Source organism: Emticicia sp. MM (genome assembly GCF_001649495.1).
In genome coordinates this window covers 1-57,671 of record NZ_LXHX01000065.1, presented here as the reverse complement: position 1 = coordinate 57,671, position 57,671 = coordinate 1, and the positions used below count along the sequence as shown (strand labels likewise).

Below are 57,671 nucleotides of genomic sequence, written 5' to 3'. Positions count from 1 at the left end.
ATTGGCAGCTTTCATATAACCTGGAGACCCCTGAAGACGTGGGCCATTGACATCGGTGAGATTAAAAGCAATATCCATTACTTTTGATTTTTGAAGGCCTTCTTGACGAATCTTCTTCGTCATTTCTAAGTCGATTTTTTCTTCTTGGGCTTTGACAGTAGCCACAGAAAGCATACTAATGGCAATAAGAGGTAGGAGTTTTTTCATATATAGATAAGTTCAGTTTGTTGTGTGATAAAGATATAAGTAATATTCGATAGCCTCAAAAATTTGAGATTAATTAGCTTGATAAAGCGATTAACAAAGCATAAAAGCTGATTTGTGTATATTTTTCTTAACTTTGAATATAATGCAAATAACATTTGAAATGAACATACAACAAGCCTTTGCACAAAATTGTATTGAAGTTTTAAAAGATGATAGCTCAGTAATTGGGTTAGCAGCGGCAGGTTCTTGGATTACCGATGAAATCGACCAATTTTCAGACCTTGATTTGGTTTTAGTAACAAAAGAGAAAATCACGCATGATAAAAATTTAATGCTCACTTACGCTAAACGTCTAGGGCATTTTTTATCGGGATTCACGGGCGAACACGTGGGTGAACCTCGTGTGCTGATTTGTTTATACGATTCACCTCTTTTGCACGTAGATATTAAGTTTGTTACATTAGAAGAGTTTGCGTATCGTGTTGAAAACCCTGTTATTTTGCTCGATACTGACAACCAACTTCAAAAAATTATTGAACATACTCATTACAATTTCCCTTATCCAGATTATCAGTGGATAGAAGATAGATTCTGGATTTGGGTGCACTATGCCCTCCTCAAAATTGGACGTGGTGAATTGACCGAAGCTCTTGATTTTATGGGATTTATGCGAATGGTGGTGCTCGGGCCTCTTCTACATATTAAAAATGAAAACCTGCCGAGAGGAGTTCGAAAAGTTGAAACACAAATTACCAAAAATGATTTTGCTGATTTGAAAGCAACGATTCCAAGTTATGACCGAAAATCTTTATTAGAAAGTTTATCAAAAGCCATTGAAATTTATCGAAATTTACGAGTTCAGCTTTTCTCCTCAGAAATACAATTTCAGCAAGAAACTGAACTTAGAGTGATGCAGTATTTCGAAGAAATAAAGCAAATGAACGATCATTAATTACCTATTTTTTATTCAAACCTAATCAATTATGCGAAAAACTCTTTCTATTCTCACCTTAATAACTACCCTTATGGCTTGTTCAACTACTAATAATACCCAACAACAAGATACTACCAAAGCCGAGCAATCACCGCCGATAGTTGGCAATGATACCGATGAACATGGCTGCAAGCCTTCAGCTGGTTATCAGTGGTCAGTCTTAAAAAACGATTGTATCAGAATCTTTGAATCAGGACAAAGATTAGACCCAGTTGCCGCTGAATTAGAAAAATCCTTTTCGGCTTTTGCAGTTTTCAAATCAGATTCAGCCAAAGAGCAAGTTGAGTTATTCTTAGTGGGTGAAAAAGCATCAGTCATTTTGAATAAAGATGCTAAAACTAGTCTTTGGAAAAACGATAAATATACACTTAGCCAAAATAAAGAAGTTTATACCTTGGAAGATGCCAATAAAAAATTGCTATACAAAAGTGGTGCAGATAAATGATATAAAGCATTTGTGCCTCATCTTTGAGATGAGGCACAAATGCTTTATATACCTCAATATTTCAAATCAAAAATTGCTCCCACGTAAACAATTCTGCTGATTGGTGCAGAACCATAAACTGTTATGGCATTGGCATTCGTCAAGTTTGTTCCACCTAATCTAAAGGTGGTTTTCAATGGTTTTACTTGATAATTTAATTGTGCATCAAGTGTTCCGAAAGCCTTAATTTCTCCCTCATCAAAAGGCATAAAATAAGTATAAGTACTATTCCAGCGATAATTTACGGCATATGTTAAGTCATTCGCTAAGACTCCATTAACCCCAATATTAAACTTATGCGTAGGCGTATTAAAACCAGCTATCAAACCTTGAATATCTGATATTTTCGACCATGTATAATTTCCATACACACTAACTTGCTTATTTACTCGGTAATCTACACTAATAAATGCACCCTGTGTCGTGACAGGCTTATCAAAATTAGCCCAAGTTTGGATAAATCTTCCACGAGTACGGTCGCTGACTGGCTTCGCCCAGTCTCCTGTTTTCTTGGCAAAATCACCTGCTGGCACCACGCCATCTTCACGCCCTTGGAAACGTACAATTCCGATAAAGCCATTATATAAACTTCGATAATAACTCAAATCAACTTGTAAATCTTTGCTTAGTAATGCTTTATAACCCACTTCCCATGAATTCATTTTTTCTGGAGCTAATTTTGACACTTCATAAGAAGCCGTGCCCGCCGAGTTTAGGCCTTTGAATCCATTTTGAGTATTCCCGATTAATAAAATACTACCATAATCTAAGTAAATGAATTGGTCAAGTTGGGCAGGTGCCCGATACGCAGTAGCATAATTTGCTCTAAAATTATGTCGGCCCGCTGCGTAAACTGCCGAAATACGTGGAGAAAACTTTGTGTCGAAATTCTTAAATGCATCTACCCGAGCAGCCGCAGCAAGCGTTAGCTTTTCATCGAATAACTTTTGTTGAATTTGCCCATAAGCTCCTGTTTCCCAGTTAATTATCTGGTTACGTTGCTCTGAATTTAATGGAGAATAAATGCCATCCATCAATAAAGTACCGCCCGATTTTAGAATATATTTACGATAAGCCCCTCCGAGTACAATATTGGTAGTTTTGAGACGAAATTCGCGTTGAGCAGAGAAATCAATATTTCGGGCATTATTGGCAAAAGCTGCTCCTTTTATGGTTGCTCCATTGATATTCAAATCTCCAATGCCATTGGCAACTTTCTGAGTGACCGCCTGAAATACTGAATTTGATACTCCAACAGGATTGGCCTTAAGTTGAAGGTTTTGGGTGAGATTAAAAGCCAATTTTGCCGCATTTTCTATACTTTGTCCACCTTGTATCGCTGGTAAACTAAAGCCAAAAGGCACACCTCCATTTACGCCATCGGGTGTATAGACGCCAGCGAGCATACCACCTAAGAATCCATTACCACGAGCGGCAGCAAAAATCTGATTCCATGCATTAAAATAATTGGCAGCAATGGTCGGATACGTTCCATTGGCAGGATTGGTCATTCGCATATTCTGTAAAGCATTGGCTACACCGCCCAACTCATAGGCTTTTCCACCATAATCATAAACCGAATAGGCACGTACAAACCAACGGTCATTCTTCACCTCAAATTTGTGCAAATCATATTCCATTTCTCGCCAAGCAAAGCGGCTGGTACTTTGAAAAATACCATTTCCGAATGTCTTGCGGTATTCATAAGACGCCCTAGTTTTATCATTAATTTTGAAATGCAAGGAAGGATTCAAACGAAGATTTCCTGCTTTAAAATCACCACCAAAGCCAAACTTATTACCATCATTTGCTGTTAATATTTCGCCTTCTTTAAAGCCCGGCATATAGATTCTATAAGGCTTTCCATCGTTGTATTTAGTAAAATTAGGGTCGGTAATTGTTGAGCCAATATCACCAAAATAATTAAGTTTATTCCAGCCAAAAGGCGAACCATAAGCATTGTTAGCCGCATCAGAACCAGCCAAACCACCTGCCGTTCTGGCCTTAATGGCCGCATCTGATTCACCCAAAAATTCATTCGCTGAAATAAAATTGGCATTTAGTTTAAAGGCAAAACGTTTGGCAAAAACCTGTGCATATCGAATTTGAGTATCAAATAATAAGCGAGAACCTCCACGAAGCGAGACCGTAAGCCCTTGGTTTTTAAAAGGGTCTTTTGAAGTCATCAAAACAACACCATTCAATGCACCCGAGCCATACAATGCAGAATTAGCCCCGTAAATAACTTCGATATTATCTATGTCTAATTCGGGAGTTCCCATCCAGTTACCTCCATAGAGAGACGAAGTTGGCGACATAAACTCCACATTATCAGCCAATTGCAGCAAACGCTCGGCCTTAGCACTATTAAAACCGCGTGTACTTAGGCTCGTAACAAACCAACTCGATTGATTGACATCAATACCTTTGTAGCGGGCCAAAGATGAGATTAATTCGATATTAGGCGAATTTTGTAATTGTAAAGCCGAAATTTTGGTAACTGAAATAGGGGCTTTGAAGATATTTTCTTCGATTCTGGAAGCAGAAATAACCACTTCATTGAGTTTTTGTACGCTATCGAGTTGAGCAGATGCCGAAAAGGCAAATAGTGAAATTAAAATACTGCTAAAAGTTGTAATTGTTTTTTTCATTTTCGTTGGTTTAAATTTTTAGGCAATAGACAAAACAAGGGTCAATAAAATATCTGCTGACCGTTGACAAATGGCTATAAACTAATTTCTATTCCTCAATCCATTTTTTGAATTGTGTAGCATTTTCTTGGCTGATACTTACTTCAGCTTTTGCAAGGTGCATAAGTTCAAGAGCAATTTTACCCTTAAAAGAAGGTTTGAAGCTAAGAATGGCATTGATATGCACAATAAATTTGCGGTTTACACGAAAAAAATCTCGGCTTGGCAGTTCCACTTCAAGGTCGCTCAGACTACGTTCTACCGTATATCGTTCGCCCGATTGGTCTATTAAAAATACAATTCTCGATTCGGTGTAAATAAACGCAATATTTTGAGTTGGAATTACATAATAATTGGTTCCTTTCTTAGCAATAAGGCGGTCTTTTTGAAAAACACTTTTGTTATTTTTTGAAACATTATCGGCCGAAAAACGCTTTAAAAAATGATTTTTCAGTGCATCATATTTATCAAATACTCTCAAAATTTCCTCTCTACCAATAGGTTTTCGCAAGTAGTCGAGGGCATTAAAAATCATGGCTTGCGACCAATACTTATCATACGCCGACATAAAAACAACTGGGAAACTCGGATGAATTTCTTGAAAAACCTCAAAAATAAGCCCATCAACTAGTTCTACCTCACACAATGCTAAATCAAATGCTACACCCGAACAAAGCAAAGTCTTTAAGTTTTCGTTGGTGCTACAATGCTCAATTTGTGCCATGGCATAATTTTCGGCTATTGTCTGCAACATTAGCTTTAAATTATTTTCATCTTTTTCTACTAAAAGAATATTCATTGACAATTTGAGTATCGAGATTTCCGCTTTCAGACAGAGAATTTCGGTGTTGGCGAAATAAAATTTGCGTTACAAAATTACGTAGAACAAATTATAATACAGGATTTTGTATTTAAAACGCAATTTTTTATCTAAAAAGGCATCAAAACAACGCTTTGATACATTATTTCGTCTATATCCGAAAACTAACGATACCTTTATGAATCCTTCGAAAATCCTATTGATGTCAGCGGCCATTTGGCTTTTAGCTGCCTGTGTGAAAAACGCCGAAACGATTACTCCTACTAGCACCAATCCTGACTGGACAACTGAAAGCCACAGTAATGATGCCGACCCAGACTATAATGTCGTCTTTCCTCAGGATAAAGTAAATACCCTTGAAATAATCATGACCAAACAAACTTGGCAAGAAATTAAAACCGATATGATTTCGGTAAAAGGCGCTGATTTTGGTGCAGGTGGCAATCAAGGTGGTGGCCCCGGCGGTGTAAATAGTACCACAGAGCCTAAGTATGTTTCGGTAACGATGAAGTTCAATAATAAAACATGGAATAACGTTGGTTTCAGACTCAAAGGTAATTCAAGTTTATCATCAATTTGGCGTAGTGGTATTTATAAACTCCCTTTTCGAATGCAATTCGATGAGTTTGAAGACAAGTATCCCGAAATTAAAGACCAACGCTTTTATGGTTTCAAAGAAGTTTCGATGTCACCCGCATTCAAGGATAATTCTTTGATTAGAGAAAAAGTAACAGCCGATATTTTCCGAATGGCTGGAATTCCTGCTGCACAAACGGCCTTCTATAAAGTATATATTAATTTTGGCGATGGGCTTAAATACTGTGGTGTTTATACCATGATTGAGGCCATTGAAGACAATATGCTCAAAGCTCAATTTGGTGAAGAAAAAGGCAATCTTTATAAGCCAGAATCAACATTCCAGAGTTTTTCACAAGCTCAATTCGAAAAGAAAAATAATGAAGATACAGCCGACTGGAGCGATATACAAGCAGTCATTACCACATTAAACGCTTCAACTCGTACTTCTAACCCTACCCAATGGCGAGAAAACCTAGAAACGGTCTTTAATATGGACCATTTTATCAAGTGGTTGGCGGTTAATTCTACGCTTGTCAACTGGGATACTTACGGCGGAATGGCACATAATCACTATCTCTATAATCATTCAACTAAAAAACTCATGTGGATTCCGTGGGATAACAATGAAGCTCTTACTTCGCAAACTCGTGTGCAGTTATCGCTGGCAGGAGTTGCCAATAGTTGGCCACTGATTAATTATGTAGCCAACGACCCTATCTATTATGTCAAATACAAGGCCTATGTAAAAGATTTTAACGATAACGTTTTCACTACAAATAAAATGAACGAACTTTTCGATAAAGCCACTAATTTGATTACGCCTTATGTAAATGGCACAGAAAAAGAAGAAAAGCCCTATTCAAATCTTACCAATACTGCCAGTTTCACAGCGGCTTTACCAGTTTTAAAACAACACGTAGTTGGTAGAAATCAGGCCGTTGCCAGCTTCTTGAAATAAAAAATATATACAAAACTTATTTGTACGTTTCAAATAATGCGTTTTGCATTAATTTAATGAACTGATTTTCTTGACAAAATTGCTTTAAATAAAGAATAGTCTCTACAAATCAAGAAAAATAACCGTTGGTAAATACAAACTATTAAAACCATCTAAGTCAATTATCTTTACAGATTGGTATCTTTTAAAAAACCATGTGAATATAAAAATAAGTAATATGAAAATCCTAATCCTGCTTTTAATGCCATTCAGTCTTTGGGCACAGTCGAAAAAAGACATTCGTAAAAATGGTGTAAAAGGCATTACAGAAGTAGTCTTAGAATATGAAAATGGTAAAGAAGTAGTACACAATGATGTTGTAAGAAAATTCGATAAAGAAGGCGAGACTATTCTTGAAATAAATTATGATAAAAATGGCATTTTGAAGGCAAAAACTGCCAATAAGTTCAACAAAGATGGTAATAAAACTGAAGAAATTGTTTATGATTCCGCAGGCCGACAAATTAGTAAAGAAGTGTATAAATATAATGGCGAAGGAGAGAAAATTGAAGAAATACAATACGATGGAAAAAATACCATAGTTGCCAAAACATCGTATGTAATTAATAATAAAGGACTTAGAAGTGAAAAACGCACCTATGATGCCAACGGGAAATTAATCCAGAGCAAAAAATACATTTATGAATTTTAGACCTGAACTTCAAAAAACAATGTCTAAACAATGACAACAACTGTTTTTTTCGAAAAAATAAAAAAGGAAGTCCAATTATTTGACCCCATTGCTTTAACAGAAATGGAAAAGGTCAAGCTAATGGATAGAGTTGATGTAAAATATCTTATTCCACTCAATTTATTGCCAACTATTCTGGCTGATGCCAGACAACATTACCGACTTTTAGAGATTAATCAAGAACGTATTTGCCCTTATCAAACGCTCTATTATGATACAAAAGATTTAACGCTATACCATCAACATCAAGTAGGGAAGCAAAATCGTTATAAAGTTCGTTCAAGAAACTATGTGGGTTCTAATTTGCAGTTTTTTGAGGTGAAACTGAAAAATAATCGCGGTCGAACCATCAAAAAAAGAATTAAAATCAATGGAATTAACGAAAGTTACTTATCCGATGATAGTTCGGCATTTCTTGGTAGAATTAGTCCACTTAACCCCGAAAATCTCCAAGGAATTATGTGGGTAAATTATAGTCGACTAACACTAGTGAGCAAACATACAACCGAACGCCTTACGATTGATTTACAACTAACATTTAAGAACAATTCTAAAGAAGTACAATTCGCTCAAATTGCCATCGCTGAAATCAAGCAAGAACGCATGGGAGCATCACCAATTCTTGATATTCTGAAAAAACATCATTTAAAATCAGGTTCAATTAGTAAATACTGTTTCGGTATCATTAGCCTCTTTGAAAACATCAAGAAAAATAATTTCAAAAAACACCTAAGAAGAATTTCAAAAACCTTACTCCAATATGAATCTTTTACAGCAAACGCTATCGCCTGATACTTTACAATCTGTTCAAACAGCTTCTTTTGAATTGTTCGAGAAACTTTCCAATAAGTTCTTTGTGAGGCTATTCATCGACCTCTTGTCAGTATTTGTGCTTATTAGACTTATTTTTTATCGTAACTACAAAAAAGCCGATCAATATCTAACGTTTTTTGCCTTCAACTTGGTTATTTTCTTAATAACTTATTTGCTTAATAAAGTTGAAATGTCAATGGGTGCCGCTTTTGGTTTATTTGCCGTATTTTCAATGCTACGTTACCGCACCGAAAGTATCTCGCCCAAAGATATGACCTACCTTTTCTTAGTCATTGCTATAGGTCTGCTATCAGCCATCAGTAAAGGCGGTTGGGACGAACTTACTTTACTCAATGGTATAATTCTATTGGCTACTTTTCTCTTAGAAAGTAATTGGTTAATAAAGAAGGAATTTACTAAATCATTAATTTATGATAATATCAACCTTATTACACCAGAAAGACGCTCCGATTTATTAGAGGATTTGAAAAAACGCACAGGCTTGAATATACATCGTGTAGAAATTCAAGAAATTGACTTCCTGAAAGATGCTACTAGAATGACAATTTACTATTTCGATTAATCTATATATCAATTAGCATGTGAATTTAAACTGAAACATTTCCTTTATGACAAAATATCTTAAAATATTTACTCTATTATTAATTTCGCTTGGTACTTATGCCCAAAAATCGGAAGTAGATTTTCAGACTCGCCCTGCTATTTCACTCGACATTGATTTCAAGAAAGGTTGGAGTTTAGGAACTGAATACAGGGCTAAATTTAATGAAAATTCAAGCAATTATCGAGGTTCATACTTTTACCTTGAAGGCGATAAAAAAATCAACAAATACCTTTCGGTAGGAGCAGCCTATCGTTTTGGTATTATAAATGGTGAAAATTTTCACCGTTTTGCGGGTAATATCGAAGGAAAATATAAAGTAAAAAGAATTACTTTCTCACTACGTGAAACCTATCAAACACAAAAACAAACTTTCATTGGCGATGATGAAGGTACGGCCGAAAAATATTGGCGTACAAGATTAGGTCTAAAATATGCAGTAAGCAAAAAGTTAGATTTTAGTATTTCTACCGAAACATTCATGCATGATAATGAAGGAGTTTTTGAAACTGATTTTTGGAGAAATCGTGCAGGAATAACTTACGAATACCTGAAGAATAAAAGCGTAAATCTCTATTATATTTGGCAGCCTGATGTAAATAAAAAATATCCCGACACTAAAAATATCGTAGGAATCAATTTCATTTTTGGCATCAAAGCCAAGTAAAGTGGCCAAATTCAACCTAATCCCTATTACCAAAATGTTTACTCGAAAAGTAATACTTACTACTCTTTTGTTGGGGTTATCTTTAACGGTTTTTGCTCAAAAATCTGTCACTGATTTCCAGACTTGGTATGATGCTGCTGTTAAATTAAATTTAAAAAAGGGTTGGAAACTTTCGAGCCGCTTTCGAGTTCGACTCAATGAAAATTCAAGCAATTATCGTGGTTCTTACTTATTTTTAGAAGGAGAAAAAAGAGTTAATAAATATATAAGAGTTTTAGCTAATTACCGTTTGGCTTGGGTAGAAGGCAATCAATACCACCGATTTTTGATTGGTACTAATGCTCAATTTAAAACTAATGGCTTTACTTTTTTCACTCGACCGATGATACAATATCAGAAAGAATATTTTATCAACGACGAAAGCTCTAATAATGATAGTGAAAGTTTTCTACGCCTTCGCTCTGGCCTTAGATATAAAATCAATAAACATTGGGAAACGTACGCCTACGCTGAGCCTTTTTTTAAAATCAAATCTGGAAAGCCCCTTTCTACTTCTTTTTGGCAAAACTCCGTCGGCCTCACTTATGAATACAACAAAAATAAGTATGCTACAATCTATTACATTTGGCAACCCGAAGTAAATAAAAAATATCCCGATACCAACCAAATTCTTGGTTTAAGTTTAGAGTTTGAAATTAAGCCTTGATATGTACTTCGTCCCCCCCCTACGGATAATCTATATAATATTATTCTAATGAGAAACATTATTTTAAAATTTTGAGTCAATTGAACTACCCTTCATTGCAATATTTCTACCAAATTAAAGGCACTCTAATCGAACCAATACGAGCTATTATTTGTCATTAATATAGAATTATTTACTGTGCCAAAGTGTTAAAATATTAAAAGAAAAAAATCTTGCATATTAAGTTTACTTTTTTTTAATACAATTAATAAAAAATTTTAATTAAAAAAAAGGCATTTCACGCTATAAAAGTCCCATAAAGCTACTTATCGAACGGTACGTTTGAAGTGGCAATTGATTATTGAATTTGATACGCCTTTATTGGTGTGATTTTTGCTTCTTTAATAGTCAAAACAACTAAACGTGTGAATGTTAATGGTACGATTTATTCTATCAGGGTATGTATTAACTTCCACTTTTCCTGATAGATGAATAGACCTATACTTGAGACTCCTAGGATTAAGAGAGAAAAACTTATGCCTATTACGAACAATTTAAGTACATTTGATTGGGTGGATAATTTTGCTTTAGATAACGCTGTTGAGTTAGTTGCACAATATTTTCAGACACCCATTGCTGGGGTTTCTTTTATTGACAATAACATTCAGTGGCTCAAGTCAAAAATTGGCTTGACTGAAAACTCATATCCTATTAGCAATTCATTTTGTCAATACACCATTACTCATGATGGTGTATTCGAAATATCTGATATATCCAATAATCAAGATTTCAAAGATACAGCGGCAGCACTGGCCAATCCTGATTTTAAATTTTATGCTGGTATTCAGCTAAAATCAATTCATGGATTGATTGGTACTTTGTTCATTGCTGATTTCATGCCAAAGTCGTTAAATGACCAAGAAAAAAAGTCATTAATCACATTTGCTTCGAACATCTACGCAATATTAGCCTTAAATAATCAAAACTCGAAGCCTCCTATTAGTAGTAGAACTATTGATTACTCCATTAAACAACAACTAAATTCAGTAATTGATAATTTATCTAATACTATTTCTAACGACTACCAAAGCCTTCAAGCCAATAATGAAACCATAAAAAAATCATATTGGGTTGAGGTAAGTGCAAGTTCTAGTTTAGATGATTCTAGAATTGAAAATATCAAAATTAATACCGACTTCATAGATGTAACAGAAAAGAAAAGGAAAGACGCTGAAATATTAACCCTAATTTCTACACAAAATGCAATTTTTAATGGGGTTTCATTTGCTGTTATCTTTACTGATACAAATGGTATTATCCGCAGAATTAATAAAGCAGGATTAGACCTCATTGGATATACAAATGACGAAACTGTTGGAAAAACACCAGAGTTTTTCCATGATCCAGAAGAAGTAAGAGAGCGTTCATTAGCCTTATCATTAGAGTTCGGCAAAATGGTTTCTCCTGGATTTGATACCTTTGTCATGAAAGCACGACTAGAAAATAAGGTTGATGTTAATGAATGGACATATATCACCAAAGAGGGTAAGCGTATTCCTATTAATCTAAGCGTTACATGTATTAAGAATAACGAAGGAGAAATTATTGGTTATCTTGGAGTTGCTGAAGATTATACCGAAAAGAAACAAGCAAAAGAAGAACTAATTAAAGCCAAAAACGATGCCGAAATGGCTGTTCATGCTAAAGATAGCTTCTTAGCTAATATGAGTCATGAAATCAGGACTCCCCTCAATGCAATTATTGGTTTTACTGAATTATTGTCGCAGAGTAAACTTGATGCCTCTCAACACGAGTACATCAATCACATACAAGTTGCAGGCGATAATTTACTACTAATCATTAATGATATTCTTGATTTATCTAAAATAGAATCAGGTCAATTAGTAATTGAGACTTATCCGTTTAATATTACTGATACCTTAAATCACGTTTATAGTTTACTTAAAATCAAAGCCGCACAAAATAATATTGATTTTTCTTTATCTCTGGCCGATGACCTTCCAGAATATATACTTGGTGATAAAGGTAGAATCAATCAAATTTTAGTAAATTTAGCGGGTAATGCCATCAAGTTTACCAAAGATGGAAAAGTAACCATTTCTGTCAAAAAAGTTAATGAAAATAACGATAGCATTACTTTACAGTTCTCTGTTAAAGATACGGGTATTGGTATTCCTCAAGAAAAGTTAAATAGCATTTTTGATAGATTTACTCAAGCAGAAGCCAGTACAACACGTCGATTTGGCGGCTCTGGTTTAGGTTTAAATATTGTTAAACAATTAGTTTCTTTACAAAAAGGGAAACTGTTTGTTGAAAGTAAATTAGGGGAAGGCTCTGAGTTTTACTTTATAGTTACATTCCAAAAGGTAGACTCGAGCACTGTCGATAATATTAAAGACACTACCTTAAAAGCACAATCTATTAGTTCGCTTTCAATTTTACTATGCGAGGATAACCAGCTGAATCAGATTCTAGCTAAAAATGTATTACATAATTTTGGTTTCAGTGTAGATATTGCCAATAATGGGCAAGAAGCCATTGAGGCATTAGCCCAAAATAAATATCAGCTGATTTTGATGGATTTGCAGATGCCAATAATGGATGGTTATCAAGCAACTATTTACATTCGTAATGTTTTAAATTCTAATATCCCAATCATTGCAATGACCGCCCATTCTTTGGTCGGAGAACAACAAAAATGCTTTGATATTGGTATGAACGGTTATTTAGCAAAACCTTTCAAACAGCATGAATTATTAGAGAAAATTCAGTCAGTAGTAGAAAACTCCGAATTTAAAGAAAAAATGGCAACCCAAACACCAGAAGAATCAACCAATAACACCCCTGAGGAATCAATCAATAATACACCTGAAGATCATGTACTCGATTTATCATATCTTGAGTCAATCGGTGGGGGAAATACTGAGTTTATTAAAGAAATGATTTCATTATTTATGCAAGGTGTACCTACAGACGTAGAGCAGCTTGAACAAAAAATACTTGAAAAAGAGGTCGATGGTGTTAAAGCAGTCGCTCACCACATGAAATCATCATTAGGTATGTTTGGAATGTCCAAAGAGGTTAAGTTTCTAGAAAAGACTGAGCAAAACGCAAAAAATGGAATAATCAGTGCAGATATTAACGCTGAATTTCCAATTTTCAAAGCCAGTGTACAGCGTACGCTTAATAGCATGCAAGCCTACATAAAATAAAATTATTTTAAATCTTAGCGTTAAACTGTAATCGAAGCAAATGTCGAAGCTAGAAGTTTGGCTTAGAGGCCCTCTTCCCGATGTGCCACCTTTATTACAGCCTATCGTACATACATTATTACAAGCACAAGAAGAGTTGCATGAGTCACTTGCTCACTTTGCCAATCATTTACTTTGGCAAAGACCCGAAGGAGTAGCCTCGGTGGCATTTCATTTACAGCATATTACTGGCGTATTAGACCGGCTGCTTACGTATGCCCGTGGAGAAATGTTAAATGAACAACAGTTAGACCAGTTAAAAGCCGAAGGTGTTGAAAATCAATCTATTACAGTACAAGGACTTTTAGATGCACTTGATATACAAGTAGAAAAAGCAATTAATCAAATTAAAAAGACCAACCAAGAATCACTCACAGAAATTCGTTATGTTGGGCGTGCAAGAATACCTTCCACACAAATTGGCTTACTCTTTCATGCAGCCGAACACACAACCCGCCACTTAGGCCAGTTGCTAGTTACTGCGAAGTTAGTAAAGTAGGTAAAGCATTTATCAAAGATATAGTGGTCTTTCTATCAGCTACTTGCCATTGGGCTTGTATTTGTTCTACTGCTTTTTTTGCTTTCTTCGCTCCTACTATTTTTCCAAGTGAATTTTCTACTGCATACATCAAGCCTTTAATTTCTACCTCATCGGCATCCATCAGAATGGCAGCCCGCAATCTACTTATGCTTTGCTCGAAATAAACTTGATTACTTTGTTCGCTAGATATAAGTACGTCTCTTTCTTCAAAGGTATCGCTCGGAGTACCATTGAAAGCATAGTAACAGATGATAAGCATAAAAACCGCTAATGAAACAGTATTTTGTAAATGATTTTGGCGAGATGGAACCGAAAAGTGCATTGACTTTGTTTTTTATACAAAATAAGTTGACTAATGTTAGATAGAATTTATCTGAATATTAAGAAACCATAAATTTTGAAAGTTCTTCTATTTCTTGTATCAGATTTCTTCTCAATTTCTTAACATTGGCACAATATTTAGTTTAAATATTCAAACGACCTTTGTGGCGTAAAATAAATGAAGAATGAAAAAAGGAAGTTTCAGACTAAGCCAAGCTCACTGGAGATATACAGTGAGGATCACAAACGGCCTCAGTGAAGAACGTTTGTATGAGGATACCGATGAGGATTTCTACGGTGATGCCTTTGAAAGCGATGATTTCGATGAAGTTTTCGACGATGCTATCGGCGAAAATTTATCAATCGCCGCTTAATTATTTAAGAATTAAAAATTTATCATATAGTTTTGTTTAGGTTAGTAATCAAAGAATCAGCAGAGAGAATTTCACTCTGCTTTATTTTGCTTCAAAACTAGGCCTCCCAAACAAAAAGCCCTTAGATTTTTCAATCTAAGGGCTTTTTTATTTAAACACTTATACTTATTTGTACTTTACGGAACGTCCGATTCAGAATTCCTCGATAAACACTCCCAAAACGCTCATAACACCACTTTCGCAATTCTTTGATTTCTTTTAGGGATAATTGTTTTAAACCTTTTTTTAATTCTTTTTCAAACAGTTCCTTCTCAAAACTGACTTTTTCTAAAATCAGTTTAACATACTCAATCATCTTCATAGAACTCCTATTTTTTTAATGAACAGATGGTAATAGAGGAAAAGTATGTAAATTTAACAATATTTTTTTGTACTTAACAAAGTATTTTTTAAGTATTTATCATTAAATCTTTCTCCCCTACTATATTCCTTATAACGTTAATAGGAGTTCGTCTATTTCTTTTTCTGTGTTAAAAAAAGATAAAATCTTCAATAAAACTGCTTCCATAACTGCGTCTGGGCAAGAGGCTCCGCAGGTAAGCATAACTGTAAGCTGTGGTTTTTCAGGAAGGAAATCATCCGTTATTTCTTGTTTTTTATGTAAATTATAGCGTTTTACTAGGTTTTTATCTAAAATACTCTCATGGGATTGAATAAAATAGGTGGGTAATTTTTCTTCGCAAAGCTCAACTAAGTGAGAAGTGTTTGAACTATTATATCCGCCTACAACAACAGCTAAATCAGCCTGATTTTCAAGCAAAGCATAAGTAGCTTCTTGGTTATCATTGGTAGCATAACAAAGTGTATCACGAGTATTGGCAAAATATCTTTCTACTTCATTTGGCTGGGCGTTGTGATACTTTGTAATTACTTGTTTCAAGAAATCGGCAATACTCTGTGTATCCGAAGCCAACATGGTAGTTTGATTCACAACACCAATGCGGTCTAAGTCCTTTTCGGGGTCAAAGCCTTCAGAGTATTGTCCAGCAAAATCTTCATAAAATTGTTCTTTGGGCAACTCTCGTGTAATATATTTAGCCAATTTCTCGGCTTCTTTCATATCATTAACCACCACAGTCGGGGCATTTTGCTTACTATGCGAAAACGTCGCACGAGTTTCTTCGTGCTTAGGTTTTCCATGAACTACAATGCTGTAGCCACGTTCGCCAATTTGCCCAGCTCTATTCCAAACTTTCTCTACAAAAGGGCATGTTGTATCATATTTGTAAGGGTCAATTCCTAAAGAAGTCAGTTGCTGCTGAATTTCAATGGTTGTTCCAAAAGCTGGCACTACTACCGCATCTTCGGGTTTAAGCTCACTCCAATCAATCAGTTGATTTCCCTTGGTATCCATCAAAAACTTAACGCCTTGAGAAAGTAAATCTGCATTAACATCAGGATTATGAATCATTTCACTCAGAAAGAAAATTCTTTTATCAGGATTTTCTCTGATAGTTTTGTAAGCAATCTCAACGGCATTCTCTACACCATAACAAAAACCAAAATGGCGGGCTATTAAAAACTTAATAGTGCCAAAATCTAGCACCGTAGGCGTAAAATCTTTTTTTAACTTATCTTTACTCCGACGAGCTTCTTTGATTTTGCCGATGATATTACTTTTATAAATTTCTGGAATAACGAATGATTTCATATTAATCGATGATAAATGACCATACAGCGAAAACTATCAGCTAATTATTTACAAAACTAACAGATGATTTATATATAATGAGGAATTATCTGTATTTTCGCACAAATAAACGCCAATTGGCGGCTTTCTTAAATACGCTATTTATCTAAAATAACATATTTTAATGGGATTGTGTTTTATAAAATACCTAAAACTTCAAGCGGATAAGCTCACTACTAACCACCTGCCAAATGCTATATACATTACCCTAATCTTAATTTTCTTTGACTTCACAGCAAATTTTGCCCAAAGTACCTTCACTCCACTTAACGAAGATTTTAATAATCTCATCGAACGATATGAAATTAAAAGTGGGAGTTTGCTAAATCTCCACTCAAATATCAAACCTGTGAGGAGAAAAGATTTAGTTAAACTAAGTTCAGATTTAGTCAATGATGAAATAGTAAAGCTTTCAAAAATAGACTTATTTAATTTAAAATACCTTCAAAATGATAGCTGGGAATGGTTGAATGAAGAACAGCTACCTCAAAGCAATAGCAAGAAAACACTTTGGAAACATTTCTTTCATAAAAAATCTGACTTTTACAGTTTTCATGATAAAGAAACCGATTTTCATATTAGTCCAATTTTTCAATTTGGAGCCAGCAAAGATAATCAAACTAAAGATACGCCCTACACTAATACACGTGGCATTGAAATCCGTGGTACATTGAATAAAAAACTGGGATTTTATTCGATGTTTACTGAAAATCAAATATTATACCCTGAATATGTAAGGGAATATAACCGTTCATTTAAAGCAAATCCTTATGAGGGCTTTACCAAAGTTCCCAATGCAGATTCAAGTAGATATTTGGCAGATTTCTTTTCAGCAAGAGGTTATATTACTTTCCAAGCCCTAAAAAGTGTGCAACTTCAATTCGGGCATGATAAAAACTTTATCGGCTCTGGTATTCGTTCGATGATTCTTTCAGATTTTTCAGCTCCTTACCTGCATCTAAAGATTCTCACGAATGTCGGACGCTTTCAGTACATGAATTTGTTTGCACAAATGATTAATAAACAGATTCCTGTAGCAGTCGATAATACCGATATACTACCGCCTAAATATTTTTCGCTTCATCATCTAAGTATTAATATCACAAAAAACCTCAATCTAGGTTTTTTTGAAAGCATTGTTTTCGGGAAACGACAAGTTGGTTTTGATATTAATTATCTTAATCCAATTATTTTTCTGCGATTCGTTGAAGGGCATCTAGGAAGTACGGATAACTCTATTGCGGGGGCAAATTTTAAATATAACTTCAAACGCCAATTTTCGATTTATGGGCAATTTGTCTTAGACGAGTTTAATATAAAATATTTCGAAAAAAATGGTTGGTGGGCTAAAAAATACGCTACTCAAATTGGAGCCAAATACATTGATGTTTTAGGAGTAAAGAACCTAGACCTACAAGCAGAATATAACTTAGCTCGCCCATATATGTATAGTCATTATTCGACTTACAGTAATTATGTAAACTATAATTTGCCATTGGCTCATCCTTTAGGTGCTAATTTTAAAGAATTTCTATTAGTAGCACGCTATCAGCCAATTGAAAGGTTGAATTTTAATTTTACATCTATGCTTAGTAAACAAGGCAAAGATTCAAACATAATTAATTGGGGCGGTGATATTTTACGAAGCTATATGGTTGCACGACCATATGATTTTGGGAATACGATTGGACAGGGCTCCCTTGTCAATACTCGATTTTTTCAATTTTCTACTTCCTACATGATTGCACATAATTTATTTGCAGATTTAAGGGTACAAAATAGAAATATCAATCTAGCAGGAGATATAAATGATAAAAAAAATATGATTTTTTCACTAGGTTTGCGTTGGAACACCTACCAGCGACAACTATTATTTTGAGTTTTATCGCCATTTTCAAAAATATATTTCTCCACTTATTATCATGTTTGTTTTAACCGAAAACAACTCCGTAGCCAATCACTTCTTATCAGAATTGAGAGACCAACAAATTCAACTAGATTCGATGCGTTTTCGACGAAATTTAGAACGTTTGGGAGAGATTTTTGCCTACGAAATCTCTAAAACATTAAGCTTTCAGAAAACAGAGGTATCAACGCAATTAGGAGTAAAAAAAACTTATAAACTTTCACAGGAAGTGGTATTGGTTACGATTCTCCGTGCGGGTTTGCCCTTACATCAAGGATTATTGAATTATTTCGATAAAGCTGAAAATGCCTTTATCGGGGCTTATCGAGGTAAACATGATGATAAAGAAGCTTTTGAAATTGAAATGGATTACATTACGAGTCCTGACATTCATGATAAAGTATTGATTATCAGTGACCCCATGCTAGCAACTGGAAAATCAATCGAAAAAGCATATCATGCAATGCTTCGTTATGGGATTCCGGCTAAAACTCATATTGTTTCGGCAATAGCTAGCCAACGTGGTGTGCGTTTTATTCAAGCCCGATTACCACAGTGTCGTTTATGGGTAGGTGATGTTGACGACGAAATGAACTCAAAATCTTATATTGTTCCGGGTCTAGGAGATGCTGGTGATTTAGCGTTTGGGGGAAAAGTATAAACGTTATTTCGGTCTGCTTAATGTGGCTTTCATGCGATATTGTAGTACTACTTTTTTACCTGAAATATTTTCGAGTAATGGCTTCAAAACCAACTCTGCATTTTTCTTAGTTTGGTCTAATATTCCCATCTCAAGAGCCGATTCTTTAATCTTACTTTCGGCTCTTGAGTAAGCTTCATTCATTAATGACTGCTCATTCATAAAAGCATACTCAGTATCGTAAATTTTTGATTTATTATGGTCAATTTTATAGCTACAAAGCTCTGGGTCTGGCAAATGAACGATAAGCGTATCGCCATTAGTTGCGATATCATCAGGCTTAATTTTGGTCAAATCAATACACCCAATCGCTTCACCCTGTACAATCAAAATGGCTTTAGGATTAGGAAGGTATTCTCTAACTAATTCTTGTTCTACAATATCTCTAAAGGCAAAATTAGCTAATTCTAGCTTGCCTAGCACAGACATTTCCTTCAACACCATATTATTGGTTGTTTGTATATCTTTTACCGCAAAAGGATTTATGTTTTTAAATTTCTCCCATAAAAAAATTGAAAAGACAATAATTCCAATGATTAATAAAACACGTATATATCTCATCAATATCTGCATTTCTTTTATTCTAATATTTATTAAAATGTTTGTAAAAATACAAATTAGTAATGTGTAGTAATTAAACTTCAATAAAAATGATTATAAATTAATAGTTTTTTCGAGAGACATACGTTTTATAACCACAAAGTTCCGATGTTTTTCATATCTTTGTTGCTCTAAAATACATAACCAAAAACTCTATTTACAGTGACGCTTATTAAATCAATCTCAGGTATTCGAGGGACTATTGGTGGAAAAAGTGGTGATTCGTTGACCCCCTTAGATGTCGTGAAATTTACCGCTGCTTATGGTTCTTGGCTAAAAAATAAAAATGCCGAAAAACCACTACGCGTTGTAATTGGACGAGACGCCCGTTTATCAGGAAAAATGGTGTCTGATTTGGTTTCAGCAACCCTTGTCGGCATGGGATTTCATGTTATTGACCTTGGCCTATCTACAACACCAACCGTTGAAATTGCTGTTCCTCTTGAAAATGCCTTAGGTGGAATTATTCTTACGGCAAGTCATAACCCTATTCAGTGGAATGCTCTCAAATTACTCAATGATAAAGGAGAATTTATTTCAGGCTCTGACGGCGAAGAACTCCTAGCCATTGCAGAAAATGATAGTGCAGAATATGCCGATGTGAAAAGTTTGGGAAAAGTTGAAACAAACGATACCTATCTAAAAAAACATATCGAGTTGATTTTGGCTTTACCAATGGTCAATAAAGACGCGATTGCCAAGGCCAATTTCAAGATTTGTGTTGATGCAGTCAACTCTTCTGGTGGGATAGCGGTTCCGATGTTGCTAGAAGCTTTAGGTGTAAAAGAAATTAAGAAAATTAATTGCGAACCAACGGGCGTATTTGCTCATAATCCTGAACCTCTACCCGAAAATCTAAGAGAGATTTCAAGTGAATTACATAAAGGAAATTATGATTTAGGAATAGTTGTAGACCCAGATGTTGACCGCCTTGCGTTTATCAATGAAGATGGAGAACCATTTGGTGAAGAATATACTTTAGTGGCCGTAGCCGATTATATTCTACAAAATGCAAACATTAAAGAAGGCTTAACCACAGTTTCAAACTTATCTTCAACCCTTGCACTGAAAGATGTAACCCAAAAAGCGGGTGGCACCTATCATTCTGCCGCAGTAGGAGAAGTAAATGTGGTAACCAAAATGAAAGAAGTAGGTGCGATAATTGGAGGAGAAGGAAATGGGGGCATCATTTACCCTGAGTTCCATTATGGTCGAGATGCTTTGGTAGGTATTGCCTTATTTTTAAGCCATTTAGCGAAGTTTAACAAGCCTATTGGTTTCTTACGTAACACTTATCCGAATTACCATATTGCCAAAAAGAAAGTCGAACTTACCCCTGATTTAAACGTTGATGGCATTTTAGATGAAATAAAGAGCAAATATGAGCGTTATCCTATAAATGTAGAAGATGGTATAAAAATTAATTTTGAGAAAGAATGGGTGCATTTACGTAAATCAAATACAGAGCCTATTATCAGAATTTACGCGGAGTCAGAGTTTGAAACCACAGCATCCAATCTTGCTGATAAAATTATTCAAGATATTAAAGAATTAATCTCGCTTTAATTCTCAATTTTGTTTACATTAATTGTTTTTATTTTAGACTGCTACACTATAAAAGAGTTTAAAGGCGAATGAAAGTTCGGCTTTAAACTCCTTACTAATAAAATACTCATTTTGAGTAAATTTACTTATATATTTTCCTGTTTTCCCTGAATTATTCTAATGTTTTCCTCTCTTTATACCTATTTCCCTCTGAGTACTTTATCCTTGTAAATAGTTTTGGCACTGAATTTGTTAGGTCATTAGTTGCCTACTGTTCGCTATTTATAAATGATTGTTCTCTACAGTCATACCCTTATTTAAATCATATGTTTAGGAAAAAAAGAAATTTTAGTTTTTTCATACCTATCTTATTGCTTATAGGTAGTAGTATGCACGTGTACAGTCAAGGCTTCCCAACTAACCTTGAATGGCAGAAATGTTATGGATGGAATGATTATAACGGAGATGAAGGGTTAAAAGTTATTCCAACGCCTGATGGAAACTTCACTTCTATTGGTAAGCGAAGCCTAAATGGGCTAGAAATGGTATGGGCATCTAAAATGAATCCAACAGGAAGTTTAATTTGGGAAACAACTATTTCTGACAATTCCGCCTATACTGGTTTCAGAGCTCAGGATATTCTACCTAATCAAGATGGAAGTTTTATATTAGTAGCAAAGATAAATAACTATTCAAGTCTAAGATTCAATAATACCAATGCACTAAATGTTGTCTCAGCACCAAATAAAGGTAATGTTGATGTATTAGTAACAAAGCTTGATGCTGATGGTAAGATGGTTTGGTTCAAAACTTTTGGTGGAGATGGAGAAGATGTACCATTAAAAGTTCTTCCAAGTAATGATGGGGGTTGTATAATATTATCTTACACAGGTTCAGGTAATGGTGATATAAGTGGTTCTGGGAAAAACACCAATGGTTTTAATCAAGATTTATGGTTGCTTAAACTTGATTCAAACGGTGGATTAGTTTCAAAGAAGTGTATCGGAGGTAGTGGAGACGAAGTTGCTTTTGATATGAAAAAAAGTAATGATGGTCATTATATAATTGTTGGTACAAGTACGTCAAATGATGCTGATTTAGGCCCTAATAAAGGAGGAAAAGATGTTTTAGTGGTCAAAATTAATGAATCTTTGGACGTAATTTGGAAGAAAACCTTCGGTGGTTCTCAAAAAGATGAACCTCATAGGGTTTTAGCCCAACCCAATGGAGATATCATAGTTGGATTAATCTCAAATTCCTTCGATAATGATTTCCAATTCGATAAAAGTGATATTTTCCCGTATAACTACGAAGAAAATATTTGGTTGATGAAACTAAATACAAACGGTGATATACAAAATAAGAAAGTATTTGGAGGTTCAGGACGTGATATTTTAAACGAACTACTGGCTACTCGTGATGGAAATTTCGCAATTGGAGGTTCAACTAAATCTAATAATGGCGATATTAAAGACCGAAATAGAATTGCAAGCAATAACAATGGTGCTTATGATGTATTCATTATGAAAGTTACTAGCAATTTTGATTTCCTTTGGTCAAAAACCTTAGGAGGCTCAGCCGATGATGAAGGAAACGGTCTTTTAGAAACTAATGATGGGGCCTATGTCTGTATTGGCACAACTCAATCAAATGATGGTGATGTATCAGGTAATCATTTTAGTTCACAAAACAATAGAGATATTTGGTTACTCAAAATTAACTATAGTTGCGAAAATAATATTACTACGAATAGAGACTTAATAGCGGTAAATACTGATATAATTGCGTCAGAAACGATTACGACTTCTGATAGGATTTCAAATAAATCTAATATTCGTTATGGTGCAAGCAAGAGCATTGATATTTTACCAGATTTTAATTCTGAATACGGAGATGTGGTAGAATTTAATCTTGATGGTTGTAAACAAGCTAATTCTCTCAATATTAATCCGATTCAAATAAAGGTAAACAATGAGTGTCGTGAAGGAGGAATGAAGTTTAAATTCATGCCATTTACGCCTAATACAAACTTACAGGAATATTCGATTTCGGTTGAAAATCTCGACCCCAAAATTGAGTTTAGTTTTAGCGGAAATACACTCATCACAAAAAATAATCTGCCTAATAATGGAAATGCTTATTTTTTAGTTAAAGTCTCTAAACCCGGTTATGGCGATTTTGAATACCAAAGCTATACAAGTACATGTGAGCACGATAACGCTCCAATCGACTGCCCTGAAAATGAGCGTGATGTGATTCTCGATAAAGAATATTACAACAAAGGCGATGTTTTTACTGCTACTTGGACTGGAACCTTACTCCCAACGCAAGATTTATCTTGGTTCAATGAAAATATTGAAGTGGTCTCAAAGTCTGGGAATACATTAATTGGTAAAATTCTTGATTTTCCTGCTCATATTCAAGCACAACCTGCCCCATTACCTAATGGAGAAAGACCATGCCATGGTTCGACGAGAGTTGAGTTTAGAGCTAAACGATAAAAATTATATAAAAAAATCCCCTATTTATTAGGGGATTTTTTTTATGAGATTAATCTACCACTACATTCCCACCACCACTGTAACTACGATAATCGCCATTATACATGGCATCGGCTGAAACTGGGCCAAGAACAAACTTACCACGAGATACGACTCTAACTAAGTAATAGAAGGTTTTTTCGGTGGCATCGGCAGTGGTATAGAAATTAATCCTATCATCACGGATATCAAAATGCTGCGGAGTGGAAGCATTTTTTATCCAAGTCATATTTCGGTCTTCATTCAAACGTGGGTTTTCAATTTCAAAGGCTGCTGGTAACATATCCGTTACGACCACATTTTCAACTGGCGTTCCTACAGTACTACTTACGCTTACTTTAACTACCACCAATTGATTTTGCTTCAAAGCTCCATTAATAGGCTCTCCATTTCGATTTAAGAACTGGCGACGTACCTTCAAGAAATTGTCTTCTTCTACATAGCTACCCGTTGCACTGAGGCCTTCTTGTTGGGCAAAATAGTAGAGACCACCTTTACCTTTAGCTGAAATATTAATCACCTTTCCAGCAATTCCTTTCTGCAGATTCAAATCATTACCTGTAAAACTTGCTAATGATTTATTATCAGCAATCAACGAAGCTGTTACGTTCGATTCTCCATTTTTACGAGCAATTTTACCTAAAGCCAAGAAACTGAATACTGATTCCTGTGTTGATAGATAAGGACTTGTTTTAATAGCCTGTGAAAGTATACGAGCTAATTTCGGAATCTCTAAGTTATCGGGGTCAGATTCTACTAAACTATTCAACGAAATGGCCAAATTTCTAATCGGTGAAGCAAAACTACCACCTGTCTGTTTTTGGGTATTCTCAATGGCATAATCTTTTGGTAAAAGCTGTTTAAAGCCTCCTTCATCAGAAATTTGGGCAAAAGTTGCAGCCAACATATAACGCTCATCAGTGGTAAGTAAATTACTATTTGATTTATAGTAATTCATCACTGGTTGATTGGCTTTACCCGCCATTGCCAATGTATAAAGCGAATAAATCATCTCGTGTCGAGCAATGGTTCTGCTTGTCCAAGTACCTGTTTCATTATACAAATAATCTATTTCGGTTAGGTCTTGCATGGAAGTTTTCATCGTAAGGTAATCGAGCATTTTATTCAAGACTCCTTCATTCACTTCATAATCTGCCTTCTTAGCTTCTAGCAAGAAATGAGCTGCAAAAGCAGTACCCCACCAACTTTCAAAATCACCTCCTTGCCAATAACTTACGGCACCATTGGCCAATTGCATGCCTTCAACTTTACGAATAGCCGCCTGTACATTAAACTGTGGATTCCAATCATTTTCACCAGTAACCTTAATCGAACGAGAATTTTTAGCAATAATTTTTGTAAAATCGGCAAAATATAGTTGTGGAAAGGCCTTCGATACAGTTTGTTCGACACAACCATGTGGGTAACCCAATAGATAATCCAGTTGCTTAGCAAACTGAACCATCGGAGAGCGACTAACCAACAAACTTGCTTGAGCAGTACCTGCCATATAATCATTGTTTAGATTGACAGATTCTGTTTTTCCAGCCAAAACAATTCCTGACATTGAACTTTTCAACAATGAAGTTGAAGGACGAATGGTTAGGTCTATTTTTTCTGAAAATTTCTCTTTAAAGCCATTCACAACCACCGCAATACTTCCAGTACCGATTGTGGTAGGTGCTTTAACTGTAAACATTGTACGTACTTCTTTACCCGCAGGAATACTAATTGATTGACTATTAGCCGTTTGTAAAGCTAACCCACCAGTCAGATTTATAGAAACACTAGCAGTTGTGGCAGTTTTCGTGGTATTCCTTACAGTTACTGGAACAACTACTTCATCATTCGGACTTAAGAATCTTGGAGCACCCGTGCTAATGACAATCGGGTCTTTTACTTTCATATTAGTATTAGCCGAACCAAAAGCATCATCTTTGTAAGCTACGGCCATGATGCGTAAATCTCCAGAAAACTGTGGAATCTCAAATTCAAATTCGGCTTCCCCTCCCATGCCTGTTTTTATGATTCCAGACCAAACTGCTACTAATTTCGTGCGTCCATTACTGAGTGGATTTACACGTTTTTCTAAATTATAACCATCACCACCAATACTACTACTCGCTAATGATAATTCGGGGAATAAGAATTGATACAAGTCATGGCTAGTTACTTCTAAAGCTTGTTTTTGGTAGAAATAACCATGAATATCTGGTGTCCGGAAATTCTTAATCTGCAATATACCTTCATCTACTACGGCTATTGTTAGTTCGGTATTAGCTTTAGTTTTTATTCGTACTTTCTGTTTACGTTTTGAACGAGATTCCTTCGCTGCCACTATTTCAATTGGTAATTGATTATCGGCTTTTTCAACCTTCATTGGTGCAAAACCATGTGCAACCGTGAGTGGCATATCTCCACTCTTCATCGGGCGAATGAGTGTAGCTGTTACATAAACATTTGGAAGCATATCTTCCGTAACCTTGAGGTCTATTTCGGCGGATTTTTTATCAGTTTCAACATAAAAATGCTCCAAAACTTTTCCTCTTTCGAGAGTTACGAGCATTTTCCCAGCAAAAGGTGTTTTCAATAATACCTTTGCTTTATCCCCTACTTCATATTTTTCTTTGTCAAATTCCATTAGAACCTGCCCTTCATTACTCACTTCAAAAGCACTGCTAGAGGTACTTCCATAGCCATAAGCATAAAACTGTCGAGCGGCATAGCTTTTCGCTCCAGCTTGAGCAATTCGAATTTCATATTCTCCTGAAACTTGTGGAATAAATTTAATAGCCGATTTCCCAGCAGCAAAGTTTACCTCTTTAGTCTGAACTAATTTCTCTTGACGCTTGGAATTATATCGAATTACTCCATCTTTTTTCTCAACAAGTGTTTGATACTCTATTCGATAGATATTTACTGCGGCGTTAGCAGCTTTAGGCTTACCATCAGTCGATAAAGCTGCCAATGGAATTGTCATCGGTACGTGTGTTCCCACATAGTAGTCGGGCAATGCAATACCATAGAAAGTTTCTTGGGTAAAGACATCAAAGCTTTTAACCCGATTTAATGGCCGGCCAGTTTCATCAAAAACAGTTACATATACTTTACCTTCGAGCACGCCCATATCTTGGTAGGTTGATGGCAACTGAAATGCTTGTTTCGCTTGACCATCATCATCTGTTACCCCCTGACGCACATCGTGCTCAAATTTGGTATCATTCTCAATTTCAAAAGAGTAATCTTCAAAACCCTTTGCATTGAATGCCTTACGTTTAAGGCTAAAATCCATTTCATAATTACGATTCGATGCCGGCGGCCCAAACAAATTAGTGGCAGTAGCAAGCATCTGAACAGTTTCGCCAGTTTTGAATTTATCTTTAGCCGATAAATCAACTTTGATTCTATCTGGCATAAATTCTTCTACACTAATAGCTTTTGAAGTAAGTAAAACATTATTTCCATTCAAAATCTCGATGGTATAAGTACCAGTTACAGCAGCACGGTCTAGTGGAATTGAAGTTTCTACTGCTCCTTGTCCATTAGTATTTTTCAAGAAAGATTTAAACTCTCGTCCATTAGGCAAAACCAAACGAATTTTTAGTGGAATTTCTTCGGCGGAAGCCCATTTGGCATCACGAACCACCGTATTGAAATGAATTTCTTCACCTGGGCGATAAATATCACGGTCTCCATACACAAAGGCGTCCAAACCGGTTGAATTTGCACGCTTACCTTCTACTTCAAAACGTGAAGTTTCTACTTGTGTATCTTCGAGTAGCATATAGTTAAAATCATCTTCTGTACGAGCAGTAACCATTGCTAATTTAAAATTCGGTGCTTTTTCGAGAAGTTTATCAAAAATCACTATGCCTTTACCGTTCGTACGCTGGGTATCCATTACCTGATTATTGCTTGAAATCAGCTTTATTTCTACCTCATTCATGGGTTCAGCATCAACAATTGAATTCACAAAAACCATTAAATCATTACCATCGGCTGATTTTTTGGCTATAATTCCAATATCAGAAACCGAAACAAGTTTCGTGGCATTTTGATAGTATTCATCATTTGAGTTCACATTGACCAAATAAACTCCTCGAAGTTTGGTTTGGTCGGGCATTGGCATATTGAGTACCGAAACCCCATGAACTTTTGATAAATTCCCCGTTTCAATAGTACGCTCAACAATGACATCGCTATAAATTCCTTGGTCATCAGTACCGTAATTGAAGCCATTCACCGTACTTTCTTCCCCATCATAATCATAATTTTCGTAACGATTATTTCTTACAAATGACAGTAGGTTATTTTCGTAAATTTTTGAAATTTTAAGCTTAACTTTCGGAATATTCGTGATACGAATACCCACATTTCTACTCCCTTTTGATGAAAGATATAAGCTTTTCTTACTGGTGAATTCTACATTTGCGGGCATTTCACCAAAAAATAAATCTTTAGAAAACTCCGCATCTAATTTTGCACCCAATGTACCACGAAGGTTATCTTTAATTGTTAGAACATACGCCTCTGATGCACTAAAGTAACCTTTAATGATAAAGCCATTTTCTATCACTTCGGTTTGCGTTTCTACGGCTGGCTCAATACTAAAAGCATCTTTTAAATTATCCGCTGCAATTTGTTGTGTAGTAATTACTTTCACAAAACCTTGATTTTTCTCAAAACCAGTTTCTACATCTACTACTTTTACTACATAAGGTGAAGGTAAAACGCCATCTAATTCTACTTTTTCTTGGGTTGTACCTGCACTTCCCGCAGCTTTTACGCCTTTTTCAATGATTGTTTTTAGCGAAGACTCATCTTTTAAAGAGGGAGCATTATCTAAAGCTAAAACCAATTTTGAATCATTTGGGGTGCTATTTAGGTTAAATTTTGAATCTGTATTTTCAAGTTGAACTTTGAGGAGGTTCGTTACATCAGTTTCTTGGACAGGGTAATTAAAATCAATTTTTGCCTTTGCCACTGGCTTATTGTCGGCTCCCTTTGCCCAGTAAGTTTCGAGTTTTTCTGGTTTTAGATAAGGTGTATGAAATTCGAAAGTTTCGTTGCTAACCTTATACTTTTGGATTGGAGAATTACTTAGAAGTGCGTTTGTAAGCACGGCTTTATAATTGGTTGCTCCTTTAAAGCCATTCGATGGTGAAAAGACTAATTCGTTTTTTGCCGACCATTTGAAAACCCCTTCTACTTTGGGTTCGATTCGAATGTATTCGATGGCTTGCCAAGAATCTAAATCATTTTCAGATACCAAATCTTTATCAAAAGTAAAGACCAAATTTTGAGTAAGTTGAATCTCATCATCGAAATTTCTAGCACTGACACCTACATCATTAAGTTTTGAACAGCTAGTAAAAAGAGAGGTAATAATTAAAACAATTAAACTAAAACGCCAAAAGTAATTGACTTTGGGGCAAACGAGGGGAGAGTCCATGTGTTTACGAAGTTTAGAAATAGGTTTTTCGGGTTATTAACGACGGAATTTCGTGAAATTGTAGCGGATTATCAAAATATTTTTAATGGTAATTTTTGAACAATTACAACTGCATAAATATACAGTAAAGGATAATGATTTCTTTGTATAATACAATTTTATTTATTTGACTTAAATTAGAAGCATTTGTAACGAAATGAGTAAAATTTTATTCGTACTTGTAATCATTCTTTAAAGTATTTTGTAATTTTTCAGAAAAATCAATTTTAACTGCATGAATCCAGATATAAGGACGCTCAATAGTAGAAAGCTAATAGGTAAAAAGCTCGAAATGAGTTATATAAATAATCGTACTGCTGAGTTATGGCGTAGTTTTATGCCGAGAAGGAAAGAAATTAAAAATAAAGTAGGTGCCGAACTCTATTCTATGCAGATTTATAATGGTATTTTTGATTTTCAGACTTTTAATCCTAATCATACTTTTATCAAATGGGCGGCAATAGAAGTGAGCACTTTCGAAGAAGTCCCCGAAGAGATGGAAAGTTACACACTAATCGGTGGTTTATACGCTGTTTTCTTGCATAAAGGTTCATCTTCGGAATTTCAGCGAACTTTTCAATACATTTTTGGAGAATGGTTACCAAATTCTGAATATAGCATTGACGACCGAGAACATTTTGAACTTTTAGGCGAAAAATATAGAAACGAAAGCCCTGATTCAGAAGAAGAAATTTGGATACCCATTAAACCGCGTATATAGTTATGCAAAAACGTACACCGCTTATCGAAGGAGAAATAGCAGATTATTATTTTGACGAAACAGGTATTCTTTATTCATATTCAAAAAGTATCTTGCGAACAGTTGAGAATATTGGCCGAAATGTGTCTTTAGTAAAGCAAATCACTAACAATAAGCCTGTTCCGCTATTGATTTTTCTTTCAGACTCCCCTGTTCCTGATAAAGCAACTCGGCAGTTTTCTACTGAGCAACTACCTCACATCTACAAAGCAATGGCTATGGTTTCAAAGCCCGGACTTTCTCAGTTGATTATGCGAATTTTATTCAAGTTTCAAAGTCCACCTATTCCAATGAAGTCATTTACTGATGAACAAAAAGCCCTTGAATGGCTGGAACAATTCCTTTAAAAACTCACACTAAAACTCAACTTAGCATTAAATGGTGTTCCGGGCGTAAAATGTATTTCATTAACTGGAGAAATTTCGTTCAATAAACGGCTTTCCGTGGCAAATTGTGTTTCCTTCCATTTTGTATTAAAGATATTTTGCACCGAAAGTCCAATCGAATAGCGGTTCTTTGTATAATTCAATAATGCATCACTAACAAAATAGCCTTTTGCCACGATACTGTTATCTTCGTTAGCTGGGCGGTCACCAACATAACGATAACGTAAACTACCACTAAAACCTTTATTGCTCTTGAGTGTAAAACCTCCAATACTTGTTAATTTTACGGCCAATGGCAAGTAATTTTGTCCTTCCGTTTCTCCAATGGCTCTTGGCTTAGCATAATTAATATCCGCATCAAAAAACAAGTTTTTACTAAGCTGATAACGCATTGACAAATCAAAACCGCTTCTTTTTGATTGCCCAGATGGTTCAACTACACCTGCATCGCCTACATAAACAAACTCTTGATTCATCCATAAATACCAATAAGCAGCATTGATAACCATTTTTGGAAAAGGTTTCCAGATTGTACCTAAATCAGAGCCATAAGCAGCTGGTAGAATTTCTAAACCACTTTTTTCAACTACCGCACGGGTATCATTTGAATGAAATCCTTTTCCGAAATTTAAGTAAAACTGCAAATGATTATTCTTAGTATAATACAAGTTTAGCTTAGGAGATGCTATTGATTCATGAGCTTTGAAAGTTGTATTATTTTGTAATTTATCAAGATATTGGTTATTAAAATAATCAAAACGAAAACCGGCTGTCAATGAAAGTTTCGTGCTAAGTTGGATTGTTTCGTCGATATACATCCCCGCATTTGCTTCATTTACATTGCCTAATTTTAGGCGTTCAAGTATTTCGGTTCTGTTTTTTGTATGCGAAAGCTCCGAATTTTGCGTGAGGTCTTGTCGGTAATTAACTCCAATATTTAATGTAGCTTGCTTGCTTCTCAAACCATGTGCAATTGAATAATTACTATTATACCCCCAAAGATTTCGTCCTTCCGCCTGCTTGATTTGGTCTCCATTGATTGGGTCTTCTAAGAAAAAAGTAAAGTTTGAAAAAAGCTCAAAATTGTAGTTTGAGTAGAAAATTTGGTTTTTCCACACATGATTACGTTTGGTGAGCGTCAGGAATTCTGCATTGGCATTGGTACGACTCGTTTTTCCACCTTCGTTGGGGTCAATGGCTCCGAAGAAGCCAATGAGTCCAGACTCAACGGAACGGTCAGGAATTTGTCCTGAAGCATTCCATTTACTCCAAAAAGTAGAAGCCGTAAAAGTAAGACTCGTATTTTTAGAAATGTGACCGTGATATTTGCCTAGCAAATTTAAGCGGTTAAAGTTTTGCGGAGCATCAAAATAGGCATCCGAATAATTGTATTCACCCGCTAAATAAGTATTTTGGTTTTGCTCTTGGACTTTTTTAGGTAAAATATTAGCAGCACCAACTAAACGATAAGTATTAAATTGGCCTACCTCTATTTTAGCAAAATTCTGTTCTAATACTTTTTTGGTTCGAAAATTTGCCCAACCTGCGGTGCTAAAATTTCCTTTATCGGCATCGTATAAACCTTTCTTAAAATCTACGCCATCAATTAATTCAGGAATGATAAAATGAGCATCGGCATAGCCTTGACCGTGTGCCTGGGAAACCATGTTAATTGGTACACCATCAGCTGTTAGTCGAATATCGGTGCCGTGGTCAATATCAAAACCTCTTAAAAAAATCTGTTCAGCTTTACCCCCACCTGCGTGTTGACCAATCACCAAACCTGGAATAATTCTCAAAACTTCTTGCGAATTATTGATTGTGCGGAGTTTTATATCCAAACCAGAAATTACCTGCTGATGCTGAGGATTTGCTGCCGAAACCTTTACCTCTTCCAAAGAAAACTCAGCACTTTTCAATAAAAATTCAATCGTTACTGCCTCATCTTCTTTAACATTAACTATCTGATTTTGAACCACATAACCCATAAAAGACACCTCAACTTTATAAGGAGCCGCCGAAAGATTATTGATTTGGAAAAAGCCTGACTCATCAGTAATTACCCCACGACTATTCCCTACTAAACTTACATTAGCTCCTTTGATAGGTAGTTTAGTTTGAGCATCAATTACTTTTCCTACGATACTTCCGAGATGGGCAAAAGTTGTTGTGCTGATGAATAGTAAAACAATGGATTTAAGAATTTTCATAAGTGTTGATGAATATATAAAACAGCAGAAATCTTTTTCAGCGTTATTTATATTTCGGCAAAATTAATTGTCAAAACAATCTGGATTGTTATGATGGGCATAGAAAAAGTTTTCTAATTCGCTATTATATTTCTTGTAAAACAACCGAATCTTTCTTGAAAAAATAAGATACTACCGAAACAATCACTAAAATTCCCAATAACCAAACAGCATAAGTAGAAGCTTTTTCAATGGTTAAGGTTATTACATTTGATTCTTCAAAAATTCTTTCAATCACCCAACCTAAAGCAGCAATTATAGCCAAAAACGCTCCCACAATTCTAAGAAAATGATAAAGATTAGTTCTACTCAATAGAAGCAACCACGGAATTACTGCCACAATCACTATCAGTTGCATGAGTTCGATACCAATGTTAAAACCTAAAATGCTCAATACTAATTTTGAGGTATTTAATTCTAAGTTTTCGAGGGTATTGGCAAATGCTAAGCCATGTATAAGGCCAAATCCGATAGCTATATAAGCTTCTTTATTCGGAAAAATTGGACGAATTGCGTGAATGGCAGAAACTAAAATTGAAATTCCAATCAAAATTTCGATGGGCTTATTTGGCAATAAAACCAGCCCCAAGGCTCCAAAAAGCAATGTAATTGAATGTCCGATAGTAAAAGCCGTTACAACTTTCAAAATATGTATAAAACTCTCACGAATCGAACGCTGCGAGACCCATTTTTTATTTTGAACCATCAACGGAATAGGTAATAGCAATACTAAAAGAAACATCAGATGGTCTGTGCCTTCGGCAATATGCTTTGTTCCGAGCACAACCATACTTTTAAAACCCATCCAAATACCTCCTTGTTGTAAGCTAACTTGAAAGGGTTTTATCTTACCGCTTGGTACATCTAGTGCAATTACACCAACTTGTTGAAAAGTACTATCTTCGGCAATGATTCCCTGCATCCAATCTTGTTTTAATGAAACCAAAATTTTATGCGTAATTACCTGATGAACAATGGCGTCATAGTCAAAATAGAAATTACGAAGGTCATAATGCTGTGGGGGAGCCATAGCAAACTCCACAACTAATTCTTTGTAATCGCCCGAAATTCGACTCTTGGTTTCAATTACTCTCATGTTTCCGAGTGTGACTGTCCATGATTTTGAGTCGAATGTACGTGGTCTAATATGCTGCATTAAGTAAATTCTTAACGAATCACCCAAACGTTCAACCAATTTTTCTGAATTATCATTTACTCCCATTCCAATAGCAGCTTGTAACTCATTTAGTGGTAATTGAATTTCGCCAGATATATTCTTTTCATGAACTTTCAGCAAAACCATCGTGCTTGGCATTGGGTGTGCATTTGCGTTTTGAGCCAAAATCAGAAAAAAGGTCAGAGAAAAAACTATTTTGCGTATCTGTTTCATAATTGTTTGTGAATGACCACGAATACGCTGAATTTTACACGTATTCGTGGCTTTTGAAAAGTATTAACAATGCTTAGTTACCACCATAATCGCCTGCTCTATCTCTCCAAACTGAGTGAGGATGATTGGCATTTCTCACAATAATTCCACCCTGCATCGAAAACTCAATCCAAACATTCGGGCCATCAATAAGCACATAATCATTTTTGGTCGTTAAGTCAGTAGTACCCGAATAAGAAATATACGTATTATCAATTTCTGATTTATACTTTGCATAAACTGCTGCTGCTGCTTTATCATCCAAATCATCTGTATAAGTCTTGATTGCAGCCAATACCAAGTCTTTCTTGGCTTGGGTTAAATCACCTACTTTAACCCCAGTTTTTATAGTTGGAAACTTATTATCTTGTGCTGGCCCTAAAATTAAATCTGTTTGTGTTGAAGAACGCTTGGCCGAAGTTAGTTCAGTAGCACTTAAACCTTTCAACATCGCAGAAAGTGCATTTAACTCCTGAGCAATTGGCTGATAAGTAACGTTTTTCCAAACATAACTTGGGAAAGGCTCAGTTGAGCGGAAAGAAGGTGTTCCACCAGTCATTTTTCCACCATTATAAGTATAAATAATTGTTCCGTGATGGCCACCAATTTGTAAACACCACAAGCCAGTTGCACTTGGAGTTCCGATGAAGGCAATGTAATAATTTCCAGAACCATAATCCGAACCTCCTCCTATTGAGTTTAAATAATCATCGGCAGCTAAAATACCAATATACTCATCATTGCCTTCGTTTGCGGTAGTACTTGTGGCCGACTTTAAAAGATTGTAAAAGGCTGTCCATTGAGCGGTACTAAAAGTACTTGATTGCAAACCAGACCTGCCACGGTATAGAGCTTCTGGCAAATTTGACCACTTTTGGGCATGTGCCTTATTGTAAGTATCTTGAAGAGCACTCACTTGTGTAGAAGAAAGTGTAGCCTTAAATGCATTTGCCATTGCAACAATAGTATTAATATCTGTTTCAATCGACCATCCAGCAGTTGTTGTAGTTGTACCAGTACCGCTTGATGTAGCAGAAACAGTTAAACTCAAAGTACATGATTGCCCACCTACTAAAACTGCAAACGAGGCTGTTCCGCTCGTAAGAGGCGTACCTGTAATGGCATAAGTAACCGAACCAGCACCTGAAGCTAGCGTACCTGCGGCCAGAGTAGCTGTTAGACCAGTAACACCTGTTGAAGCAATGGCGGTACCTGCTGAATAAGCAGCTCCATTTCCGCCTGTATAGGGTATGGTGGCCGTGCCAGTAAAGGCTGCTCCTGCCGATGGAGTGCCTGAATAAGTAACAGATGAACAACTCAATGCAGTGACTGTGGCGGTGGTAGCGGTTGTAACTTCTGTTTTCTCACAAGCTGCAATCATAATTGCAGCACTAATTGTTAGACTCAAAATTGCGTTTTTAAACTTCATACGATTTATTGTTTTAATAATACTTTAGTACTAACCTATTAGACGTAGGAACAATAAATCTGGTTGGGTGAGGTGGGTGGCTTTAGAAGTGAACAGGAAAAAATGCCAAGTGAATCGACGAATTAGCCATTTTCGAACCACCGCTTGAAAGAGGTTACTTTTTCTTTACTTATTATTATTTCAAAAGAAGATATTGGATTAGTTTTTACTAAAGCTCTACTATTCGCGAAAGATTCAATAGCCGTGATGCTTGGTCTTGAAAGAATATATTGTCGATTGGCTCGTACAAATTCGTGGGAGTCTAGTTGATTTTCGAGGTCTTCAAGTTTAAAATCAAGAATAAATTTTCGGCCATCGAAAAGCTGCCCAAAGACAAGACTATTTTCAATAAAAAAATAAGCAAAATCGGATGTTTTAATGGGTAATAATTTTTCTCGATATCTAACCAAAAAGCTTTTTCGATAATTTTTCTGAGAAAAAGCGTGCCTTTGGATAAGCTCATTGAGTTTATCTCTTTGAATTAATCGTTGATTTTTAAATTTTTCAATGGCAAATGCAAGTGACTCTAAATCAAGTGGTTTTAAGATATAATCAACACTATTGAGTTTAAATGCACGAATGGCGTATTCATCAAAAGCAGTAATGAAAATGATTGGAGCTTTGATTTGGACTTGTTCATAGATTTCGAAGGAAATTCCATCGGCTAATTGAATATCCGAGAAAATCAAATCTGGACTTTCGTTACTGGTAAACCACTTAATTGACTCAGCCACACTATCAAGTACCGACAAAACTTCATGAGAAGTATTCGTTTGTGCTAATAAATACTTCAATTGGCTCGCCGCTGCCACTTCATCTTCAATGATTACAATTTTCACTTTAAAAAATTAATTAATTAGTGGTAAAGTAACGATAAACTCCTTTTCGGTTTGGTCTATTTCTAACCCTTTATCTGCCAAAATTCTAAATCTTTCATTCAAATTTGCTAGTCCAATACCCGTACCTTCAGAGTTTGGTTTACTATTCAATGAATTCCTGACTGTAAGGGTTTCATTCTCTAAATTAGCCTCAATTATGATTTTTAGCGGGGAAGTCATTGAAATAATGTTATGCTTAATGGCATTTTCAACGAGCAGTTGTAAAGAAAGTGGTGGGATTTTAAAAGCTGAAATATCATCAATATTTTTATTTACGATTAAATTATCTCCAAAACGCATTTGTAGTAAGAAAATATAGCTTTCAATGAGTGTAAGTTCTTCATTAAGAGCAACCAACGATTGTTCTTGCATACTTAGGGAATAGCGTAAAACCTGCGAAAGTTTTTGCAAATATCGCTGACTTTTAGCTTTATCTTCATTGATTAACCAACTGAGTGTATTGAGCGAATTGAATAAAAAATGAGGATTTAATTGATTTTTCAGCGAAGTAAGTTGCACCATCAGATTTTCGTTGCGTAGAAGTTCATTTTCAAGTAAAATCTCATTTTTACGCTCCGCTTCTATTAAAAACCTGCTAAAAAAATAAGCGATTATTCCGATTACTCCCCCACGCATCACCACTGTAGGAAACATTTTCATTGACAATCCAATAATCAAAACATTTAGGCTCGTTAATAATACTACAAAGCCAATAAAAAGGACTATCAATTCAAGAATAATCCTTGACTTTCCTAGATTATTCTTCATACTCCGATAGACCAACTGAATGAAAAATACTGAATAAATCAGACATACGAGCACTTGAATCAAAATGTCTAATTGAGCGATACCCGACTTTTCTAACCGAGGTAGCTGAAGAAAAATAATTGGAAGATTGACGAACAATGCCAAGAAAAGCGACACTCCCCAAACAAACTGCTTAGTAGAAAATATTTTATTCATCATCATAAAAAATATCTCAAATGTATAAATTAAATCAGCCCATTTTTAAAAACTTTAAGTGAAATGGAAAAATTTGTGTTTGAAAACACTTAATATAAATAAATAAAACATGGGGCATTCTGAATTTTTAAATGATTCTATCAAATAAGCTACTAACAGGGTTTGAATAAGTATCAAGTTTCAAGCATTTATTAAGCTGTTAAAATTAGCTTTTGGAGATACTTTGGTTAAAAAAAATAGTATCTTTGAAAAACAGCCTTTAAAACTCATGAAAAAAATCTCCTTCATCGCCTTACTTTTTATTTGCTCCATTTCGTTCGCTCAGACCAGTTTTTCGGTTAAATTTCCTAGCTCTGGCACACTTGATGGTCGATTATTATTGATGCTTTCTAAAAATGACCAATCAGAACCTAGGTTTCAGATTCTTGATGGTCATAATACTCAACTTGTATTTGGATTAGACCTTGATAATTGGCCTTCTAATCAAAACAAAGTTATGAATGTGAAAAATACTTTGGGCTACCCGATTGAAGCTTTAAGCAATATTCCTGCGGGTGATTACTATGTTCAAGTATTGCTACACAAATACGAAACCTTTAAAAGAAAAGATGGACACGTGGTAAAGCTCCCAATGGACCGTGGAGAAGGACAACAATGGAATTTAGCCCCTGGAAATATCTATTCTAAACCTATTAAGGTGACGATAAACCCAAAAACTGTTCAAAACTTTGAAATAAGGATTGACCAAACAATTCCACCAATCGAAGAGCCAAAAGACACGAAGTATATCAAACATATCAAAATTCAAAGCAAATTACTAACTGAATTTTGGGGAAGACCTATGTATATTGGAGCACACGTGCTTTTACCCGAAGGCTTCGATGAGCATAAAGATGTCAAATATCCATTAGCCATTTTTCATGGGCATTTCCCAAGTGATTTTGATGGATTTCGCACTACACCTCCCGATGCTAATATGCCTACCGATGACTATAGCCCCCGATTCAAAATTTATGGTTATAATAAGATAGTACAGCAGGAGGCTTATGATTTCTATAAATTATGGACAGGGCCAAACTTTCCAAGAGTTTTAGCTATCGAAATTCAGCATCCTTGTCAGTTTTACGATGATTCTTATGCAGTTAATTCTGAAAATATTGGCCCTTATGGCGATGCCATTACTTACGAGCTAATTCCATACATTGAAAAAAAATTTAGAGGCATTGGTGAAGGCTGGGCTCGATTTACTTATGGAGGTTCAACAGGTGGTTGGGAAGCATTAGCAGTACAGGTAAAATACCCTAACGAGTATGGTGGATGCTATGCCGCTTGCCCCGACCCTATTGATTTTAGGGCGTTTACAACCGTGAATATCTATAAAGACAAAAACGCTTATTTTTATGAAAGTGATTTTAGAAAAACTGAGCGTCCAGGCTATCGAGATTATTTAGGACAACTCACTGCCACTGTTAGACAAATGAATATGCGAGAATTGGCTCTTGGAACAAAAACCAGAAGTGGTCAACAATGGGATATTTGGGAAGCAGTTTTTTCACCAGTTGGAAAAGATGGCTATCCACAACCAATTTGGGACAAAAAAACGGGTGTAATTGACCCAAAAGTGGCAGAATATTGGAAAGAAAATTATGATTTAACCTATATTTTAAAGCGTGATTGGGCTAAATATGGCGAAAAATGGCGTGGAAAGATTAGAATTTATTGTGGCGATATGGATAATTTTTACCTCAATAATGCAGTCTATTTAGCCGAAGAAGAACTTAAAAATCTAAATAGTCCAGCCTATGAAGGAGAAGTAGATTACGGTGACCGTGCAGAACATTGCTGGAACGGCGACCATACTCAGCCAAACTATATTAGTCGCCTACGCTATCACCGAATGTTTATTCCGAAATGGGTTGAAGATATGAAGAAAACTGCCCCTAAAGGAATAGATTTGACGAGTTGGAGATATTGAATTTTAAGGAAGACTTCGCTTAAAGCGAAGTCTTCCTTTTAAATTACTGGTTATTTAATACCAGCCTCTGCATGAAGCATTTCTAAACCCACCGATGCTCGTGGCTTGAAACCAGTCCAAGGTTTATCGTTTGAGTTTTGATTGACATCTAAATATTTAGCATAATCTTTTTTCTTGAGATGAATACCCAAAAAAGCCGTCACGAAATGTTGATTGATATTATTGATACGGCGTTCATTCCAAGCTGGCTCTGCGTAGCGGTAGTATTCATCAAAATGTAAACCTGGGCGAAGTGACTCTGCTGGCGGTGGATTAGGGGCCACATTGTGACGTGCATTCATATACGTAAGCATATAACGATTGGCATTAACCACACCGTTATAAATTGCCTTGATTCCCTTTTCATAGCCTGAAATATCATCTTGACTTCCTGCTACAAAAAAGGTTGGTATTTTCAAGCCTTTTAAGGTTTCAGAATCCCAAACACCACGCTCCATGCCCCACGGAGCAAAGGCAACTACTGCTTTAATACGTGGGTCAATACTGGCTTTGTATTCAGTATTATTTCCTGTACGAACTTCAATAGCTTTGCTGCTACCACTCAATGCTCCAAAAGTTTTGATAATTTGGTCGCTATAACCTGCACCCGCCACATTCAATACACCATACCCTCCCATCGAGTAACCAATGAGGCCGATATTTTGGTCATCAACGATTCCCGACAAAAAACTGCTTTTATCTTTTCCTAAATTCGCAATTTGATTCATGATAAAAATATCATCTTTTGAGCGATTGAGTAAGGTACTCGAAAAGGCAGCAGCATCACGGAATGTTGATTCGGTGTGGTCAATCGCAACCACAATATATCCTTTTGAAGCCAGATTTTCGGTCAAATAAGTTAATAAAAGTCTTGAACCTAAATAACCATGCGAAACGATAATGAGCGGAAAAGCTCCGTCGGTAGTCTTGGGAGCGGCATCCCGAACAGCACGACCTAAAAATGTAAACGGAATAAGTGGACGTTTAGGGTCATTTGAGGCACCCATTACTTGCTCATAAGTTACCAATTCTTTTACACCTGCACCCACATTGGCTGGATACCACACTTCAACCTTGAGTGGTCGGTCGTAAGTTGGGTCAACTCCACCTTTAGATTTTAGAATATCTACTTGGTTTTTATTCACAAAATCAAGTGTTCGTACACCAACTTTGTATTCGCCACGAGGAGCCAATTCAGGGGCATCGGGCAGGGCATCGCCATAAACGAATGTATCCTCAGTGTGATTTTGTGCGATTACATCAACATAAAATACTAAGTTAATAGCGATAATCAGTAATTTAAAATGCTTTATTTTCATTTACTTAAGGTTGATTTTAATACTTTGCAAATTAGTGAAGAAAAAGAAAACTTTCTAAGTTTAATTGAGAACGTTAAATGTTATAAAGCAAAAACCTGTTCCAAATAAATGAAAACAGGTTTTAATTATATAAGATAAACTAATACTGTTAATGTTTCAATTTGGACATCCAGAAATTTTACCTAAAAAAATACTTCCAGACTCAGCCAAAAAACCTGGTTGAATAATAATTGATGCCCCAGCATTGTAGGTAATATTAGCCCCTGTACTTATTATGTTCGATGCAGTAATCAAACTAGAAGCATACATAGTGGCAGTTCCGTTATGAGCCTGCGTGAAGGTCTGTGAGTACGGGCAAGAAACATTCAATAGATAATCTTCTGTTTCACCCCATATATATTCGGAGCAAGGGTCAGTAGCTATATTTTCAAAACTTACCCTTATTCTCATTCTTAAGGTTCCACTGGCATTGGCAGGAATCGTAATATTACCATTATATGGTTCTGTGACTGGTGTATTTGTTTGAAGTACCAGTTCACTCATGTCAAACAAGCCATCTTTATCTGCATCAATCCAAATAGATACATATTCATCGTTAATGGCATTAATAAAATTTACTGAGAAATTGTAGGACTGGCCAGCATAGACACTTGCTGTATTGCTGCTATAAAACTGGAAAGCTCCTGTTGAACATCCACTATTAGTACTAAGCGTTGTACCGTTAATGGTGAAACTAGAAATACCATCATCAAATCCACATCCATCTGAATAAATAGGTGTACAATAACTTTGTGCTGCACTCTTTTGGTTAATAAATACAAAAAAAGCGACTTGTAGAATGAGTATTTTTAGGATATTAGATTGCATATAAATAAAAATTTCAGGTTGTAAATACATTCATTAAATCGAGATAGTTGGGACCGATTTATTGTATTCGTTGGAAATTTCCATTTACATCAAATATGAGTCTTAATTTAGTGGAACTTGGCCCATTTCGGATATAAGTTTTATAAATAGTTTCTCCTTTACGATTTGATTTTTCCGTACCTAAAATTGTATAAGTTGGATAATTAGTAGTTATATAAGAAATAGCAAGAGTTGGTAAAGTTGCTCCGCACGAATCAAAATCTCCATCATCATCAGAATCAGGGTCATCATTATCATTCATGCCATCATTGTCATCATCACTATCTGAATCATCTAATTGGCCATCATCGTCAAAATCATCGTCATCACCAACCGATTTATCCTTATCATCATTAATCCCATCGTTATCGTCATCGAGGTCATTAGTATCATTAATTCCATCATTATCATCATCGGTATCTACATCATCGGTATCTCCATCATTATCATCATCATTATCTATCCGATTTTTTTTACCATCATCATCAAAGTCATCATCATTATTAGCTTGGTTATCCATCGAATCATGAAGGCCATCATTGTCATCATCGAGGTCTTTATCATCATTTACCCCATCATTATCATCATCTTGGTCATTAGTATCATTAATCCCATCGTTATCATCATCACTATCTGAGTGATTAGGTAAGCCATCATCGTCAAAGTCATCATCATCATCATGACGTTTATCAATAAAATCAGGCATTCTATCATTGTCATCATCAGCATCTACATCATCAGCCTTACCATCATTATCATCATCTGGGTCAACATCATCATTTAATCCATCATTATCATCATCTGTATCTTTTAAATTATTTTCACCATCTTTATCAAAGTCTTCATTATTATTATACCTTGAATCATCTGAATCGTTTAGACCATCATTATCGTCATCTTTGTCAATATCATCATTTGTACCATCGTTATCATCATCTGCATCACTAATATCAGGAGTGCCATCGTTATCATCGTCGGGGTCTGAGGTATTGTTTAGACCATCATTATCAAAATCATCATCATCATAGTTTTTTTTATCAAAAATATCGGGGGTTTTATCATTATCATCATCAGGGTCAACATCATCATTTATACCATCGTTATCATCATCAGAGTCAACATCATCCTTTATGCCATCATTATCATCATCAGTATCTACGTTGTCATCTTTTCCATCATGGTCATAATCTTCATTGTTTTGGTATAAGCCATCAGTACTGTCATCCGTTCCATCATTATCTTTATCATCATCTGTATCACAATCTCCTTGTGAAAGTATTCGTGCATTAACCATTAATTTTTCAATCATTTCAACTGAAAGAATCATCGATTGACCTTCTGCATCATTTAATAGAGAATTATTAACTTTTTGATTAAAAGTTTCTTCTTTTATGCAGGAACTTAGAGAAGATAGTGTAAAAAGTGCACCACAGGCGATAGTGATTTTCCAAATTTTGTTGTAAGTTTTCATAGTTAGCTTGAAATATAAAGAGGTTAGTACTTTATTGAGTACGTCAGAAGATTTATTGAGGTTGCGTTGATGGCAGAAAAAAGCAAACAAGCAAATTTATTTGAGAAATTTATCTTATCATTGCTTTGAAAAATATTCCAAACACATGAAAAAAAGTATTAGATTATTTTTGATACTACTATTTTTAAGTAGTTTATCATTATATGCCCAGCCACCCGCACATCGCCCTGATGGCCTTCCTCGTGGTGAACGACCTCCAATACCCAATGCTGAACAATTTACTGAAAGAATGACCAAAGAGTTAGGCCTAAATGCAGCTGCTTCTAAAAAAGTACATGATGCTTTTTTGAAAAACATCAAACAAATGGAGGATATTTTTACGAGTAAAATTGAAGAAAGAGAGAAAAGAGTAGCTTTAGATGCCCATCGAAAAAGTTTCGAAAAGACGATGAAAAGTATCCTATCTGCTTCTCAATTTGCTAAATTTCAAAAATTAGAGGCCGAACATCATGGACCTCCTCCTCCTCCAATAAATGGGGAAAGACCACCAAGACCGAGGTAATAAAAAAAACGGTAGCAAGTATAATTCTTACTACCGTTTTTTATTAAAAATTGATATTTATATCTTTCTTTTTAATTCAAAATGTTGACCTAAATAAACCTTTCTAACCAATTCATCATTAGCAAGGTCTTCGGCAGTTCCTTGGCGTAGAATTTTCCCTTCAAAAAGTAAGTACGCCCGGTCAGTAATCGAAAGCGTTTCGTTTACATTATGGTCAGTTATCAAAATTCCGATATTTCGGTGCTTAAGTTTAGCCACAATCCCTTGAATTTCTTCAACAGCAATAGGGTCAACCCCCGCAAAAGGCTCATCAAGTAAAATAAATTTAGGGTCAACCGATAAAGCACGAGCAATTTCAGTCCGACGGCGTTCTCCACCAGAACAAACAATACCTTTATTCTTACGCACGTGGGTTAAACTGAACTCTTCTAACAATATTTCCGTTTTTTCCTTTCGCTGTGCTTTCGTAAGTTCTGGTTTAGCCAATTCGAGCACACCTAATATGTTTTCTTCAACGGTTAAATCTCTAAAAACCGATGCCTCTTGTGCCAAATAGCCCACACCTAATTTCGCACGCTTATACATTGGCAAAGAAGTAATATCCATGTCATCGAGCCAAACCTTTCCACTGTTGGGTTTAACTAGCCCAGTGGCCATATAAAACGAAGTAGTCTTCCCAGCCCCATTGGGGCCGAGCAGTCCAACAATTTCGCCTTGGCCAACTTGATAGCTCACGTTGTTATTAACTAATCGCTGGCCGTATTTTTTTATTAAGTTTTCTGTTCTTAAAATCATATTTGGTGGAACAGGTTTTCAACCTATTTTTTCTAGTTCTCTATTTTGACAAGTTACAAACCTGTCCTACAAGCAAAATTACGTTATTATAGACAAATTTCAGCGTTAATTATTCTTAACTATACTTGATATCTTTCAACATCAATTGTAAAGATGTTTTATTATTAAACGTATTTTCATCAATCTGATAAGCTGCACTAAAATATTTATTGGTATGCAATCTTTCTAGGTGTTCTTCAACCATTCCAAATCCAACGGCAGTTAGAATTGCCCCCGTTTCTTCTTCAAAAAGCTCTAAACGTAGGTGTTTTTCCTTCATTACTCTTGGTGTATATTTAAGTGTAAGATTTTCAGAAGCAAAAATTGGTTGCATATTTTCTGGTCCAAATGGAGCCATTTGATTCATAATTCGATAGAATTTTGCATTAATTTCAGCCAATTTTATTTTTACATCAATATTCACAACAGGAGTAAGCTGCTCAGGTGTGATATACTTACTTACCACTTCATCAAACGCCAATCTAAAGGCATCTATATTTTCAATGGGCATTGTCATACCCGCTGCGTGTGTGTGTCCACCAAATTGTTCGAGCAGGTCAGCACATTCTTCAATAGCTTCGTAAAGGTTAAATCCAGCAACAGAACGGGCAGAACCTGCCGCTTTTTCATGCGATTTTGTAAGAATTATCGTTGGTCTATAGTATTTTTCTATACAACGGCTCGCCACAATTCCTATAACTCCTTTATGCCAATCTTCTCTGTAAAGTACCGTACTTTTCGCTTTACTCATCATCCACTCATCTCCCTCAATCATGGCAAGTGCCTCTTCGGTCATTCGAGTATCGTGTCCACGGCGTTCGCTATTATGCTTCTGAATCTCATGAGCAAACTCTAAAGCCTCATCATAGTCATCTGATAATAAGAGCTTTACCGCAGCTTTGGCGTGCTTGATTCGTCCCGCAGCGTTAATCCTTGGCCCAATGACAAAAACTACATTTTCAATAGTCATTGATGTGGTAAAGCCTGCTACTTCTTTCAATGCTTTGAGTCCAATTCTTGGGTTTTCATTGAGCTTTTTTAAACCATAAAAAGCCAGAACTCGATTCTCTCCCGTAATTGGCACAATATCAGAAGCGATACTTACAACGCACAAATCTAAGAATTCTAAAAGCGTATCAAGTGGTTTATCGTTTCTTATACAATATGCCTGTAAAAGTTTAAAGCCTACACCATTTCCTGTTAATTCTTTATAAGGGTACGGACAATCTTTACGTTTAGGGTCGAGCACGGCAACTGCATTAGGTAAAGTATCGTCAGGCTCATGGTGGTCACAAATAATAAAATCAATATTGAATTTTTCTTTCGCCAAAAGAACTTTGTCTTGAGCCTTAATGCCACAATCCAAACAAATTACCAAAGATACGCCTTGCTCAGCCGCCCATTCGATTCCTTGTACTGAAACCCCATATCCTTCTTCGTATCGGTCTGGGTTATAGTATTCTAAATTGCTATAAAAGGTTGATAAATAGCCATATACCAATGCCACTGAAGTAGTTCCATCCACATCATAATCGCCATAAACCATTATCTTTTCACCATTTTCAAGGGCTTCAGTCAATCTTTCTACCGCTTTCTCCATATCTGGCATCAGAAATGGGTCATGTAGGTGTTCGAGCTTAGGGCGGAAGAAATCTCGTGCTTCATCAAAAACCGTAATTCCTCGCTGCACAAGCATAGAAGCAAGTGCTTTATCAACATTAATTGCTTGTGCTAATTCATTAACAGTTTGAGGATTGGGTGTAGATTTATATAACCAGCGTTTTTCGGACATTGTATTCTTTCTAAAATTGAAATGTAAAATTAAAGATTTATACCATGATTAAAAAGATTTAACCAACTCGTAGGCCTCATCTACCCACAAATAAGATTGTTTTTTGGGGCTTAAACACAAAATCAATGAATCTTTACAAAATCTTTATATAAGAAAGGCTTTGTTTTACATTTCATTTATAAACATAGGCCTACATTTGTATCATCATAACGACTCCAACTAATGAAGGATATTCTGACCAAAAAATATACGCAAGGCAATTCGGCATATTTGATAAGTATCATTATTGTATGTCTAATTTCAGCGATTTGTTATCCGTTTAGTGATTTAATTGGCTATCGCACGGTTGCCCTTATTCTTTTATTTACGGTTTCGGTCTTGGCTATGAAGTTAAGCCTTTACCCTGTACTTCTATCGGCGGTTTTGAGTGCTTTTATTTGGGATTTTTTCTTTATTCCTCCACACTTTACATTTCACGTATCAAAATCAGAAGATGTACTGATGCTTGCGATGTACTTTATAATAGTGATGCTCAATGGGGTACTTACGGCTCGCATTAAACACTTTGAAAGTCTGGCAATTCAGCGTGAAGAACGTGTAAATGCCTTGAAACTTTATGATACGCTTTTTAATTCTATTTCGCACGAATTTCGTACACCCATTGCTACTATTTTAGGAGCAACCGATAATTTATTGACCGATAATTCGAAATTTAGCGAAACCAATAAAATCAATCTCTACCAAGAAATAAATACGGCGGCCGATAGGCTTAATCGTCTTGTAGGAAATTTATTAAATGTTTCGAGGCTCGAATCAGGGTCAATTCGTCCGAAATTAGATTGGTATGACCTCACCGAACTGATTCATACAGCCATCAATCAACTGGAAACAGAACTAAAATTTCATGAAGTAAAAGTAGAAATGCCGCCCAATCTGCCTTTTTTGAAACTTGATTTCGGACTGCTAGAGCAAGCCATTTACAATATTCTTTATAATTGTTCGATTTATACGCCCGAAAAAACGCTTATTCATATCTCGGCCGATTATGTCAATGAAAAATGTATCATTAAAATTCAAGATAATGGCAAAGGTTTCCCGAAAGGCGATTTATCTCAAGTTTTCACTAAATTTTATCGCTCAAAAAACACACAAACAGGAGGTTTAGGCTTAGGTTTGTCTATCACAAAAGGCTTTATTGAAGCTCATGGAGGCACCATCAAAGTAGGTAATAGAGCAGGAAGTGGAGCTTTATTTACGATTGAAATTCCAACTAAAGCCAACTGGGGCGATGATTTCAGCGGAGGATTCTTACAATAAACACAAAAGACATGAATAACCCAACAATATTAATCATCGACGACGAAGTTCAGATTCGTAAATTATTAGAAATAACCCTTTCTGCCAACAATTTTCGAGTATATGAGGCTAGTACAGGTAAAGAGGGACAAATTTCGGCAGCGATGCACCCACCAGATTTGATTTTACTCGACTTAGGTCTGCCAGACGAAGATGGACAAAGTATCTTGAAAAGGCTCAGAGAATGGTACAAAGCTCCTGTTATTATTCTTTCGGTACGAGATAACGAAGACGACATCATTCAGGCACTTGATAGTGGTGCAAACGATTATCTAACGAAGCCTTTTCGCACAGGCGAACTACTAGCTCGAATCCGAACCGCACTCCGATTGGCACAAAACACCGAAAATGTGCCTTTACGAGAATATGGAAATCTAAGTATTGATTTTACTTCGAGAATCGTGAAGAAAAATCAAGAAGTTTTGAAGCTAACTACCACAGAATATCAATTATTGGTATTGATGGCTCAGAATGAAAGTAGGGTTTTGACACACCAATTTCTTTTGAAAACTATTTGGGGGCCAAGTTATCTTGAACAATCGCAGTATTTGAGGGTTTTTGTGCGACAACTCCGCAAAAAAATCGAAGATAACCCCGACCAACCCAAATACATAATCACCGAATCGGGGGTTGGCTACCGATTTATCGGAGGCGAAAAATAGCTAACTTCGCCTAAATTTTATTCAAAATAGTATCAATATGAAGGGTTTCTTAATAATTATAGTGATTTTCACACAAACGATATTCATCGTCAATGCCCAAACTGATTCGTCTCGGTCAGTGGCTTTGAGTGCTTATCTTGAAACATTTTATGGATATGATTTTGCCAATCCAGTTAATCATTTGAGACCAGCTTTTACCTATTCTCACAATAGACACAACGAAGTAAACCTCAATTTGGGGTTTGTAAAAGTAGCTTATCAGCATAGTAAAAGTAGAGCAAACTTGGCACTAATGGCTGGCACGTATGCCAATGCCAATCTTGCCGTCGAAACGGGAGTTTTAAAAAACATTCTGGAAGCAAATATTGGTTTTAAAGTATCTCGAAATAAAAACCTGTGGCTCGATGCAGGTATTTTTGGCTCACACATTGGCTTTGAAAGTGCAATTAGCAAAGATTGTTGGACACTAACCCGCAGTATTTTGGCCGAAAATTCGCCTTACTATGAAAGTGGAGTAAAACTTTCGTATAACTCTGATAACGAAAAATGGTTTTTGAGTGCTTTGGTACTCAATGGTTGGCAACGAATCCAACGGCTTGAGGGCAATAATACACCTGCCTTTGGGCACCAGATTACGTTTAAACCTATCGCCAAACTCACAATCAATAGTAGCTCATTTATTGGCAGCGATACACCTGATTCGGTAAGGTTAGTGCGGTATTTTCATAATTTTTACGGAATCTTCCAAGTAAGCACCAAATTTGGTCTTACGTTTGGCTTTGATGTAGGATTTCAGCAAAAAACACCGAAAAGTACAAGTTATCATATTTGGTATTCGCCTGTGCTTATTGCTCGTTATTCACCAAATAAAAAGCTAAACTTTGCCGCAAGAAGCGAATTTTATTCAGATAAAAATCAAGTAATTATCAGTACCAATAGCAAAAATGGTTTTCAGACCATCGGGCATTCGCTCAATGTTGATTACCTAATTAGCAATAATCTTTTATGTCGAATAGAATACCGAAATCTGAATAGCAAAGACCCTATTTTTCAGAAAAACGAAACATTTATCCATCAGAATAACCTCATCATTAGCTCTTTAACTATCACTTTCTAAGACCTAAAAAAACACTCAAATATTCAAAAAACGGGCTAATCAGTATTGCTGATGACGGCTTTTGCTTTGCCCAAATTTTCATTTTCAAACACAAAATTCTCACTATTATGATTAGTCATTCAAACACAAAAAAAGTTACCGCAGCCTCGCTGCTGGTTGCCCTCGGCATCATCTACGGCGATATCGGTACGAGTCCGCTCTATGTTTTCAAATCAATCATTGGTGAGCGTGAAATCTCCGAGATTTTGGTCTATGGAGCAATCTCGTGTGTGTTCTGGACGCTGACTTTTCAGACAACTTTCAAATACATTATTCTGACATTAATGGCTGATAATCACGGTGAAGGGGGGGTATTTTCTCTCTATGCCTTGGTTAGAAGATTCGGAAAAAACCTGATTATTCCGACCATTTTGGGTGCAACCACACTCTTGGCCGATGGTATCATTACCCCCCCAATTTCGGTCGCTTCGGCAGTCGAAGGTCTTGAAATTGTGGTGCCACATTTGCCCACCGTCCCGATTGTTATCGTCATTTTATCGCTACTTTTCTTTTTCCAGAGATTTGGTACACAAAAAGTGGGCAGTGCTTTTGGCCCGATGATGGTTGTTTGGTTTACGATGCTCTTTACGCTGGGTTTTACAGAAATCATCAAGTATCCCGAAGTGCTAAAAGCCATTAATCCGTATTATGCTTACCAATTATTGAGTCAATATCCGCAAGGTTTTTGGCTGTTGGGAGCGGTATTTTTGTGTACTACGGGAGCCGAAGCCCTGTATTCTGATTTAGGTCATTGTGGCCGAGAAAACATCCGTATCAGCTGGATTTTTGTTAAAATATGCCTTTTGGTCAATTATTTAGGCCAAGCGGCTTGGGTACTCAATCAAGGCGAAAGCGTACTTAATGGCCGAAATCCATTCTACGAAATCATGCCTGACTGGTTTCTGATTGCGGGCGTAGTCATTGCTACGGCCGCCACGGTTATTGCCTCGCAGGCACTCATTAGTGGCTCATATACGCTTATCAGTGAGGCAATTAGTATGAATTTTTGGCCGAGAGTTACGGTCAGGAATCCAACCGAATTGAAAGGACAAATTTATATTCCGAGTGTTAATACCATACTTTGGATTGGCTGTGTGATGATGATTTTGTATTTCCAAAGTTCATCGCACATGGAAGCAGCTTATGGTTTTTCGATTACCATTGCTATGATTATGACCACGATTCTATTGACCTACTTCATGCGATACATCAAAAAATGGAATCCGTGGATAATTGGCTTAATCTTAGTGGTTTTTATCGTGATTGAAGGCTCGTTTTTCATTACGAATGTGGCAAAAATTAAAGAAAGATGGATGTTTTTATTCTTTGAGGTATTTATATTCTTGGTGATGTATGTTTGGCACAAAGCTCGCAAAATCAATAACAAACTCGTTAATTTTATTGATTTAAGACACTATATTTCACGAATCACCGAATTGAGCGAAGACGAAAACATTCCCAAATTTTCAACGCATTTGGTTTATTTATCAAAAGCCGACCGCAAGAATCATATTGAAGAGAAAATCATGAAATCTATATTCTCGAAAAAGCCCAAACGTGCTGATGTGTATTGGTTTGTGCATATCAACCGCACCGACGAACCTTACACGCTCAACTACGAAGTAAGCGAATTGCTTGATGATAAAATCATTAAAATCGACATTAATACGGGCTTCCGGGTACAGCCACGAGTAGAACTTTATTTCAAGAAAATCGTACAGGATTTGGTCGAGCGAAAAGAATTGAATTTGCACATTCGCCCTGATGGTTCAACAAAATACAATAGCGAACCTGACTTTAAGTTTGTAGTGATTGAGAAATTCCTCTCGGTAGAGAATGAATTTTCGGTTAGAGAAGGCATTTTGCTAAACACTTACTTTTTCTTGAAGCGAATGAGTTTATCCGACGAAAAAGCCTTTGGACTTGATAAATCTGATGTGGAAGTAGAATACACGCCTTTGGTGTATCACCCAGTAGAAAAATTGGAGTTAGTACGGAAGTGATTTAGCTCATAATTCTGAGTCCTGAGTGCTGAGTAATAATGAATAACTCAGAATTCAGAACTCAGAATTATGCATTACTTCTTCTCTTTCTTTCCAAACAATGAAAAATGCACATATCGCTTTGGATTAGCCTTCAAATCAGCCATAAGTAGAGCAATATTAGCCGCTGTTCTATCTAAATTCACATAAAGTGAATCGTCTTTTGCCAATTTACCCAAAGTGCCCTTCCCTTGATTTACTTCTTTAATGACTCCTTGCAATCCAGCCACTGATTTATTCAATTGAGCAACGGTTTCTCCTAATTTCACGGCATTTAAAGAATCGGCAAAAGTATTGGTTTTATTAAGAATTGGCTTGATTTGGTCATCAAGATTCTTTGAAAGTGTATTCAAATTAGCAGTTAAAACTGCGGCATTAGCTGTAATGGCTGAAAGGTTTTTAGCATTAGATGCAACCACCCCATTTACACCGTTGGTTGTTTGGGTAGCACTGGCCATAAGAACCTTTAATGCAACAGCCGTTTGGTCAAATTGTTTGATAATAGCAGTAGTTGTAGTAAGCAAAGAATCAACATTTTTAAGTGTTGGACTTAGTTTATCGGTAACTGCAGCCACCATTCCTTTTTCAATTTCACTACCGATAGTTGCTTCATCTGCTAAAGAATTACCAACTGGAATTTTAAGTTTGATAACCTTTCCGCCTAAAAGTCCATTATCAGCTAAAACTGCAATGGCTTTATCGCTTACTTTGATATCACGCTTTATGGCAAGCATTACCTTCACACGATTTTTTTCTTGGTCGGGCTCAACCAAAACTACACGACCAACAGGCACCCCATTAAAAGTAACTGGGTTTGAGGTTTGTAATCCCTCAGCATTTTCGTAGTAAGTATAATATTCATTTTCGGTTCGAAAAATATCCAAACCTTTCAGAAAATTGAAGCCTAAATAAAATATTGCAAATGCAATAATGCCAAGCAAGCCAACTTTATATTCTTTTTTCATAACCTCAACCCTTAAAGGGAGACTTTTATTTTTTTTACAAAAGTACGCTAAAGCAATCTACAAACCAATACTCATAATTTGTAAAAAGAGAACACCAAAAAAAACATTTTTTGTTCCCTTATCGAGATTAGAGGCGTTCTTTACTTTCTTTATATGCTTTTACTGCCTTGAATATCGCCTCGGCCAACTTTTCTTGTCCATCCGTACTACCCAATATTCTCTTATCAGTCGAATTAGTTAAATAGCCTGTTTCGACATAAATCCCAGGCATAGCAGTTTGCCATAACACTTGAAATCCTGCTTGTTTTACTCCACGACTTCTGTGCCCTGACTTCGACATTTGCTTTTCAACCATACTTGCTAGTTTCACACTTTCTTTCATGAAAGCATTCTGATAATTAGCCAACATGATATTTGCCATAGGCGAACTAAGGTCATAGCCTTTATAATTTTTCTTGTAATTATCTTCCATTAAAATAACCTCATTTTCTCGCATAGCAAGGGCGAGATTATCTTCTGTTTTATGTAGCCCCATCACGTATGTTTCTGAGCCACTCAACTTCGATGAATGAGGATTAGCATTGACGTGAATACAAATAAACAAATCGGCTTTATTTCTATTAGCTATAGCAGCACGTTCGTGTAATGGCAAGAAAACATCGCTCTTGCGTGTGTAGATTACTTTTACATCAGGTAGTTTTTCTTGAATTTTTTTACCTAATTTAAGTGTTACACTCAAAGCAATATCTTTCTCACGAAGCTTGCTATGCTGTGTTCCGGGGTCTTTTCCTCCATGCCCTGCATCAATCACAATTGTTCGGATTTTTCCGCTTTGGGCGTGTACAATTTCAAGGCTAAATATTAGTATAAGTAGAACTTTAAGATTTTTTAACATGATTTTATGAGCAAACGTTCTTTCACGACTATATAATAGCTAATTTTGTGCCATTACTGAGCGTTAATAAGAGAGAAATCAGAAAAATTGCAGTTTTTGGTAGAAATATCTGAAGGTTTCTCCTAATAGGTTATATTAATAGGACATTTTTACAAAGATAAGTTTTTTGGAACAACTGAAAAAATATAAAACCCCAAGCACTAAGAAACTAACTACATTTACGGGTTTTACGTCGGAAAGCAATAAAAACTGGCCGATGTTAGGCTTATTCCTACATTTTAGCTTCGGATTGTTTTTGATTTTAAGTTCATTCAATTCAGTAGCACAATTTCCGGGAGGTAATCTATCAAAGTTTGGTGGAGGTAATCTCTCTCGCCCTAGCACCAAAACAACTACTCGCCCTAGTTCGACTACTAAACCATTTGGCAATAAACTTTTTGAAGAAAAACGAGATACCACTCGTGTAATGATTGCCGATTCGATGCGAAGTAAAGAAAGCGGACTTTCAACAACAGTTAAGTATGTTGCCGAAGACTCTACGGTAATGGACGTTTCAGGTGAAATCTTACACCTCTACGGAAAAGCTCGCGTGACTTACGGTGATATTGAATTAGATGCCGATTACATCAAACTTGATTGGGGGAAAAGTGAAGTTTTTGCTCATGGTTCGCCCGATACTACCAAGGGCAATGGTATTAAAGGAAAACCTATCTTCTCACAGAGTGGCGATAAATATAATACAGATACTATTCGATATAATTTTAAGTCAAAAAAGGCACTTATTAAGGGAATTGTCACACAACAAGGCGAAGGTTTCGTGACGGGGGAACGGGTAAAAAAAGATGCCAACGATGATATGTATTTGGTTGATGCCAAATATACCACTTGTAATATGAAAGAGCCCCATTTTCATATTGCTGCCAAGAAAATCAAGTTAGTCAACAAAAAACAAGTTATTTCAGGGCCTTTCCACTTTGTTTTGAGTGGAGTCCCTCTGCCTATTGGATTACCCTTTGGGTTCTTTCCAGTACCAAAAAATAAAGAAGCTGGAACTTCAGGGATAATCATGGGCACCTACGGTGAAGATGCCAATAATCGTGGTTTCTATTTCCGTGACTTTGGCTATTATTTTGCCATCAATGAAAAAATTGGTATGAAAGTCCTAGCCCAAATTTACTCAAAAGGTAGCTTTGGGGTGGGTGCACAATCAACATACTCTAAAAAATACAAATACTCAGGTAACCTGAATTTTCAATATAATTTTAACAATAACACACCTGAAGTTGTTGCCACTGACGATAATAATAACTATAAAACCAAAGACTTTAGCTTAAGTTGGTCGCATACGCCTGCCAATAAGCGTCCTGACCGTAGTTTTTCTTCGTCAGTAAATTTACGCAGTAATGGTTTTAACCGAAACAACGTCAATACCGTTGATGTAAGCAATTATTTGAGTAGTTCATCTAATTCATCTGTTCAGTTTGGACGAACTTTTAATCAAAAATTGGTTACAAGTTCGGGGCTTAATGTTTCGCAAAACTTCACCACTGGGCAAGTTGATGCTTCGGCCAATTATAGCATTGGTTTGAATCAGTTTAACCCATTTGTACCAGAAAAAAAACAAATTGGCCGCTGGTATGAATCATTTAGGGTTGGACTTAATGTGAGTGGTGGTTATCAAGCAACTAATACACGTGTGAATAGTATTACGAGTTATTCTGATTATAAAATAGTTCGCCAAAATGCCGACGGAACCTATTCTTCTATTGAAGCAAAGCCTTTGACTAACGAAGAAATCAGACTCCGTGATGCTAACCCACTGACATTAACCCCCTCAGAAAGACTTTTGCAAAAAGCTTTACAGGAACGCCTCAGTAATGTGCGAAAACTCAATACACTCGATGCACTAAATCAAGTTTTGAGTGACGGTAAATTTACCACTACCTATTCTATTCCAATTGCATTGCCGAACTTTAAAATCGCACGATATATCAACTTTACACCGAGTGTCTCACTAAGAGGTGACATTTCAACACAAAGCCTTAGCTATAAATATATTGCAAGTGAGAATGCCGTGAAGATTGATACCGTTAGAGGTTTCTTTCCAACGTATCAAACCTCGGTTTCAGGAAGTATGAATACACGTGTGTATGGAACTTACCAGTTTAGAGGTAAAAGTCGCTTGCAAGCCATTCGCCACACGATGGCTCCTTCGCTAAGTTTAAGTTATGCCCCTGATTTCACAAAAAGATTATTTGAATATAAAGTAGTAAGAATTGACCGAACAACTACAAATGGTATTACTACTTATGATACGTTACGTAAGCTTTTACCAAAATACCCGACTTTAGGGGCTTCGGCAGGGGCTTCGGGTAATGTAAGTTTCAACCTTACGAATCAACTTGAAGCTAAAGTTCGCTCAAAATCAGATACAGCAGCCAAAGCATTTGACAAAATTTCATTACTCGATAATTTAAGTTTAGGCACAAGTTATAACCTATTGGCTTTGGGAGACTCGATGAATCTATCAAATATTAACATGAGTGCTAACACCAATTTGTTTAAAAACTTAGTAAATCTAAATATGGGTGCAAGTTTTGACCCCTATTATTATCAACCAGAAAGTACACCAGAATTAAGAGCCTTAAATCCGGCTGGAAGAATAAGACGTTTCTATAAAATTGAACGAGTACAAGGATTTGCTGGTTTGGCCACTTTACGTACAGCCAATATTGCGATTTCAACTCGTTTATCTCCAGCAACTTTTAATCCTGATAAGGGAAAACCAAAGACAAATCCTCAATCGAATAATCCTGCGATGGATGCCATGAAGAAATTTATTGCAGCTAACCCTGAACTTTATGTAGATTTTTCGATTCCGTGGACACTTAATTTAAGCTATAACCTCAATTATACGAAACAAGGTTTAGCTGACCCACAAGTTACGCAAGCGATTACTGTTCAAGGAGATTTGAGTCTAACCCCAAAGTGGAAAATTGGCTTTAATACAGGTTATGATATGCAGCTAAAAGCTCCTACATTAACTAATATTACCTTACACCGTGAATTACACTGTTGGGATATGGCATTTAACTGGACACCAATTTCGGGATATTCAGTACGTACAAGTTATTCATTTACACTCAACGTACGCAGTGCTTTATTGCAAGAACTAAAAGTAAGTAGAAGACGCCAATACTACGGAAGTGGAGGATTTTAATAAACAAAACTCAATAGGCAATTATCCACAGAAAAGCCCTTTAACGAAGAATCGCTAAAGGGCTTTTTATATTAAGTTAGTGGTCGATTGACCATTGACTGTGGACTATATTACAACTCAAATGCAGCTAATTTTTTAAATTCATCTACACGTGCTGCAATCTCTTCTTGCGTAAGGTTTTGGATACGCTCCGAACCGAACCTCTCTACACAGAATGAAGCCATTGCTGAACCATAAACGATGCCACGTTTCATGTTTTCGAAACTTAAATCGCCAGTTTTAGCTAAATGCGAAATAAATCCGCCCGCAAAAGTATCACCAGCACCCGTTGGGTCGAATACTTCTTCTAAAGGTAATGCAGGACAGAAGAAGATTTCTTCGCCTTGGAACAACAAAGCACCGTGTTCACCTTTCTTTATAATAAGTGTTTTTGGACCCATTGCCATGATTGTTTTAGCCGCACGACGCAATGAATAATCACCTGAAAGCATGCGTGCTTCTTCGTCGTTGATAGTTACACAATCAACATCTTTCAATAGAGCTTTCAAATCATCTAAAGCAATATCAATCCAAAGATTCATTGTATCAAGCAATACAAACTTCGGGCGGGTAGCTAAACGCTTTAAAACCAAATGTTGAATCGCTGGTGCTGTATTTCCGAGCATTAAAAACTCACAACCTTGGTATGATTCTGGAATCTTCGGGTCGAAATTTTCCATTACGTTTAATTGAACCTCAACCGTATCACGGCTATTCATATCATTATGGTAACGACCATGCCAGAAAAAAGATTTCTCGCCTTTTCTGATTTCAAGACCATCCACATTTACACCGTGGCTTACCAAAGTATCAATCATTTCTTGTGGAAAATCTTCACCAACAACCGCCACGAGATTGTTTTCTTTTACGAAGTATGATGCAGTGAGCGTGATGAAAGTGGCAGCTCCGCCAATGATTTTATCTGTTTTTCCGAATGGCGTTTCCAATTTATCAAACGCTACCGAACCTACTGTAAGTAATGACATAGATAATTTACCTTTACAAAAGGATTTTTT

The 57,671-nt window shown here is 36.0% G+C and carries 45 protein-coding genes (1 of these 45 running past the window's edge); 24 read left to right on the top strand and 21 right to left on the bottom strand.

Going from position 1 to position 57,671, the window contains the following annotated elements:
• On the bottom strand, positions 1–207 hold the 5' portion of the coding sequence (locus tag A6M55_RS08060; protein ID WP_064197170.1) for a M20/M25/M40 family metallo-hydrolase. It extends 1,335 nt beyond the left edge of the window; only the first 207 of its 1,542 coding nucleotides appear in the window; its start codon is at positions 205–207; its stop codon lies off the left edge, out of view.
• A gap of 142 nt (positions 208–349) precedes the next feature.
• Here A6M55_RS08060 and A6M55_RS08055 point away from each other — a divergent pair, with 142 nt between their 5' ends.
• Together A6M55_RS08055 and A6M55_RS08050 are read left to right on the top strand one after the other, a co-directional pair.
• A complete protein-coding gene (locus tag A6M55_RS08055; RefSeq protein ID WP_064197169.1) occupies positions 350–1,159 on the top strand; it encodes an aminoglycoside 6-adenylyltransferase in 810 nt (269 codons plus the stop codon).
• A gap of 31 nt (positions 1,160–1,190) precedes the next feature.
• Entirely contained in the window at positions 1,191–1,646 is a 456-nt protein-coding gene (locus tag A6M55_RS08050; protein WP_052315337.1) for a hypothetical protein, read from the top strand.
• Positions 1,647–1,699: 53 nt separating this feature from the next.
• Here A6M55_RS08050 and A6M55_RS08045 read toward each other — a convergent pair whose 3' ends face one another.
• Positions 1,700–4,336 carry a TonB-dependent receptor gene (locus tag A6M55_RS08045; protein WP_064197168.1) on the bottom strand — a complete coding sequence of 879 codons (2,637 nt, stop codon included), beginning with the start codon at positions 4,334–4,336 and terminating at the stop codon, positions 1,700–1,702.
• Positions 4,337–4,424: 88 nt separating this feature from the next.
• Positions 4,425–5,174, bottom strand: a complete 750-nt coding sequence (locus A6M55_RS08040) for a LytTR family DNA-binding domain-containing protein (protein ID WP_015027751.1) — start codon at positions 5,172–5,174, stop codon at positions 4,425–4,427.
• A gap of 199 nt (positions 5,175–5,373) precedes the next feature.
• On the opposite strand from A6M55_RS08040, the gene A6M55_RS08035 reads away from it, so the two are divergent.
• The 8 genes from A6M55_RS08035 to A6M55_RS08000 all read left to right on the top strand — a co-directional run bounded on the left by A6M55_RS08035 (position 5,374) and on the right by A6M55_RS08000 (position 14,020).
• Positions 5,374–6,732 (top strand): CotH kinase family protein, encoded by a 1,359-nt coding sequence (locus tag A6M55_RS08035; RefSeq protein ID WP_064197167.1) that lies wholly within the window; start codon positions 5,374–5,376, stop codon positions 6,730–6,732.
• A gap of 217 nt (positions 6,733–6,949) precedes the next feature.
• Positions 6,950–7,423: a hypothetical protein gene (locus A6M55_RS08030; protein ID WP_041693386.1), complete on the top strand. Its 474-nt coding sequence runs from the start codon at positions 6,950–6,952 to the stop codon at positions 7,421–7,423.
• Between the two features lie 30 nt (positions 7,424–7,453).
• A complete protein-coding gene (locus A6M55_RS08025; protein ID WP_015027754.1) occupies positions 7,454–8,254 on the top strand; it encodes a polyphosphate polymerase domain-containing protein in 801 nt (266 codons plus the stop codon).
• Positions 8,223–8,858 carry a DUF4956 domain-containing protein gene (locus A6M55_RS08020; RefSeq protein WP_015027755.1) on the top strand — a complete coding sequence of 212 codons (636 nt, stop codon included), beginning with the start codon at positions 8,223–8,225 and terminating at the stop codon, positions 8,856–8,858. Before A6M55_RS08025 ends, A6M55_RS08020 begins: the two co-directional genes overlap by 32 nt.
• A gap of 46 nt (positions 8,859–8,904) precedes the next feature.
• Positions 8,905–9,564, top strand: a complete 660-nt coding sequence (locus tag A6M55_RS08015; protein WP_064197166.1) for a DUF2490 domain-containing protein — start codon at positions 8,905–8,907, stop codon at positions 9,562–9,564.
• Positions 9,565–9,598: 34 nt separating this feature from the next.
• Entirely contained in the window at positions 9,599–10,270 is a 672-nt protein-coding gene (locus tag A6M55_RS08010; protein WP_015027757.1) for a DUF2490 domain-containing protein, read from the top strand.
• 515 nt (positions 10,271–10,785) lie between these two features.
• Positions 10,786–13,482 carry a response regulator gene (locus tag A6M55_RS08005; RefSeq protein ID WP_064197164.1) on the top strand — a complete coding sequence of 899 codons (2,697 nt, stop codon included), beginning with the start codon at positions 10,786–10,788 and terminating at the stop codon, positions 13,480–13,482.
• 40 nt (positions 13,483–13,522) lie between these two features.
• Entirely contained in the window at positions 13,523–14,020 is a 498-nt protein-coding gene (locus A6M55_RS08000) for a DinB family protein (protein ID WP_064197163.1), read from the top strand.
• Here A6M55_RS08000 and A6M55_RS07995 read toward each other — a convergent pair.
• The gene (locus A6M55_RS07995; RefSeq protein ID WP_064197162.1) at positions 13,998–14,384 is read right to left on the bottom strand and encodes a hypothetical protein; all 387 of its coding nucleotides are present in this window, start codon (positions 14,382–14,384) and stop codon (positions 13,998–14,000) included. The genes A6M55_RS08000 and A6M55_RS07995 overlap by 23 nt on opposite strands.
• A gap of 184 nt (positions 14,385–14,568) precedes the next feature.
• Here A6M55_RS07995 and A6M55_RS07990 point away from each other — a divergent pair, with 184 nt between their 5' ends.
• Positions 14,569–14,757: a hypothetical protein gene (locus A6M55_RS07990; protein WP_015027761.1), complete on the top strand. Its 189-nt coding sequence runs from the start codon at positions 14,569–14,571 to the stop codon at positions 14,755–14,757.
• A 151-nt stretch (positions 14,758–14,908) separates the two neighbouring features.
• Here A6M55_RS07990 and A6M55_RS07985 read toward each other — a convergent pair whose 3' ends face one another.
• Together A6M55_RS07985 and A6M55_RS07980 are read right to left on the bottom strand one after the other, a co-directional pair.
• Positions 14,909–15,118: a hypothetical protein gene (locus tag A6M55_RS07985; protein WP_015027762.1), complete on the bottom strand. Its 210-nt coding sequence runs from the start codon at positions 15,116–15,118 to the stop codon at positions 14,909–14,911.
• A 129-nt stretch (positions 15,119–15,247) separates the two neighbouring features.
• On the bottom strand, positions 15,248–16,468 hold the full coding sequence (locus tag A6M55_RS07980) for a 4-hydroxy-3-methylbut-2-enyl diphosphate reductase (protein WP_015027763.1): 1,221 nt from the start codon (positions 16,466–16,468) through the stop codon (positions 15,248–15,250).
• A gap of 163 nt (positions 16,469–16,631) precedes the next feature.
• Between A6M55_RS07980 and A6M55_RS07975 the strand changes: the two genes are divergently transcribed.
• Positions 16,632–18,386, top strand: coding sequence for a capsule assembly Wzi family protein (locus A6M55_RS07975; RefSeq protein ID WP_082892955.1), 1,755 nt, complete (start codon positions 16,632–16,634; stop codon positions 18,384–18,386).
• A gap of 43 nt (positions 18,387–18,429) precedes the next feature.
• Positions 18,430–19,074 (top strand): uracil phosphoribosyltransferase, encoded by a 645-nt coding sequence (gene upp, locus A6M55_RS07970; protein WP_015027765.1) that lies wholly within the window; start codon positions 18,430–18,432, stop codon positions 19,072–19,074.
• Between the two features lie 3 nt (positions 19,075–19,077).
• Here upp and A6M55_RS07965 read toward each other — a convergent pair whose 3' ends face one another.
• Positions 19,078–19,674 (bottom strand): DUF4230 domain-containing protein, encoded by a 597-nt coding sequence (locus A6M55_RS07965; protein ID WP_229235493.1) that lies wholly within the window; start codon positions 19,672–19,674, stop codon positions 19,078–19,080.
• 201 nt (positions 19,675–19,875) lie between these two features.
• Between A6M55_RS07965 and glmM the strand changes: the two genes are divergently transcribed.
• Together glmM and A6M55_RS07955 are read left to right on the top strand one after the other, a co-directional pair.
• Entirely contained in the window at positions 19,876–21,279 is a 1,404-nt protein-coding gene (gene glmM / locus A6M55_RS07960; RefSeq protein WP_015027767.1) for a phosphoglucosamine mutase, read from the top strand.
• A gap of 368 nt (positions 21,280–21,647) precedes the next feature.
• Entirely contained in the window at positions 21,648–23,759 is a 2,112-nt protein-coding gene (locus A6M55_RS07955; RefSeq protein ID WP_064197160.1) for a 3-coathanger stack domain-containing protein, read from the top strand.
• Between the two features lie 49 nt (positions 23,760–23,808).
• Here the strand turns inward: A6M55_RS07955 and A6M55_RS07950 are convergent, their stop codons facing one another.
• Positions 23,809–29,250 (bottom strand): alpha-2-macroglobulin, encoded by a 5,442-nt coding sequence (locus A6M55_RS07950; protein ID WP_064197159.1) that lies wholly within the window; start codon positions 29,248–29,250, stop codon positions 23,809–23,811.
• A 274-nt stretch (positions 29,251–29,524) separates the two neighbouring features.
• Between A6M55_RS07950 and A6M55_RS07945 the strand changes: the two genes are divergently transcribed.
• Both A6M55_RS07945 and A6M55_RS07940 read left to right on the top strand, forming a co-directional pair.
• Positions 29,525–30,010, top strand: coding sequence for a GyrI-like domain-containing protein (locus tag A6M55_RS07945; RefSeq protein ID WP_064197158.1), 486 nt, complete (start codon positions 29,525–29,527; stop codon positions 30,008–30,010).
• 2 nt (positions 30,011–30,012) lie between these two features.
• Positions 30,013–30,396, top strand: a complete 384-nt coding sequence (locus A6M55_RS07940; protein WP_015027771.1) for an STAS/SEC14 domain-containing protein — start codon at positions 30,013–30,015, stop codon at positions 30,394–30,396.
• On the opposite strand, the gene A6M55_RS07935 is transcribed toward A6M55_RS07940, so the two are convergent.
• The 5 genes from A6M55_RS07935 to A6M55_RS07915 form a co-directional block, all read right to left on the bottom strand.
• A complete protein-coding gene (locus tag A6M55_RS07935; RefSeq protein WP_064197157.1) occupies positions 30,393–32,645 on the bottom strand; it encodes a TonB-dependent receptor in 2,253 nt (750 codons plus the stop codon). The two genes, A6M55_RS07940 and A6M55_RS07935, sit on opposite strands and share 4 nt — an antisense overlap.
• A 124-nt stretch (positions 32,646–32,769) precedes the next feature.
• Positions 32,770–34,074 carry a HupE/UreJ family protein gene (locus A6M55_RS07930; protein WP_064197156.1) on the bottom strand — a complete coding sequence of 435 codons (1,305 nt, stop codon included), beginning with the start codon at positions 34,072–34,074 and terminating at the stop codon, positions 32,770–32,772.
• Positions 34,075–34,147: 73 nt separating this feature from the next.
• On the bottom strand, positions 34,148–35,542 hold the full coding sequence (locus A6M55_RS07925) for a DUF3500 domain-containing protein (protein WP_064197155.1): 1,395 nt from the start codon (positions 35,540–35,542) through the stop codon (positions 34,148–34,150).
• A 122-nt stretch (positions 35,543–35,664) separates the two neighbouring features.
• Complete coding sequence (locus A6M55_RS07920; protein ID WP_015027775.1) at positions 35,665–36,420, bottom strand: LytTR family DNA-binding domain-containing protein; 756 nt, start codon at positions 36,418–36,420, stop codon at positions 35,665–35,667.
• A gap of 9 nt (positions 36,421–36,429) precedes the next feature.
• Positions 36,430–37,422: a sensor histidine kinase gene (locus tag A6M55_RS07915; RefSeq protein ID WP_229235492.1), complete on the bottom strand. Its 993-nt coding sequence runs from the start codon at positions 37,420–37,422 to the stop codon at positions 36,430–36,432.
• A 268-nt stretch (positions 37,423–37,690) separates the two neighbouring features.
• Here A6M55_RS07915 and A6M55_RS07910 point away from each other — a divergent pair, with 268 nt between their 5' ends.
• Positions 37,691–39,397, top strand: coding sequence for an alpha/beta hydrolase-fold protein (locus A6M55_RS07910; RefSeq protein ID WP_064197175.1), 1,707 nt, complete (start codon positions 37,691–37,693; stop codon positions 39,395–39,397).
• A 50-nt stretch (positions 39,398–39,447) separates the two neighbouring features.
• On the opposite strand, the gene A6M55_RS07905 is transcribed toward A6M55_RS07910, so the two are convergent.
• From A6M55_RS07905 to A6M55_RS07895, 3 genes are all read right to left on the bottom strand, one after another.
• Positions 39,448–40,755: a dienelactone hydrolase gene (locus A6M55_RS07905; RefSeq protein ID WP_064197153.1), complete on the bottom strand. Its 1,308-nt coding sequence runs from the start codon at positions 40,753–40,755 to the stop codon at positions 39,448–39,450.
• Positions 40,756–40,911: 156 nt separating this feature from the next.
• Positions 40,912–41,622: a GEVED domain-containing protein gene (locus A6M55_RS07900; RefSeq protein ID WP_156511005.1), complete on the bottom strand. Its 711-nt coding sequence runs from the start codon at positions 41,620–41,622 to the stop codon at positions 40,912–40,914.
• Between the two features lie 58 nt (positions 41,623–41,680).
• Positions 41,681–43,132, bottom strand: a complete 1,452-nt coding sequence (locus A6M55_RS07895; protein WP_064197151.1) for a hypothetical protein — start codon at positions 43,130–43,132, stop codon at positions 41,681–41,683.
• A 145-nt stretch (positions 43,133–43,277) separates the two neighbouring features.
• Here A6M55_RS07895 and A6M55_RS07890 point away from each other — a divergent pair, with 145 nt between their 5' ends.
• Complete coding sequence (locus A6M55_RS07890) at positions 43,278–43,694, top strand: hypothetical protein (protein WP_064197150.1); 417 nt, start codon at positions 43,278–43,280, stop codon at positions 43,692–43,694.
• 57 nt (positions 43,695–43,751) lie between these two features.
• Here A6M55_RS07890 and lptB read toward each other — a convergent pair whose 3' ends face one another.
• Both lptB and recJ read right to left on the bottom strand, forming a co-directional pair.
• Entirely contained in the window at positions 43,752–44,489 is a 738-nt protein-coding gene (gene lptB, locus A6M55_RS07885) for an LPS export ABC transporter ATP-binding protein (protein WP_015027782.1), read from the bottom strand.
• Positions 44,490–44,604: 115 nt separating this feature from the next.
• Positions 44,605–46,320: a single-stranded-DNA-specific exonuclease RecJ gene (gene recJ, locus A6M55_RS07880; RefSeq protein ID WP_064197149.1), complete on the bottom strand. Its 1,716-nt coding sequence runs from the start codon at positions 46,318–46,320 to the stop codon at positions 44,605–44,607.
• 222 nt (positions 46,321–46,542) lie between these two features.
• Here recJ and A6M55_RS07875 point away from each other — a divergent pair, with 222 nt between their 5' ends.
• From A6M55_RS07875 to A6M55_RS07860, 4 genes are all read left to right on the top strand, one after another.
• Positions 46,543–47,637 carry an ATP-binding protein gene (locus tag A6M55_RS07875; RefSeq protein ID WP_015027784.1) on the top strand — a complete coding sequence of 365 codons (1,095 nt, stop codon included), beginning with the start codon at positions 46,543–46,545 and terminating at the stop codon, positions 47,635–47,637.
• An 11-nt stretch (positions 47,638–47,648) separates the two neighbouring features.
• Positions 47,649–48,338, top strand: coding sequence for a response regulator (locus tag A6M55_RS07870; RefSeq protein WP_015027785.1), 690 nt, complete (start codon positions 47,649–47,651; stop codon positions 48,336–48,338).
• Positions 48,339–48,375: 37 nt separating this feature from the next.
• Complete coding sequence (locus A6M55_RS07865; protein ID WP_064197148.1) at positions 48,376–49,455, top strand: porin; 1,080 nt, start codon at positions 48,376–48,378, stop codon at positions 49,453–49,455.
• A gap of 107 nt (positions 49,456–49,562) precedes the next feature.
• Positions 49,563–51,497 carry a KUP/HAK/KT family potassium transporter gene (locus A6M55_RS07860; RefSeq protein ID WP_064197147.1) on the top strand — a complete coding sequence of 645 codons (1,935 nt, stop codon included), beginning with the start codon at positions 49,563–49,565 and terminating at the stop codon, positions 51,495–51,497.
• A gap of 74 nt (positions 51,498–51,571) precedes the next feature.
• Here A6M55_RS07860 and A6M55_RS07855 read toward each other — a convergent pair whose 3' ends face one another.
• Both A6M55_RS07855 and A6M55_RS07850 read right to left on the bottom strand, forming a co-directional pair.
• Complete coding sequence (locus A6M55_RS07855; RefSeq protein ID WP_064197146.1) at positions 51,572–52,501, bottom strand: MlaD family protein; 930 nt, start codon at positions 52,499–52,501, stop codon at positions 51,572–51,574.
• A 127-nt stretch (positions 52,502–52,628) separates the two neighbouring features.
• Positions 52,629–53,396: an N-acetylmuramoyl-L-alanine amidase gene (locus A6M55_RS07850; protein ID WP_015027789.1), complete on the bottom strand. Its 768-nt coding sequence runs from the start codon at positions 53,394–53,396 to the stop codon at positions 52,629–52,631.
• Positions 53,397–53,562: 166 nt separating this feature from the next.
• On the opposite strand from A6M55_RS07850, the gene A6M55_RS07845 reads away from it, so the two are divergent.
• On the top strand, positions 53,563–56,616 hold the full coding sequence (locus A6M55_RS07845) for a putative LPS assembly protein LptD (protein WP_082892954.1): 3,054 nt from the start codon (positions 53,563–53,565) through the stop codon (positions 56,614–56,616).
• Positions 56,617–56,726: 110 nt separating this feature from the next.
• On the opposite strand, the gene A6M55_RS07840 is transcribed toward A6M55_RS07845, so the two are convergent.
• Positions 56,727–57,641: a PfkB family carbohydrate kinase gene (locus tag A6M55_RS07840; RefSeq protein WP_015027791.1), complete on the bottom strand. Its 915-nt coding sequence runs from the start codon at positions 57,639–57,641 to the stop codon at positions 56,727–56,729.
• Positions 57,642–57,671: the final 30 nt, after the last annotated feature.

Coding starts and splice junctions, on each gene's coding strand:
- A6M55_RS08055 (WP_064197169.1), top strand. CDS start 350: ATGCAAATAACATTTGAAATGAACATACAACAAGCCTTTGCACAAAAT.
- A6M55_RS08050 (WP_052315337.1), top strand. CDS start 1,191: ATGCGAAAAACTCTTTCTATTCTCACCTTAATAACTACCCTTATGGCT.
- A6M55_RS08045 (WP_064197168.1), bottom strand. CDS start 4,336: ATGAAAAAAACAATTACAACTTTTAGCAGTATTTTAATTTCACTATTT.
- A6M55_RS08040 (WP_015027751.1), bottom strand. CDS start 5,174: ATGAATATTCTTTTAGTAGAAAAAGATGAAAATAATTTAAAGCTAATG.
- A6M55_RS08035 (WP_064197167.1), top strand. CDS start 5,374: ATGAATCCTTCGAAAATCCTATTGATGTCAGCGGCCATTTGGCTTTTA.
- A6M55_RS08030 (WP_041693386.1), top strand. CDS start 6,950: ATGAAAATCCTAATCCTGCTTTTAATGCCATTCAGTCTTTGGGCACAG.
- A6M55_RS08025 (WP_015027754.1), top strand. CDS start 7,454: ATGACAACAACTGTTTTTTTCGAAAAAATAAAAAAGGAAGTCCAATTA.
- A6M55_RS08020 (WP_015027755.1), top strand. CDS start 8,223: ATGAATCTTTTACAGCAAACGCTATCGCCTGATACTTTACAATCTGTT.
- A6M55_RS08015 (WP_064197166.1), top strand. CDS start 8,905: ATGACAAAATATCTTAAAATATTTACTCTATTATTAATTTCGCTTGGT.
- A6M55_RS08010 (WP_015027757.1), top strand. CDS start 9,599: ATGTTTACTCGAAAAGTAATACTTACTACTCTTTTGTTGGGGTTATCT.
- A6M55_RS08005 (WP_064197164.1), top strand. CDS start 10,786: ATGCCTATTACGAACAATTTAAGTACATTTGATTGGGTGGATAATTTT.
- A6M55_RS08000 (WP_064197163.1), top strand. CDS start 13,523: ATGTCGAAGCTAGAAGTTTGGCTTAGAGGCCCTCTTCCCGATGTGCCA.
- A6M55_RS07995 (WP_064197162.1), bottom strand. CDS start 14,384: ATGCACTTTTCGGTTCCATCTCGCCAAAATCATTTACAAAATACTGTT.
- A6M55_RS07990 (WP_015027761.1), top strand. CDS start 14,569: ATGAAAAAAGGAAGTTTCAGACTAAGCCAAGCTCACTGGAGATATACA.
- A6M55_RS07985 (WP_015027762.1), bottom strand. CDS start 15,118: ATGAAGATGATTGAGTATGTTAAACTGATTTTAGAAAAAGTCAGTTTT.
- A6M55_RS07980 (WP_015027763.1), bottom strand. CDS start 16,468: ATGAAATCATTCGTTATTCCAGAAATTTATAAAAGTAATATCATCGGC.
- A6M55_RS07975 (WP_082892955.1), top strand. CDS start 16,632: ATGGGATTGTGTTTTATAAAATACCTAAAACTTCAAGCGGATAAGCTC.
- upp (WP_015027765.1), top strand. CDS start 18,430: ATGTTTGTTTTAACCGAAAACAACTCCGTAGCCAATCACTTCTTATCA.
- A6M55_RS07965 (WP_229235493.1), bottom strand. CDS start 19,674: ATGAGATATATACGTGTTTTATTAATCATTGGAATTATTGTCTTTTCA.
- A6M55_RS07955 (WP_064197160.1), top strand. CDS start 21,648: ATGCACGTGTACAGTCAAGGCTTCCCAACTAACCTTGAATGGCAGAAA.
- A6M55_RS07950 (WP_064197159.1), bottom strand. CDS start 29,250: ATGGACTCTCCCCTCGTTTGCCCCAAAGTCAATTACTTTTGGCGTTTT.
- A6M55_RS07945 (WP_064197158.1), top strand. CDS start 29,525: ATGAATCCAGATATAAGGACGCTCAATAGTAGAAAGCTAATAGGTAAA.
- A6M55_RS07940 (WP_015027771.1), top strand. CDS start 30,013: ATGCAAAAACGTACACCGCTTATCGAAGGAGAAATAGCAGATTATTAT.
- A6M55_RS07935 (WP_064197157.1), bottom strand. CDS start 32,645: ATGAAAATTCTTAAATCCATTGTTTTACTATTCATCAGCACAACAACT.
- A6M55_RS07930 (WP_064197156.1), bottom strand. CDS start 34,074: ATGAAACAGATACGCAAAATAGTTTTTTCTCTGACCTTTTTTCTGATT.
- A6M55_RS07925 (WP_064197155.1), bottom strand. CDS start 35,542: ATGAAGTTTAAAAACGCAATTTTGAGTCTAACAATTAGTGCTGCAATT.
- A6M55_RS07915 (WP_229235492.1), bottom strand. CDS start 37,422: ATGAATAAAATATTTTCTACTAAGCAGTTTGTTTGGGGAGTGTCGCTT.
- A6M55_RS07910 (WP_064197175.1), top strand. CDS start 37,691: ATGAAAAAAATCTCCTTCATCGCCTTACTTTTTATTTGCTCCATTTCG.
- A6M55_RS07905 (WP_064197153.1), bottom strand. CDS start 40,755: ATGAAAATAAAGCATTTTAAATTACTGATTATCGCTATTAACTTAGTA.
- A6M55_RS07900 (WP_156511005.1), bottom strand. CDS start 41,622: ATGCAATCTAATATCCTAAAAATACTCATTCTACAAGTCGCTTTTTTT.
- A6M55_RS07895 (WP_064197151.1), bottom strand. CDS start 43,132: ATGAAAACTTACAACAAAATTTGGAAAATCACTATCGCCTGTGGTGCA.
- A6M55_RS07890 (WP_064197150.1), top strand. CDS start 43,278: ATGAAAAAAAGTATTAGATTATTTTTGATACTACTATTTTTAAGTAGT.
- lptB (WP_015027782.1), bottom strand. CDS start 44,489: ATGATTTTAAGAACAGAAAACTTAATAAAAAAATACGGCCAGCGATTA.
- recJ (WP_064197149.1), bottom strand. CDS start 46,320: ATGTCCGAAAAACGCTGGTTATATAAATCTACACCCAATCCTCAAACT.
- A6M55_RS07875 (WP_015027784.1), top strand. CDS start 46,543: ATGAAGGATATTCTGACCAAAAAATATACGCAAGGCAATTCGGCATAT.
- A6M55_RS07870 (WP_015027785.1), top strand. CDS start 47,649: ATGAATAACCCAACAATATTAATCATCGACGACGAAGTTCAGATTCGT.
- A6M55_RS07865 (WP_064197148.1), top strand. CDS start 48,376: ATGAAGGGTTTCTTAATAATTATAGTGATTTTCACACAAACGATATTC.
- A6M55_RS07860 (WP_064197147.1), top strand. CDS start 49,563: ATGATTAGTCATTCAAACACAAAAAAAGTTACCGCAGCCTCGCTGCTG.
- A6M55_RS07855 (WP_064197146.1), bottom strand. CDS start 52,501: ATGAAAAAAGAATATAAAGTTGGCTTGCTTGGCATTATTGCATTTGCA.
- A6M55_RS07850 (WP_015027789.1), bottom strand. CDS start 53,396: ATGTTAAAAAATCTTAAAGTTCTACTTATACTAATATTTAGCCTTGAA.
- A6M55_RS07840 (WP_015027791.1), bottom strand. CDS start 57,641: ATGTCATTACTTACAGTAGGTTCGGTAGCGTTTGATAAATTGGAAACG.